The organism is Planktothrix prolifica NIVA-CYA 540, from assembly GCF_963864145.1.
Classification (GTDB): Bacteria; Cyanobacteriota; Cyanobacteriia; order Cyanobacteriales; family Microcoleaceae; genus Planktothrix; species Planktothrix agardhii.
Genome location: NZ_CAWLTW010000001.1, coordinates 517,559 through 575,229, shown reverse-complemented (window position 1 = coordinate 575,229; position 57,671 = coordinate 517,559). Strand labels below are relative to the sequence as shown.

Sequence of the window (57,671 nt, the reverse complement as noted above, 5' to 3'; positions counted from 1 at the left end):
ATTGGTTTGTTAAATGGGAGTCTGCTGGAACCCCTATTAAACGGCATTGAACAATGGGGAAGTAAACCCCTAACTTTAGGTAAATTTCCCTTTATTATTAAAGGCATTCATTCCTTACCTGGTACTCATCCTTGGGTGGGTTCGGGGGATTATCAAATGTTAGCAAAACTGCCAAAAAATTCCGATGATATTACCTTAGAGTTTCTTTCCCCCACCAGTTTTAAGCAACAAAAATATGTGCAACTTTTTCCCTCACCAGAATTAGTGTTTTCTAGTCTGATGAAAAGATGGAATGCTTTTGCACCGGAGGAACAAAAAATGGAGGCGATCGCTTGGCAAGGTTTTGTTTCTGCTTATAGTTTAGAAACCCATGCTTTAAAGATGGAAAATAACGTAGAAATTGGGGCAAAAGGATGGATTAAATATCGATTTCCCGACCCTCAAGAAGCAAAAATTGCGAATATCTTAGCCCATTTTGCCTTTTTCTCCGCCATCGGTCGTAAAACCGCCATGGGAATGGGACAAACAAGAATCACTTCGTAGAGACGTGCCATGGCGCGTCTTGGTTTATGTTGAGCGCGTCTTGGTTTATGTTGAGCGCGTCTTGGTTTATGTTGAGACTCCCTTAAAATTCTTTTTGCTATCCAAAAAAAACCAGAATTAGGAATAATGAATCAAGGAAAATTATCCCAGACAACCAATAACTGAGACGCGCCGTGGCACGTCTCTACACTGATGACTGATATGACCGATTCTTATTTGCCTTTAGCTTATCTCAACGCTTGGGAATATTGCCCCCGTCGATTTTATTTAGAGTATCAATTGGGGGAAATGAAGGATAACGAACATATTATTATGGGACGTTATCTCCATGAAAATATTAATGAAGAAGGAACTACTTTTGAAGGTGATACTATTATTCACCGTCAGCAGTGGGTCTGGAGTGAACAGTTGAAAGTAAGTGGAATTATTGATGCTGTGGAAGAACGGGACAATCAACTGATTCCTTTGGAATATAAAAAGGGGAAAATGGCGCAACATCTTAATGATCATTTTCAACTTTGTGCGGCGGCTTTATGTTTAGAAGAACGCACGGGGAAAGTAATTCCCTATGGTGAAATTTTTTATCATGGAAATCGTCGTCGCCAACGGGTTGAATTTACCCCAAAATTACGACAAATGACCCAAGAAGCGATCGCCTTAGCTCACAAAACCGCCATGGGCAAAATCCCTTTACCGATTAACAATTCTAAAAAATGTCAAGCCTGTAGTTTAACAGGAATTTGTCTACCTTTTGAAGTTAAAGAACTAATTCGTCAAGGAGTTTAACTTAAAATGTCTATTCTTTATATTACCCAACCTCAAGCAATTTTAGGTAAAAAATATGAAGCCTTTACCGTTGCAACTCAAGAAGAAAGTGGCAAATGGAATAAACAATCTGTTCCCGCCCAAACCGTCGAACAAGTGGTATTAATGGGCAATCCTCAAGTCACTGGAGATGCCCTCACCTATGCTTTAGAATTGGGAATGCCTGTTCACTATTTAACCAGTTTTGGTAAATATTTAGGTAGTGCTTTACCCGGATATTCTAGGAATGGAGCCCTACGGTTAGCCCAATTTCAATTATATCAGGATACGGAACGCCGCTTGGAATTAGTTAAAACCATTGTATCGGCTAAAATTCAAAATCAAGCTACGGTTTTATATCGTCAGAAAATTGCCGATAGTCCTTTGAAAAATCATAAGAAATTAGTCTTTAAAAAAGCCACTTTAGATGAAGTCCGAGGAGTGGAAGGAATTGCAGCAAAAGATTATTTTCGGGAATGGTCAGCGATCTTAAATGAACCTTGGTCTTTTCCAGGTCGCAACCGTCGTCCACCGACCGATCCGGTGAATGCTTTATTAAGTTTTGCCTATGGTTTATTGCGGGTACAAGTAACAGCATCGGTGCATTTAGTTGGACTTGATCCTTATATTGGGTATTTGCATGAAGTCAGTCGAGGTCAACCCGCAATGGTATTAGATTTAATGGAGGAATTTCGTCCTTTGGTGGCGGATAGTTTGGTATTTTCGGTATTAAATAACCGAGAAATTAAACCAGATGATTTTACCGAAAGTTTGGGTGCTTATCGACTCAAAGATGAGGGACGCAAACGGTTTTTACAAGCCTTTGAACGAAAAATGAATGATGAGTTTAAACATCCAGTTTTTGAGTATCGGTGCACCTATCGGCGGGCGATTGAATTACAAGCTCGATTATTAGGACGCTATTTACAAGAAGACCTGGTTTATAAACCCTTGGTGCTACGATGAAAAATACTTTATTTTATTTGGTGATTTACGATTTACCCGATAGCAAAGCAGCAAATAAACGGCGCACAAGGTTACATAAATTGTTGTCGGGTTATGGCAAATGGTGTCAGTATAGTGTGTTTGAATGCTTTTTAACCAGTATTCAGTTTGTGAACTTACAACACCAAATTGAAAAGTTAGTTAAACCTACGGAAGATTCGGTACGGATTTATGTTTTGGATGCGGGATCTCTGAAACGCACAATTACCTATGGGTCTGAACTCCCCCGTCAAGATCAGGCTATTGTCATCTAGTTGAATTGAATAGGATAACGTTGACCCTGTTTCCGTTGGATGCGGGGTTTTTTATTTGAGGTCATGGGTCTGGGGGCGATCGCAATATCATATAAGATTCCCCTTGACAAGAAAATTGTTTTGGTTTATGATTACTTTCGTGAACCTAAGCGGGGGCGAAAACCTGGGGGGGTTCACGAAAAACGCTAGAACCTTGACAAATCAATAGTTTATACTTTTGAGTCCGATTAGTTATTGATAATCTGTTGCAATAACGAGGGCTGAAATGAGGCAATTTTTGAGGTTCACGAAAATGGGCTCCAGAATCACCGCCCCATCAGGGTTTCAGACGGCAGACTTTCAATTAAAATAATCCTGCTTGCGGGACTGAAACTTTAGTTCAGCCAAGATTTGACATTGAATCCTGTCCGCTTTCAATTAAAATAATCCTGCTTGCGGGACTGAAACTGACATGATTGCATCCGGTGAGAAGAAAGAAGAGCTTTCAATTAAAATAATCCTGCTTGCGGGACTGAAACCTAAGGATTCCGTGTTGGAGTTTAGCGGGAAATATCTTTCAATTAACTTTCAATTAAAATAATCCTGCTTGCGGGACTGAAACAAGGATTCAAGGTTTATGATCACCACCGCCTACGAGCTTTCAATTAAAATAATCCTGCTTGCGGGACTGAAACATTGAAAAGCGAGAAGTTGAGACGGTCAAAACCAAACTTTCAATTAAAATAATCCTGCTTGCGGGACTGAAACTTTTAATTGTATTGGTTTTTGGTTTCCATCCTTTGCTTTCAATTAAAATAATCCTGCTTGCGGGACTGAAACTTAGTTATTGGGTTGTTTGTTGGTTGCACATCCCACAATCTTTCAATTAAAATAATCCTGCTTGCGGGACTGAAACTATTGTTGTTATTAGTTAAGCGTTTCATTTCGCTTAACTTTCAATTAAAATAATCCTGCTTGCGGGACTGAAACATGACTATTTTAGCATCTTAAAACTAGCGTGTCCTGAGTCTTTCAATTAAAATAATCCTGCTTGCGGGACTGAAACTTTAATCTAAGCCGGGTTAATTACCCGGTTTAAATGTCTTTCAATTAAAATAATCCTGCTTGCGGGACTGAAACTGAACAATCTCGCATTGATAAATAAATTGCTAAATCCTTTCAATTAAAATAATCCTGCTTGCGGGACTGAAACATGTCAAATCCGTTGAAGTCACCAGAGGATCGGACGGATCTTTCAATTAAAATAATCCTGCTTGCGGGACTGAAACGAACCGATGTTCTAACTGGTTTTTATAATCGTCACACTTTCAATTAAAATAATCCTGCTTGCGGGACTGAAACTATTTTTCCCTCGTTTCCAGGTCGGATATTCAGATTCCTTTCAATTAAAATAATCCTGCTTGCGGGACTGAAACTTAACCAAGTTTATCAAAATCGCCTAATTAATAGGGGGACCTTTCAATTAAAATAATCCTGCTTGCGGGACTGAAACGAGAAATGTATCCGTTTACAAAATTATAAATATGAATTGCTTTCAATTAAAATAATCCTGCTTGCGGGACTGAAACATAAAATTACAGTTGAATGGGCATGGGGTGGGAAGCGGAAACTTTCAATTAAAATAATCCTGCTTGCGGGACTGAAACAAAAAGCTTCGATGCCTCGTGGTGCTACTTATTAGGACCTTTCAATTAAAATAATCCTGCTTGCGGGACTGAAACCAGAACTATAAAGACCGTGCCGATGCGGGAGAGGTAGATCTTTCAATTAAAATAATCCTGCTTGCGGGACTGAAACTATAATAGGTTGTAACATTTTAATACTGACATGAAACAGTCAGAAATATTACCCCTGTTCCCTTTTACACAACTCAAATAGGATTGCTATAATTCTTAATCTTCTCATAATCAATGGCTATCATTCCCCGACAATAAATCAAAGAATGATAGCCGAAAATATCAACGATCTTTAGCTTGTTTGTACATAACTTTTGGCTAATGAAACAGCCCTGGCGTTCCCACTGGAGTTAGCTCAAACTATTAGTTAATAATTAAAAAAAGAAAAAGAAAAGAAGAAAGAATTAACCAATTATTTCAATTTTTGTCTAAATTAGATGATGAAACTGAACAAAAAGAAACCTTAAAAATTATTGAATCTCTTGAGGATATTATGAATGGATTGAAGTCGATTATTATGCGAGTTGGTCAAGATTAATTAAATATCTGAAAAAAGTGCTTGGCAATTTAGCTGTTTTTTCAACAAAACGTAGGTAACTATAAATAAATACCTACGTTTTGTTAAATTTCATCTAATTTTGATCTAACTTACAATTTGAGGAACTTTAAGTCGTTTTTTCTAGTTTTTTTCAATCTTCCTACGCATTTTAAGATTGAACTTGAAAATAATGATAAAGATTAGCAACGGTTAAATCGGGTACTTCTTCCCAATTTTTAGGGGCTAATCCATTTAAACCTGTGGCGATCGCTTTATTAAAAATATAAGATTCATGTTCACGGCGTAATTCAGGTTTAACGACAAATTTTAATTGATCTCGTAAAGCTGAATAGTGGGATTTTTGTTTTAATTCCTCATAGATTTGCATTTCTAAAGGTTTAACCGTTATGTCGTTTTTTGATAATTCAAAATTAACTGATTCTGAGGTTTCCGGTTCTAACATTGCTAACTGTTCCCGTTCATCATTAGATAAGGTTTTAAACCAATTAGTATGATCTTGCCAAGATTTTAACGCGGTACAATCATGTATTTTAATTCGGGCTATTTCAGGAAAGAGAAAATCAAGTTCTTCTTGGGAACTACATTGATCAATAATATTCAGTAACCCTTGATGAATTTTATTTTGCAGTTGTTCGAGGTGTTCATTCGATGCTGTTAATTGATTTTGGGCTTGATAGGCGGTAATAATTGCTTGTTCAATCGCCCAAGTGCATTCGAGTCTACGAAGTTGACCCGCAGCACAAACATTGTTTAATAGCTGGGGATTAGAGTAATTAGCTAAAGCATGGTATAGCATACTTAACACCCCGTTAATTTGATCGTTTCTGGCATTTGGTTCTTCAATAGTCATTGCCACTTTAAACCACTTTAAGGCTTCTGTAAATTTGCCATAAGCTGTAATTAAAATTAACCGATGTTGATTATATTTAATATCTTCTGCAACTTCATCAATCCGTCTAATAATACTATCACCTTGATTATTTAAGGCAGATTTTAGATCAATAAATCCTCCCGTTACCGTTAATTTAAGTTGTTTGATATCTTCTCTTAACTTTAAAGTCTGATATAAATTTACCGCCGCAAGAACACCTGTTACCGCAACACCGACACCAATAACCGCAGTAGTTGATTGTAGAACTCCCAGACTTGCTTGTAACTGGTTAATTCCTTGATAGGTTTTCTGAAATCCTTGATGAACCTGATACATTTGAACTAAACCCATACCCACTTCCACGGGTGCGGTAATCGGCGCAAGGGGACTATTGTGCATTATTGTACCCATAGCGTGACCTGCAAACTGGCCCGCATTTGCTGTTCCTTTCGCCCATCTGACCATGCTTAAAGGTACTCCTGAGTTGGAAGAAACTAACTCATAGACACCCTTGGCTAAACCTTCTTGAATTGCGGGGGAAAATACAAATTGCATACTAGGAGCGAAAACAGACATAATTTTTAACCTAACTCTTTAATTATTGTAAACTCAAAATCCTCTAAAAACAAACAGATATTGCTAAAATTTTGATCAATTAATTTTTTGTTTTACTGATTTAAGTATTTTTACGGAAAATAAATTTATTTTGATTTTAATTGATTTTATTAAACCGTATAAACACGGATAAATAATTTATAAATTGTTACTGACTTATTTATTGTTCCTCTAATGTTGTAAAGTAGAACTGTATGCTTAATTGAGGCTTGCTGCAATGAATGAATTTTTAAATATCTTCCAGTCTATTACTTATTCAACGGTTTCTGTACTGAACAATCAAAGTGAATCTTGCGAGTTGAAACAATCCGCTACGGAGTTAAATCAGTCGATTCAATCCTGTAATCAAGAGTTAAGACAGTCCGCAGCCCGATTAAAAGAGTTAATGGAAGTTAGTTATAAAGATTTAGATCATGCTGAAGATGTCTGGAATAGTAAAGCTAGAATTATGACTGTCCCCAAGTCTGAACTCTGGGAACAAATAGGAGAATTAACGGCTATTGATTTTAGAATTCGGGAGTTACAGAAAAAATGTCAAACAGAAGTGATCCAAGAAATTAAAAATTTATGGTTAAATCAATGTGAACAGCTTAAGGAAACGTGGTTTAAAGATAGTAAAACCGGAACATATAAGCAAGACTTGGGTTATTCAGATAAAGATGGTATGATTCAAGGGTTAGATAAGGCAATAAAAGTTATCAATAATGAGACGATCAGCCTAATCAATACTAATTTAGAGTTTTTAAGTCAAATCTTATCAGATTTAAACTTTGATTCTGTTCAGAATACAATGAATTCACTTGATTTCAAACAACGAGTTGATATTTTTGATAAACTCAGTTCATATTTTTACAAAAAAGATAATTTAATTAACATAGAGAATCAAAGTATTAATCTTATTCAAGAGTGGATAAAACCAACTTGGGACTCATTCTCAAACAACTTCAACAACATTTTTGCTTTAATCAAAAGAGAGCAATTTGATAATTTTGTTGATAATGTTAATAATCTTATCGTAGAAAATATGGCTGTAGGATTTACTAATTGGTTTAAGTCTACTTTATCAACTACAACAGAAATTATTATTTTTTACAATGATTTTTTAGAGAAACAAAACCGATATGAACAAGAAACCAACGAACAACAGGAAGCCGAAAAAGATTGGATTGATCAACAACGTCGAAAATTAGATCAAGTTCAGAAACAAATTAATATGATTTTAAGAGGTTATGTAGGGTGAGCAATGCCCACCCTAATCCTACATTAACCTAGGGATTAATGTCCAATCCCGACATATTGGAAACCAGCGGCTTCTAATTGTTTTCGGTCTAAGAAATTCCGGCCATCAATCATAAATGCCGAGTGCATTTTTTTCGCCATTTTTGCATAATCAAGAGTTTGGAATTGTGTCCAGTCCGTAATTAAAATTAACGCATCACAGCCATCAGCTAACAATTCAGGATCGGTTTCAACAATCACTCCCGTTAACCCATGACGCATTCCACTTTGGGAAATAATCGGATCATAAGCTTTGACTTTTGCCCCTAAACGGTTCAATTCTTGGATAATATCTAAAGCCGGAGCATCGCGTAAATCGTCCGTATCAGCTTTAAAAGTTAACCCCAATAATCCCACAGTTTTGCCTTTGAGAATTTTCAGAACTTGCTGTAATTTGTCAATGGCAATAGTGCGCTGACGGTTATTAACTTCCACCGCCGCTTTTAACAATTGGGCATCATAATTATAGTCATCGGCGGTATGAATTAAAGCCGAAACATCTTTCGGAAAACAGGAACCCCCCCAACCAATTCCGGCTTGCAAAAACTTACTGCCAATTCGAGAATCTAAGCCAATTCCTTGAGCTACTTGTGTCACATCCGCACCGACGCGATCGCAAATATTAGCAATTTCGTTAATAAAGCTAATTTTAGTTGCTAAGAACGAGTTAGCAGCATATTTAATCATTTCTGCTGAACTTAGATCAGTTAACACAATTGGAACTGGGGGTAAAGATGGATGATCAGAATGTTTTCTCGATACTAAAGGTGCATACAATTCCTGCATCACCTCCAGGGCTTTTTTGCTATTACTTCCTAACACAATTCGATCGGGATTAAAGGTGTCATAAACCGCCGAACCTTCGCGTAAAAATTCCGGGTTACTAACAACATCAAATTCAGCTTCAATCGGTGTTCCTGCTGACCCTTTTTCTTTTTGTCGCTCGGAAACACCATCTAAAACAATCATCCGCACCCAGTCCCCGGAACCAATGGGTACAGTGGATTTATTCACAATCACTTTATAACCTGTGGTCAGGTTCGCTCCAATCCCCCGCGCCACCGCTTCGACATAACGAGTATCACTTTCTCCACTTGGTAAAGGAGGAGTTCCTACGGCGATAAATAACACCTCACCATGTTCCACGCCCGCAGCTAAATCCGCAGAAAAATCCAGACGCCCAGATTCCATACAGGATTTCATTAATTCCGGCAGTCCGGGTTCATAAATCGGGGACTGTCCCGACTTCATTAATTTGACCTTTTCCTCATTATTATCAATACAAATAACATCATGTCCGATCTGTGCCAGACACACTCCGGTTACTAAACCCACATATCCCGTCCCAATCACACAAACACGCATAAATCTATCCTCAATTTTTTGACCGAAACATTAATAATCTTGTTAACGCTCAATGATTGATCGTTAACAAGGATTTGACTCTTTTCAACTGTTGTAGATGCGTTCCCGAAAATCTTTCACCGTCAATTCTAATCCTTGATCCAGTGGGATAGTCGGTTCCCAATTCAGATAGGTTTTAGCACGAGTAATATCGGGTTGTCGCTGTTTAGGATCATCCTCCGGTAGAGGTTTAAATTGAATTTCCACATCTGGGTTAACCAGATTCTGAATTTTTTGGGCTAATTCCAAAATGGTATATTCCCCTGGATTCCCGATATTAATAGGGCCAATCTGATCGCTATTCATCAAGCGGATAAATCCCTCTACCAAGTCTGACACATAACAGAAACTCCGGGTTTGGGAACCATCCCCATAAACTGTTAAAGGAATCCCTCGCAGGGCTTGGACAATAAAGTTACTGACCACACGCCCATCATTTTCTAACATTCGGGGGCCATAGGTATTAAAAATCCGTACCACCCGAATATCTACCCCATTTTGACGATGATAGTCAAAGGCTAAGGTTTCTGCAACCCGCTTTCCTTCGTCGTAACAGGATCGAATTCCAATACAGTTGACATTGCCTCGATAGTCTTCCGTTTGGGGGTGAACATCGGGATCTCCGTAGACTTCAGAGGTGGAGGCGAGGAAAAACCGGGCTTTGATCCGTTTGGCTAACCCCAACATATTCATAGTTCCCAATACATTGGTTTTGATGGTTTTGACCGGGTTGTATTGGTAGTGAACGGGAGAGGCGGGACAGGCTAAATGGTAGATTTGATCGGCTTCTAAGCGAATTGGTTCGGTAATATCATGACGGATCAGTTCAAAATAGGGATTACCAATCCATTTCAGGATATTTCGTTTTCTCCCTGTGAAAAAGTTATCTAAACAAATCACTTCATGGCTCTGTTCCATTAAGCGATCAATTAGGTGTGAACCCAAAAAACCCGCGCCACCTGTAACTAAAATTCTCATGCTTACACTCACTCAGAAATTGTAGAGAGTTAAACTTGGATGGACAACAATCAATCGCAGGTAAGCTGAATCCACTATCAGTTTAAAGTTAAGACTTGGCTTTGAATACACCCCAGCTATACCCAACAACATTGATATGTTGCTGTCCGTTCCACATCTATCCTACTCGATTTTAGATTTTTAGCGAATATTCAAGATTTATTGTACCGTTAAATTAATATCACTGGCAATTTTTCTTAACAGTCTTAGTCAAATATCACTACCTGGATTAACTCGAAATTTATCAGCTTAATACACGGCTTTTGTCTGACTCCAATAATGTCTCTAAATACAATTCAATTTCCTCCTGAATATTCACTTTAATCTCATCAAATGAATCACCCTGAGATTGACAACCTGGAAGTTCATGAGCATAGGCATAATAACCGTCATCGTCTTTTTCAATAATCACACTAACTTTATATGACATATAGCAATCCTATTTGAGTTGTGTTTAAAATTTAGGCTTAAAAGGGAACAGGGAACACCGGAACAGCCCCCCAAACCCCCCGTGCACGGGGGGCTAGGGGGGAGGGAACACCGGAACAGTTTTGTAGAGACGTTAAATTTAACGTCTCTACAACAATAAATTTAACGTCTCTACTACAATTTAGGATTCTTGATTTAACCGTAATACCGCCATAAATGCTTCTTGAGGAACATCCACAGAACCCAAGGATTTCATCCGTTTTTTACCTTTGGCTTGCTTCTGTAAGAGTTTTTTCTTCCGACTAATATCTCCCCCATAACATTTGGCTAACACATCTTTTCTTAACGCCGGAATACTTTCACTGGCAATAACTTTAGAGCCAATTGTGGCTTGAATAGGAACTTTAAATTGATGACGGGGAATCAATTCTTTAAGTTTTTCCACCATTGCCCGTCCAACATGATAGGCTTTATCTCGGTGAACAATCATCGCCAAAGAATCGATCGGATCTTTATTAATCATAATATCGAGTTTAACTAAGGCATTTTCTCGATATCCAATAATATGATATTCCATACTTGCATAACCACGAGAACGGGATTTCATCTGATCAAAAAAGTCCGTTACTACTTCCGCTAAAGGCACTTCATAAACTAAGGTTGTCCGTCCCTGGGCTAAATATCGCATATCCTTAAATTCACCCCGACGACCCTGGGCCAACTCCATTAAACTGCCCACATAAGCTTCAGGAGTAATCATTTCTACCCGCACATAGGGTTCTTCTATTTTTTCCCGATGGTTAGGTTCAGGTAAACGACTGGGGTTATCGATCATCATCACTTCTCCCTTTTGAGTTGTAACTTGATAAACCACCGAAGGAGAAGTCACAATTAAGTCTAAATCATATTCCCTTTCCAAACGTTCTTGCACAATTTCCATGTGCAGTAACCCTAAAAATCCACACCGGAAACCGAACCCCATGGCACTAGAAGTTTCTGGTTCATAAGATAACGCCGCGTCGTTTAATTTGAGTTTTTCTAAGGCTTCTTTTAGATTAGGATATTCATCAGAATCCGTGGGAAATAACCCACAAAACACCATCGGTTTTGCTTCGGTATAACCGGGCAAAGCTTGTTCGGCTTGACGATTGGCTAAAGTAATAGTATCCCCAACCCGGGCATCTTCAACGGCTTTAATCGCAGCAGAAAAATATCCTACTTCCCCCGCGTGGAGTTCATCAACGGGGATTTGAGTAGGAGATAATACGCCAATTTCATCAACTTCATATTCTTTTTCCGAAGCCATTAAGTGGACGCGATCGCCTTTTTTTAGCCTGCCATCCATCACCCGAAAATAAACAACTACCCCGCGATAACTGTCATAATAACTATCAAAAATTAACGCCCGTAATTTCTGATCAACCGTATCCTGGGGAGGTGGAACTAAACGGACAATAGACTCTAAAATTTCATGAATTCCCACCCCTTCTTTCGCTGAAGCTAACACCGCCCCGGAACAGTCTAACCCAATAATTTCTTCAATCTCACTTTTGATTTTCTCTGGTTCTGCTCCGGGTAAATCAATCTTATTTAAAACCGGAATAATTTCTAAGTTATTTTCTAAGGCGAGATAAACATTTGCTAAAGTTTGAGCTTCTACCCCTTGAGACGCATCCACAACTAATAACGCCCCTTCACAAGCCGCTAAAGACCTAGACACCTCATAAGAAAAGTCAACGTGACCCGGAGTGTCGATTAAATTTAATACATATTCCTCACCGTCATCGGCTTTGTAATTCATCCGGGCGGCTTGCAATTTAATCGTAATTCCCCGTTCTCGCTCTAAGTCCATGGAGTCAAGAAATTGTTCCTTCATTTCCCGTTTTTGAACCGCACCCGTCGCCTCCAAAAGTCGATCCGCCAGGGTAGATTTCCCATGATCAATATGAGCAATAATAGAAAAATTACGAATTCGAGAAACAGGAACGTTAGTCATAAAATGATATTCACAGGCATAATAGGGGAGACTCCCGTTAAACTAACGAGGGTCTAGTTAATGTATTTTAACAAAATAAACCCAAGGACACCGATTTTTTCAGGGAAATAGAGGGGATTAGGGCTGTTTTTCTAATTCTGACTTCATCCGTTCTAGGGTACGGTGCATCTGTTCAAACATTTGGTCGGGGGTAATCCCAAATTGACCGAGTTGGGTGCGTAACTGTTCAACGGTCATCTGGGCCATGAAATCCTCGGAAAGTTCAAACCGCTTCATGAAAATCCGGTAACGATCCATAACCGCTTCCATTTGCTCAATATAGAGTTTTTTTCCAGCCCGATCAAACTTGCCATAATCACTGCCCAGTTTGACCATAGATTGATAATCTTCAAATAGCTGTTTAGCTTCTTGTTGTACGATGTCTGAATCAAAGAATCCCATAGTTTCTCGATTTTTTTTGCTAGTAGGGGTTTGAGTTTCATAGATTGGAAAGATTCTCCCCCATTTTAACCTTTTGAGAGCGGGTTACTCACACTCCCACAGGTGGCAATTTCCGTACCGATAGCCAGGGTAGAGGATGACAACCCTATTTAGGTCGCTTTTTGAGGGAGTGAGTCAAGAAAGGTAATTGGTATTAGTGTCAAGAGTAGAATGTGATTATAGACTTTAATAATTCTTCTACACCGGGAGAATGGACTAAATTGAATTTTAACGGCTAGGAACAAAATCATGATCAAAATTATCAAACAACTCAGTATTATTTTTTGTGCCATTTTTCTGTTGAGTGGCTGTGTTAGGTATGATGTGGGAGTGGCATTTCAGGATCAAACCCATGGTCAAATTGTTCAAAAGATTCAATTAGGAGAACAATTAACTAAATTTAGTCATGATGTGGTAGATGAATGGATATCTAGTTTAGAAAAACGGGTTAAACAGTTAAAAGGAAAAACCAAACGACTGTCTCAACAGGAAATATTAGTTACTATTCCTTTTAATAATGGTCAGGATTTAGAGACAAAATTTAATCAATTTTTTAATCCTGCTGAATTCAACAATAAAAAATCCCAGAAAAAACCCGATATCGAAATTCCTCAATTTTCTGCAAATTTAAACCTTAAACAAAATAATTGGTTTTTTGCTTTACGCAATTATCTCAACTTAGAATTAGATTTGCGATCGCTTTCCCTACTCTCTACCTCGGAAAATGTATTAATTAGTTCGGGGAACCTATTAGAATTAGAATTTGTCTTAAACACTCCCTGGGGTGCGACTGTGATTAATCCCATCGGTATTCCTGAAGGCTCGGAAGCACCTCTATTATTAAATGTTGATCTGAATGGAAAACAGGTTATTTGGACACTTAAACCCGGAGAAATTAATCAATTAGAAGCGATTTTCTGGGTTCCCAGTCCGATTGGAATGGGGACAGTTATAATTATCCTGATCACGGCTTTAGGAATTTATCTCAAATATACTTTTATCCCCAAATTCAAAGCCGGACAGTCCCCAATTCCCACTCGTATTTAACCCCTGTCCCCTCCCCCCTAGCCCCCCGTTCACGGGAGGTTTGGTGGGCTGTTCCCCTAGCCCTGCCGTGCACGGGGGGTTTGGGGGGGCTGTTCCCTGTTCCCCGTGCACGTTAATTTAGGAGAATTCTCTCTTGACCATTCTTTTACTATTTTGCTTAAATCCTTCTCGTCTACTCCTCTCATCACCCTCCTTATTGTTGAATAAGATGGCATTCCTTGGCTATAGATATTGAATGTTCTTTTCAGGATAACTTCGTTGGCTTTGACAAAATATTCCATCTCTCGATATCCTTGATGCCCTGACATCACCCCTAAAACTACTACTAATAGCACTTCCCATAAACTATACCTTTTTCCCTGATTTTTTCGGAAATCCTTGACTTCTTTTAAATTTTCTATTAAACTTGTTAGCATCTTTATTTTAGAAAAAAATGGTGATCGCTCTCCATTTTATCAGGTGGCGATCGCTCTTTCTTTACTCTTTTTCACCTGACTTTGAAACAGCCCTGGTCTTATAAAGAAACGGTTTATTATATAAGTAGTATCTGGGAAAAGGCAGATTTTTTTTCCCAAAAGATTAAAGGGCATTGGGAGATTGAGAATCAAGTTCATTGGGTAAAAGATGTGTTATTTAAAGAGGATAGTATGAAAATTCATCAAGTACAAGCAGCGACTAATTGGGCACTGCTCAACACCCTAGGATTGAATATTTTCAGAGGTTTAGGATTTTGGTCAATAACAGAGGGAAGAAGGTGGTTAGGAAATCATTGGGATAAATTACTGGCTATCTCTTAATCCGAAAGTTAAAAATGAAAAAATAGAGCAATTAATTTAGGAAAAATAGATAAAAATCGGGAATGTAAGTCTTACTCCGTAGGGAATAAGAATATTTATGCTGCTTAGATAATACCTCCTATAATTAATATTAATATAGCAATTATATAAAATATTAATTATTCGGAAAATAGCTATCATGTTTGAGAATTATGACCCAAAAGTAGGCTATAATTTTCAAACATGAAACAGCCCTGGGGGATTTAGGGGGATCAGATCCCTGCTAAAATCAAAGTCTTTCAGGGTAAAGTTAGCGTCAAAAACCCTAACTCACCCTGAAACCAGATAAATAATCTAACGGGCTAGGAGGGATTCGAACCCCCGACACCGTGGTCCGTAGCCACGTGCTCTAGTCCACTGAGCTACAAGCCCCCGTCAGTTCAGCACAACAATCTCAAAAATTAGATTTTTTTGACTGCTTTATTAGCATAACACATTTTTCCAAAATGGCAAACATTTTTTCAGATCCCCCCGATCGCCTTTCCCACCTGGATGAAACCGGGGAAGCGAGGATGGTAGATGTGTCGGGGAAGGTAGCAACTCGTCGCGAGGCGATCGCCGGGGGACAAGTCCGAATGTTAAAGGCCACCTTTGCCGCTATCGAAGCCGGAAACGCACCGAAAGGGGATGTTTTAGGGACGGCGAAACTGGCCGGAATCATGGCTGCCAAACAAACAGCCCAGTTAATTCCCCTATGTCATCCCTTGCCCTTAAGCAAAATTGATGTCCAAATTCTGCCCGATCCCAAATTACCCGGGTATCAGATTCGGGCGGAAGTTTTGACCAAAGCGGAAACCGGGGTAGAAATGGAGGCATTAACGGCCGTTTCCGTGGCGGCTTTGACCCTCTATGACATGGCTAAAGCCTTGGAAAAATCCATTGTGATTGAGGAAATTCGTCTGGTGAGTAAAACCGGGGGAAAATCGGAGGACTACCAACAACAGATAGAAGTCAATCCCAGTTAAGCCTAAAATGGAATAGAAAAGCTTGGGAAATTATTGTCTATGCCTCCTCGTTGGCCCCGTCAACCTGATCGGAAAGATCCAGACTATCGCCGTTTGGATGATCGGATGAATTTTGCCATCCATGTTGCTATTTTTGCCCCGATTAATTCCGGTTTATGGTTTTTCCATAATCTACAATCAACCGATTGGTCTTGGTTAACCCCATTTACCCTGGTTTGGTTATCTGCGATCGCCCTTCATGGTCTTTATATTTTTGCGATCGCCGACTATTCTCCCGTCACGCCCAATCAATAAAATTTAGGTTAACGATTCATCGTTAACCCTCAATAATTTAGGAGTTTAATTATGTCTGTTTTAGATACAAGAAACCTGGAAAAATTAGCCTCTGAAATTGGAGAAAATATCTATATTGATATTGCCAAATGGCATCTGTATTTAGCCAATGCCCATTTGCATACACAATTAGCCGAACAACTTTGTCCCCTTTTAGATCAGGGAGATTTTAGTGAAAGTGATGTTCAACAGGTCTTACAAAAAATTTCTGTAACTTTAGGGGGAGGAAAACAGACGACATCCTTAGTAAATTTAATTCCCAATACAGGAATTCAAGACTTGGTAAAAATTTTAAAAGACTTCCAAGAAGACCTATAAATTTTGTAGTGAGGCGTTCACGCCTCCATCAAATTTCCATTATCTCCAACTATTATCAGTATGATTGAACTTTACTATTGGCCGACTCCCAACGGTCACAAAATCCCGATATTTTTGGAAGAAACTGGATTAGACTATCAAATTATTCCGATTAATATTGGCACGGGGGATCAGTTCAAACCGGAATTTCTCAAAATCGCGCCTAATAATCGAATGCCTGCCATTATTGACTTCGATCCGGTGGATGGCGGTGAACCTTTATCTATCTTTGAATCCGGGGCAATTTTAATTTATTTAGCCGAAAAAACCGGACAGTTTTTCCCTGAGAATTGGCGCGATCGCAAAACGGTTTTAGAATGGCTATTCTGGCAAGTCGGAGGATTAGGGCCGATGGCAGGACAAAACCATCATTTTGTTCAGTATGCACCGGAAAAAATTCCCTATGCGATTGAGCGTTATGTCAAAGAAACCAATCGTTTATATGGGGTTTTGAATCGTCAATTGGCCGGAAAAAACTATATTGCGGGAGAATACTCAATTGCAGATATAGCTTGTTATCCTTGGATTGTTCCCTTTGAACAACAACAGCAAAATTTAGAGGATTTTCCCCACTTAAAAGATTGGTTTAATCGGATTAAGTCCCGTCCAGCAGTAGTGCGGGCTTACGAAAAAGGAAAAGCCTATGCTTCCGGTACAAAAATGACTGATGAAGCTAAAAAAATCCTCTTTGGTCAAAGTACAAAAACCCTTGAAAATTAGGATTTAGTAAAGCAGAAATACCGGGTTCTGAAGTTTAAGATACCCGGTTTTTGAACGAGTGGAAAATGCCATTATTAACTAACGCAATAGGGTTTTAAACAGTTTAATTCCATCGGTATTTCCTAACATGGGATCGGAAGCACGTTCTGGGTGGGGCATCATTCCGAGAACGTTACCTTGAGGGTTACAAATTCCCGCAATATTATTCAAAGATCCGTTGGGATTTTCTTCGGGTTTCGGGGTTTTATCAGTTCCATAACGGAATAAAACTTGATGATTTGCTTCTAATTCTTCTAGGGTTTTTTCATCAGCATAATAACAGCCTTCCCCGTGGGCAATGGGTAAATTAATTACTTCCCCCACTTCATATTCAGAAGTCCAGGGAATATTACTATTAATTACCGTCAAAGGAATCGACTCACAAATAAAATGTAAATCCCGATTTCTAACTAATGCTCCGGGTAATAATCCGGCTTCAGTTAATACCTGAAATCCGTTACAAATTCCTAGAACAAATTTCCCTTGGTTGGCGTGTTCAATTGTTGACCGCATGATTGGAGAAAAACGGGCGATCGCCCCACAGCGCAAATAATCCCCGTAACTAAAACCCCCCGGAATTACCACTACATCAATATCCGATAAATCCGTATCTTCATGCCAAATCATCCGGGTCGGTTGTCCCAATAATCCTTGAGTCACCCAAGCCACATCTCGATCGCAATTAGAACCCGGAAACACAATAATCCCAAATTTCATAGTGTATTTATGTAGTAAATTAGTAATAGAAAGGAGTTGATCAAAAAATATATTTAACCTTATCTTTGATCAACTCAACTGTTCATCAAATTAACAAGTAACGGCCGCAACTTCCGTTAGATCAAATCTATAGGTTTCAATCACCGGATTTGCTAACACTTGATCGCAAATTCGGTCAAGTTGAGTTTTTGCTTCCGTTTCATCCGTTGCTGAAAGCGTCATTTCAATATATTTACCAATCCGCACCTGTTCAACATTGTCATATCCCAGATGTTGAATCCCAGATCTCACCGCCACGCCTTGAGGATCAAGAACAGAAGGACGGAGGGTAATATAAATTCTAGCTTGGTAGTGATGGGTCACAACAATCCCTACTCTAATGGCACAGTATTGATTATCCCTCAAAGATTGAAAAAACGAACCTGTAAGTCTAATTTTCCGTCTGTATGGTTTGAATGGAGTGCATTAACTGTAGGAGAAACTTAAAATGAAATTACGCCATTTAACCTTGATGGGATGGGTTTTCAGCCTGTTTTTAGCCTTTGCACCCAACGCTTGGGCCGACCGTCAACAAATCAGCCCAGGAGGTTCTCTTTCCCTCTCAGGAAGCTCTGGTGGGCCTGTGAATAGTCAGGACTGTGGGTTTATTGCTCAAACCCCAAACCACGTTATTCAGATTACCGAAGATTTACCCTATTGGCGAATTATGGCTACCACATCGGGTTCACCGACTTTATTAATTGATGGCCCCACCGGACGTTATTGTATGTTACCCGAAGGTTCTGCCAATAGCGGTGTTTTACAATATTCAGGTTACGGAACACCCGGTAATTACAACATCTATATTGGCGATCGTCAACAGGGTCAAAACCCTTATCGGATATCAATTTCCGATCAAAAATAAGAGTTTAGTTCCGAAAAAATTGCTCTGATTTAGATTAACAAAGCTGTTAAATATCCCCTGCGAAGTCACCAAACTCATACTATACAGCGCTTGTTAGTCCGAATAGTTTACTAATAAATATTAAACACCAAAAAACGCCCCCCTTTCGGAGAGCGTCTTTTGTATTATTTAGGTTAAAAATTAACCATTGATTTGAGGAGCAATCAAAGCCACAGGAGCAGATTCACCAGAAGCTAAGTCTAAGGGGAAGTTGTGAGCGTTGCGCTCGTGCATTACTTCCATACCCAGGTTAGCGCGGTTTAACACATCAGCCCAGGTATTGATCACGCGACCGGTAGAGTCGATGATTGACTGGTTGAAGTTGAAACCGTTCAGGTTGAATGCCATGGTGGACACACCTAAAGCGGTGAACCAAATTCCGATGACAGGCCATGCGCCTAACAGGAAGTGTAAGCTACGGCTGTTGTTGAAGCTGGCATATTGGAAGATTAAACGACCAAAGTAACCGTGGGCTGCAACGATGTTGTAGGTTTCTTCTTCTTGACCGAATTTGTAACCGTAGTTTTGTGACTCGGTTTCGGTGGTTTCACGAACTAAGGAAGAGGTAACTAAAGAACCGTGCATGGCGGAGAATAAACTACCACCAAAGACTCCAGCAACTCCTAACATATGGAAGGGGTGCATTAAGATGTTGTGTTCGGCTTGGAACACTAACATGAAGTTGAAGGTTCCAGAGATACCTAAAGGCATACCATCAGAGAATGAACCTTGACCGATGGGGTAGATCAGGAACACGGCGGCTGCTGCTGCAACTGGTGCAGAGTAGGCGACGCAGATCCAAGGACGCATACCTAAACGGTAGGAGAGTTCCCATTCCCGTCCCATGTAGCACAGAATCCCAATCAGGAAGTGGAAAATCACTAACTGGTAAGGGCCTCCGTTGTACAGCCACTCATCTAAGCTGGCTGCTTCCCAAATGGGGTAGAAGTGTAAACCGATGGCGTTAGAGGAAGGAACAACTGCACCGGAGATGATGTTGTTTCCGTATAACAGCGAACCAGCTACGGGTTCACGGATGCCATCGATGTCTACGGGGGGAGCCGCGACGAAGGCGACGATGTAGCAGATGGTGGCGGTTAATAAGGTGGGGATCATCAGGACTCCGAACCAACCGATATAAATCCGGTTGTTGGTGGATGTCACCCAGTTACAGAACCGTTCCCAGATGGAGGCGCTTTCGCGCTGCTGAATCGTGGTTGTCATGTTGGTTATGATTGCTATGTATTTGTCGAGGTACGTTTGGTATCTATGTCTACTACATTAACGGCTTTGTTACGGTTTGTAAAGTATTTTAACATCAGAGTTTTGCATATAAGCTATAAGTTTTATTAATGTTATCGCTTTTCTGTCACTCTCCGAAAATTTTTGCCGTTTCTGGATTATGGAGCTTTTGCATAGAAAGCGATTTTCAAATGAAGGAGAGTTATCTATATAAATGGGGACGTAAACTTAAAAACAAAGGTAATGCTATAATCACAGTCTAAATAAACAACAGCTTATCAGAGTTTTCATTGAATTTTCCTTGAACTTCTGTTCTGGCTTGTTCTGTTCTAATTTGATCTTCTAACTTTTGCTGTTTTATCCAGTAGTCTAAATGTTTCATAACTGGATTTATTTTTTATTTTGCTGTTTTAATTGAGTTAATGAATTTTGATAATCCTGCCGATTAGGATATAATTTCACCAACTTTTCTAAGGGTTCAATTGCTCCTTGAATATTATTTTGTTGTAGGCGAACATTCACTAAGCCTTCCAATGCTGTGGGGTTATTGGGTTCCCGTTTTAATACAATTTCGTAGCCTTTTTCTTGCTTTTGTAATAAAGCACTTGCAGATTGTTGTTCTGTGGTTTGAGTCGCTTCAGGTTTTTTTTCAAATCCACTTTTAAACACTTTTCCTAATCCAAATATACTCGTTCCAAAAAAAGACAGCATTGATAGGATCATAATCACTCTTTGTACCTGTTTAAAGCGTTCCATTTTACGGATACGCTCTGATCCATATTGTTTTTCTAATGATTGCTTCTCGGCGGGATTCATTGCTTATACCTTCCTCTTATTTTCAATTAGTTGGCTTTTTAATCGTACCTATTTTCAGAATACCCAATGTGATCTCAAAACTAATCAGAACTGAGTTCGGGTAATTCGCCAAACTGTTGACGGTAGCGGTTGAGTAAGGTTTCTAACTCCTGGGAACGTTGTTGAGCTTGTTCGGCTTGGCGTTGAGCTTGTTCGGCTTGAAGTTGGGCTTGTTCAGCTTGAAGTTGGGCTTGTTCAGCTTGAAGTTGGGCTTGTTCAGCTTTTTGTGCGGATAATTCATCGGGTGTCGGCAGAATTTCACCTTCTGAAGTTGCCCATCTTAACCATACCGTTTCAACGGTTTTATAAACCCCTGACCATCGGACTAATGATAAGCCTAATTGTTGACTGAATAACCGATTAAATTGATCGGGAAAAATTGGTTGATAACTGCCATTAATTAAGATAAATCCTGCCAAATCATCGGGCTTAAAGGGGTCAAACCAGAAATATTCAGGAACCCGAACTTGATTTTGATAGATGATTTTTTTGTTAGTTTTATCTTCTTGGGCGGTACTTTGTGATAATAGTTCAATGATCACATCGGGGGCTTTTCCTTCTTCCCAAACGACCCAACTTTTTCGCTCTTTTTTGGGAACTCCTAATACGGCAAAAAAATCAGGGCCTTTGAAGTCTTGATTCCGCACTTGGTCTAAACTAAAATAGAGGAACATATTGCCCCCAACATAACCATCTTCTCGCGTTTCTAACCAAGGAATTAACTGATCAATCAGTAAATCCATTTGCATTTTATGGCGTTGGGTTTCCATGGGGACTCCATCGTCGCAGGGTAGTTCGTCTTGGGTAGGAGGTAATATTAACCCAAAGGGGATTATTTCTTGTGATAGTGACATGGCTCTCAATTAATCAATAGATTAATGATTTTTAGGATATTATATCACAGTCAAATACCGATAGTGTGGGTAGTAACTATTAAATTTACAATCAAACAGTTTGTTGTTGCGCTTCAGCGCTCTTTTTAGGAGTGCTAAAGCCCAACATCTAGGTTGGTTTAGATTGTTTTTGACTTTTAATTAATACATTCGCAAACCAAGGACTAATTAATAATATCAATAACATTCGAGTCATTTGCATAGCTAATACAATTCCGGCATCTCCTCCGAGTTGAATTACCGTTGCGATCATTGCTGTAATTCCTCCGGGTGTGGAACCTAATATCGCCGTCATGGTATCAACTTGGGTAATTTGATGGAAAATATAACCTGCACCCAAACAGAATAAAATTAAGATCAGAACTAAAACAATTTCAATTAAAACAGCCTTCCAAAGTTTTTTGGCATTCTGCCAGTCAAACTTTAAACCAACAGAAAACCCGACAAATAATAGCCCAATAGTAAATAGCAAAGGAGGCATTTTAATTGAATATGGAACTGTCCAAAAAACAATTAAACTAACCAGAAACGGCCCCAAAAACAAGGCTGAAGGTAAACGCAACTTTTCCCCAAAAACGATTCCTAATGCCGCACAACCTCCCAGAATTGCTAGGTTGTAAAACATTGGTAAAGCAGGTGAAGTGTCAAGGGAAGTAGATACCACAGACCCAATAGCCACATCCCCCGCAAACCAGAACCCGACGAGGGCAGGAACAATTAATGCTACTAATAGAATCCGCAGATATTGTAACAGAGCAACGGCGATCGCATCGGCCCCCATTTCCTCACTCATGGCAATTAAACTGTAACTCGCCCCAGGAACACAACTGAGAAACCCTGTCGCCCGGTCAATTCCGCCCCAGCGCCCTAAAAAATAACCATTCAAAATACTCATCCCCCCGGTCACCAAAATACAGAGCATCAGGGGAAAGGCGTAAGTTCCCATTAAACCGATAGTATTAAGTGAAAAGCCCGTAGCTGTAGAAATCGCCACAATAGCTTGACCGACAATAAAAAAGATCGGGGGTAGGGGCTGAGGTTTCCCATGAAACACCGCATAAATAATCCCCGCCACCATTGGGCCAATCAGCCAAGCAACGGGAACCTGCAACCAATTGAATAGATAACCAACGCCCACAGCTAACATAAATAGAGGTAGAAGATGGGCAAGTTGGGGCAAAGTTTGAGATAACTCTTGCCTCCAGTGGGTGAGGGTATTTTGATAGTTTATATTCATTGAATAGAGGCGATTTTTGATTAAAATTCTATGGCTTTGGAATCGATTTAAGAGTCGTTAAAGCCTCATCAACGTGACGCCCAAAATCCAGCATAGAATCAAATAGATGTCGCACCACACCCTCCCTATCAATTACATAGGTAACGCGACCCGGGAGCACCCACATCGTTGCTGGAACACCATAGAGTTGACGAACTTTATTCCCGGTATCGCTCAACAAAATAAATGGAAGATTGTATTTTGTGGCAAACTGTTGATGAGATTGGGCCGTGTCTGAACTAATCCCAATTACTTCGGCCCCCGCATCTGTAAAGACTTGATAAGCATCTCGAAAAGCGCAGGCTTCGGCGGTACAGCCAGGAGTATCATCCTTGGGATAGAAGTAGAGGACAACGGATTTTTTTCCCTGAAAGTCTTCGATACTCACTAATTCGCCCGTTTGCGAAGTTAAGGTGAAATCAGGAGCCATATCTCCTACTTTAACGGCCATATTGGTAATAACCCTGTATGATTTGGTGAAATGTTAACATTTGTATCATAGCGCCAACAATGAGATCCAGAGATCCAGCGATTGAAATCGTGGCTACACAACCCAAACCCGCCTGCGCGGGTTGAAGATAAAATCAGAGAACATTATGTTAATCTGTTAATTAGTCCGCGCAGGCGGACTTAGTTTGTGTAGCCGCGATTTCAATCGCTGGGTGAAAAATTATGGGTGAAAAATTCATTTGTACTATTTAACGAATTCTCTAAAATAATATTAACCCCAAATTACCATTTTTCCCATGAAAACATTATTAATTTATCCTCAATTTCCGTCTACATTTTGGTCGTATGAAAAAATCCTAGAATTAGTTGATCGCAAAGTATTATTACCGCCCTTGGGATTAATTACGGTGGCTGCAATTTTGCCTCAAAACTGGCAATTCAAATTAGTTGATCGGAATATTACGGCTGTCACCGAAGCCGAATGGGAATGGGCAGAATTAGTCATCCTTTCGGGAATGATTGTGCAGAAATCCGATTTTATTGCTCAAATTCAAGAAGCCAAAAAACGCGGAAAATTAGTTGGAGTTGGTGGCCCCTATCCCACTTCTGTCCCCCATGAAATTGAAAGTTCCGGGGCAGATTTTCTGATTTTAGATGAAGGGGAAATTACCCTACCCATGTTTGTCGAAGCCCTGGAAAAAGGTGAAACTTCCGGGGTATTCCGCACAGAAGAAAAACCCAGTGTCACCTCAACTCCTATTCCCCGTTACGATTTATTAGAATTAGATGCTTATGATTCTATGTCGGTACAATTCTCCCGTGGATGTCCGTTTCAATGTGAATTTTGCGACATTATTGTGCTGTATGGTCGCAAACCCCGCACTAAAACTCCAGAACAATTATTAAAGGAATTAGACTATCTTTATGAATTGGGATGGCGACGATCAATATTCATGGTGGATGATAATTTTATCGGGAATAAACGGAATGTGAAATTACTGTTAAAAGCTCTAAAAATCTGGCAAGCGGAACATCAATATCCTTTCCGATTTAATACAGAAGCCTCCATAGATTTAGCCGATGATGGTGAATTAATGGAATCGATGGTGGAATGTAACTTTGATGCGGTTTTCTTGGGAATTGAAACCCCAGATACCAGTAGTTTAGAAATGACCAAAAAATATCAAAATAACCGCAGTCCGTTATTAGAAGCCGTTGATAAAATTATCCGCACTGGCTTACGTCCAATGGCGGGATTTATTCTAGGATTTGATGGGGAAAAACCCGGGGCGGGATATCGAATTATTGAATTTGTCGAAAAATCTGCGATTCCCACGGCTTTATTTAGTATGTTACAAGCCTTACCCAATACCGCTTTATGGCATCGTTTAGAGAAGGAAGGACGGTTAATTAATCCTAAAAAGTTTGATATTAACCAAACCACATTAATTAACTTTGTTCCTACCCGTCCCGTTGAAGAAATTGCCCAAGAATATATTGAAACCTTCTGGCAATTATATGATCCCGAACGTTATTTAGAACGCACCTATCGCTGTTTCTTGAAGTTGGGTGCGCCCAAATGTAATCCCCCAGGTAAATTCCCCAGTTGGATTGATTTAAAAGCCTTAACAACTGTAATTTGGCGACAGGGAATTAAACGCCAAACTCGCTGGAAATTCTGGGGATATTTGTTTAGTATTATCAAACATAATCCCGCCGTCTGCGGGCAGTATTTAACCCTATGCGCCCATAACGAACATTTCTTAGAATATCGCCAAATTGTTAAAACTGAAATTGAACAACAGTTGGCAGAATATCAAGCCCAAAAAGCCCAACTTCCCACCAAAATTCCCGCATAATTCAATCATTAACCCGTAGGGTGCGGCCATTAACGCCCTGTAGAGACGTTCCATGCAACATCTCTACAGGAGAGATTTCAGCTTAATTTCACACTAATGCTTACCCATCCCCTGGTTATTGATAAATTTATTTTAAAGACATGGAATAATAAATGATATTTATACAAAAATAATATTTTTTATAATTTCTTAATAATTTATTTAAGATTTTATTAATTTTTCTGAATTTGCTAGATATGACACCAAAATTGATCAATTTTATGGTAAGTTTCAACTGAAACTCATCAGGATTAAAACTGATAGTTAAATTCAAGTGCATTCTCAAGAGGTTTAATAATGCCATTGACTAAGAAGTGTCTTGCCGAGTTCATGGGAACATTTTGGCTAGTTTTTGGAGGGTGTGGATCTGCTGTTTTTGCCGCCGCATTTCCCGATGGAACTACTAACCCCCTTGGGATTGGATTTGCCGGGGTTGCATTAGCTTTTGGTTTAACCGTTTTAACCATGGCCTATGCCATAGGTCATATTTCCGGTTGCCATCTCAATCCGGCGGTTTCCTTTGGATTATGGGCGGGTAAACGCTTCTCTGGAGGTAAAGATTTAGCCCTTTATATTGGATCTCAAGTTGCCGGGGCAATTGTAGCATCCTTAGTGCTTTATTTAATTGTCAGTGGGAAAGCCGGATTTGATGCAGTGGCTTTTAAAGGTGGTTCTAACCCCTTTGCCACCAATGGATATGGCGAACATTCTCCCGGCGGTTACAATCTCGTTTCCGCTCTGCTGGGTGAATTTGTGTTGACATTTATGTTCTTGATGGTGATTATGGGATCAACCGATAGTCGCGCACCTCAAGGATTTGCCCCGATTGCTATTGGTTTGGGATTAACCTTAATTCACCTAATCGGAATTCCAGTCACCAATGTATCTGTAAATCCAGCCCGTAGCACTGGCCCAGCATTATTTGTTGGCGGTTGGGCAATTCAGCAATTATGGTTGTTTTGGTTCGCCCCTATTTTGGGAGGAATTGCCGCCGGGTTCACCTATAATTCCTTATTTGGTGAATCCCCATCTGATCCCAATTCTTAATCAATCAAAACTCTAAATTAATCCTCGTTTTGTGTTTAATACTTTCTTCTGTAAGTAGGTGGTCAAAAAGCCCGTTGTTGCGCTTAAGCGCAATTAAGTGGTGCGCAGCAAGCGCAACAACAAGTATGCGTTTATTTTTGACCACCTACTGACTCCAAACAGACGGAGAAAATTAATCAAGGATCAATATTTAGCCCTTATTCTTCCTCTCCCGATTCAAGCGGTTGAATTGAAACTACCGGAGCAATAGAAGTCAGTTTTAACTCAGGATGATCGGATTCAGCTTGACGACAATTCCATTCATTTTTAAATAGTAAAACCGGACGATCCCAACTATCTTTAACCACCGCAGCGTTAAAAATTCGTCCAACTTTATTTAAAACTTCCCAACCTCCTGTTACCCAACGAGCCACACTATAGGGTAGAGGTTCTAATAGAGTTTCGGCCCCATATTCATTTTGCAATCTAAACTGAACTACCTCAAATTGAAGTTGACCGACCGCCGCCAAAATCGGATCACGTTTAGCTTCATCAATGGAAAACATAATTTGTACCGCTCCTTCTTCTCGCAATTCCAAAACCCCTTTATGGAACTGTTTAAACTTAGAAGGATTAGGATTTTTTAAATAGGCAAATAACTCCGGGGTAAAACAGGGAATCCCTTCATATTCTAATTTTTTGCCCATATAAATTGTATCCCCAATGGCAAAAACCCCAGGATTATTTAATCCAATTACATCCCCAGGATAGGCAGTTTCAATTGATTGTCTTTCCTGAGCAAATAATTTTTGCGGACGGGAAAGACGGACAACTTTTCCCGTGCGGGCATGATTTACCGTCATATCTTTTTCAAATTTTCCTGTACAAACTCGCACAAAAGCCACCCGATCTCGGTGTTTGGCATCCATATTAGCTTGTAGTTTAAATACAAAGCCCGTAAACTCAGGATATTCGGGTTCCATATCCCCCAAGGTACTCAGATGGGAACCGGGTTTTAAAGCATAATCTAAGAAGGAATCTAAGAATAATTGAACCCCAAAATTAGTCATGGCACTGCCGAAGAAAACCGGGGTCATTTTTCCAGCATGAACTAAATCCAGATCAAATTCCGAACCCGCGTGTTCAAGTAGTTCTAATTCTTCTTTTAATTGATGATAAAGATCCGGATCTAATAATTCATTAATTCTAGGATCATCTAAATCAAAAACCCGATCTAAAGCTTCTCGACTGCCATGGGCGGTACGTTCAAATAAATGAATTTTTTGTTTGCGACGATCAAATACTCCTTGAAAGCGATCGCCCGTACCAATTGGCCAATTTATGGGATAGGTTTTTAACCCTAATTCTTTTTCAATTTCATCAAGTAATTCTAAGGGTTCTTGACCCGGACGATCCATTTTATTAATAAAAGTAAAAATAGGCAGACCTCGCAGTTTGCAGACTTCAAAAAGTTTGCGAGTTTGCGGCTCTAAACCCTTGGCGGCATCTTCTAACATCACCGCGTTATCGGCTGCGGCTAAAGTGCGGTAGGTATCTTCACTAAAATCTTGGTGTCCGGGTGTATCTAGCAGATTAATTTGACAGTTGTTATACTCGAACTGCAAAACCGTTGAGGTAATCGAAATTCCCCGTTGTTGTTCCATTGCCATCCAGTCTGAGGTAGCATGACGTTGAGCCTTCCGTACTTTAACAGCACCTGCTTCGTGAATGGCACCTCCGTAGAGGAGTAATTTTTCTGTCAGGGTGGTTTTTCCAGCATCAGGGTGAGAAATAATTGCAAAATTGCGACGTCGCTCAACCTCCGCTTGAATTTCGGTTTGAATTTCGGTTTGAATTTCTGTAGTCATGAGAGCCTAAATCTGGAATTTGTGATCAAACTTATAATTATAGAGGCTAAAGTAGATTTTTGCTCAATGCTATATAATCAACCTATACTTTTGGAGTGTTTATTAATCAATAATTGCGTTATTTTTGTAGTTTAATTCAATTTTTTATTGTGTTTTTTCTTTGATAAAAAAATTTATCAACGGTTATGACTTTCACCTGGATAATTTTACAACAAATGGTTGCAATGGCTTTATTGATGTCTCCTAATTCCTGGGATTTTTGGCAATCTCAATTAATCGCGCTTCATCTTGTCTCAGATTTGGTGATTGCACTGGTTTATTTTGCGATTCCTATTTCATTCATTTACTTTGTTCGTCAGCGTCAAAATTCATCCTACTCCAGTATTTTTATCCTGTTTAGTATATTTATTTTTGCCTTTGGAATCAATCATTTGATGGCGATTTTAACCCTTTGGTATCCTGTGTATTGGTTATCGGAAGGACTGAAGACTATCCCGGCTATCATTTCTGTTGTTACAGCCTGTACAATTATTCCTTTAGTCCCCAAACTTTTAAAACTTAGAAATCCCGATAAATTAGAAAAAGTTACGCGATATATTGGCATAATTATTGATATAAATGGTCAAGAAAAAACCGAGAAAGCTCTAAAAGAATCCCAACAAATGCTGCAATTAATTATGAATACGATCCCTCAGAGAGTTTTTTGGAAGAATCGAAATTCCGTTTTTCTAGGGTGTAATTTACAATTAGCTTTGGATGTGGGATTAAAGTCTCCTGAAGATATTATTGGTAAAACAGATTATGATTTCAGTTGGACTTTGGATCAAGCTGAATTTTATCGACAAGTTGATCAAGAGATTATGGAAACGAATACCCCTCGTTATCGGATTATCGAAACTCAATTACAAGCAAATGGCAAACAATGTTGGATAGAAACCAATAAAATTCCCTTTCATGATTCTGAGGGAAATGTGGTAGGAATATTAGGAACATACGAGGATATTACAGAGCGGAAATTAGCGGAAGAATTATTAGCAGAATCTGAAACTCGATTTCGACAATTAGCTCAACAGGAAAAACTAATGAATCATTTAGCTAATCAAATCCGCAATTCCTTAGATTTAAAGACAATTTTAGAAACAACAGTTTTACAGGTTTGGGAATTAATGAAGGTTGATCGATGCTATTTTTGTTGGTATCGACGGGAAGAAACTAAATTTAATTTAGATAGTAAAAATCCATCTCAACCTTATTCAAGTGGGGCCTATTGGGAAATTGCTATTGAAGCTAAAGATCCGGCTTTTCCAGATATTGTTGGTCAATATTATTTAGAAGAAGTAGGCATTTGGTCGGAGCAATATTTGAATTTAAACATAGGACGAATTGATTATGTTAGTAATCTTCCTGATTCTCAAGAAAAATCATGTTTACTCCAGTTTGGATTTGTTTCTGTGCTGTCTCTCCCCATCCAAACCCAAATGGGAGAAATCGGGGTTTTAGTTTGTGGAAATCATCAAGAAACCCGTTGCTGGAGTGATTCTGAAGTCGAATTATTACAGTCTGTGACGGCGCAAGTGGCGATCGCAATTAATCAAGCCCAACTCTATAACCAAACCAGGGAAGCGGCGACTTTAGCTAGAGCTCAAACCCTAGAATTAGAAGCGACTTTAAATAAATTACGACAAACTCAAGCCCATTTAATTCAAACGGAAAAGATGTCTTCTTTAGGTCAGTTAGTGGCAGGAGTTGCCCATGAAATCAATAATCCCATTAATTTTATTTATGGAAATGTTGATTATGCTGCCCAATATCTGGATGATTTATTAAATTTAGTAGCCCTATATCGGGAGCGTTATCCCGATCCCGTTTCTGATATTCAAGAAATGATTGAAACCGTAGATATAGATTTTTTGCAACAAGATTTTCCGAAATTATTAATTTCAATGAAAGTCGGGGCGAGTCGGATTCAACAAATTGTTTTATCCCTAAGAAATTTTTCGCGTTTAGATGAAGCAGATGTCAAACAAGTTAATTTACATGAGGGCTTGGAAAATACATTATTGATTTTACAAAATCGCTTATCAGAAACTGGAGAAAGACAAAAAATTCAGGTGATCAAAAACTATGGGGAATTGCCCTTAGTCCATTGTTATGCAGGTCAGATTAATCAAGTCTTTATGAATTTACTCACTAATGCTATTGATGCTATTCAGGAGCGAATTGTAGAACAAAATCAACAAATTATTTCTCATCTTAATTCTAATGATGTAGAGTTATATCCTGAAGATGATATCGGGTTTAATTCATTGAATTGTTGGAAACCTACCATTACGATTACTACAGAAGTCATTCAGAATAATCAGGTTTTAATCATTATTGCTGATAATGGAATGGGGATGACGGAAACCGTTAAAAATAAATTATTTGATCCGTTTTTTACCACAAAACCTGTAGGGAAAGGAACTGGCTTAGGATTAGCCATCAGCTATCAAATTGTAGTAGAAAGACATCTAGGTCAGTTAAAGTGTTCTTCTCAAGTTAAAAACGGATCGGAATTTACAATTGAGATTCCTATTCAACAACACAAAAATCTTACTCTTGATCAAAGCTAATTCCTTCATATAAAAGCTCAATCGGGCATTCAAATTCTATGCTTTGTAATGCGATCGCATCTCCATTTGTGTATTCATAATAACGCCACATTTTACCTTCCCCTCTCTGATAAACCTCAACAGACATGGATTCTGAATCAATTAACACATATTCTTGTAAACTGGGAATCTGACGATAATACTTAAATTTCTCAATGCGATCATAATTTGCTGTACTTGGAGAAAGAACTTCAACAATAACTTTAGGGTTTTGAATAAACTCACGAGATTTTAAATCTTCGGGGTCGCAAGTAACAACTAAATCAGGATAGAAATAACGACTATTTTTACTAGCTTGAACTTTCACATCGGATACATAAGATTCACAACCTCTATGACCTAGATGGGGGTACAAACTCCTGTATAAGTTGAGGTAAATCTTGGTGTGAGGAATACTACCCCCGGTCATCGCCACAATATCACCATCGACATATTCATGGCGCATTTCCTGTGTGGCTTCCCATTTTAGGTATTCTTCTGCTGTCATTTTTTGAGAATCTTGAAGATTGGCAATCATGATTTTTTCCTGTATTAATCTCGACTATTGAATAGCTACCTACTGACAATATTAACATTGATTATCTAAATTGTCATCTATCTTTAGCTATAATATTATAGTTGATTTATTTTTCCTCAGTCCAGTGCCAATATTTAAACTGATAATTTATTCCCTTAATTGCTAAGGTTGCTAGATAGTTTTCTGCGGTTTCAATAGTTTGCATTGTCCAATTTTTAGCTAATTCCGAATCCTGGGAAATTTTCAAAATTTTTAGGTTTGAATCCAGAGGAGTGAAAATTTCAATATCCTGTAAACCAACTAAACCTTCTCCCGTGGCTTTTAAGTAGGCTTCTTTGCACGTCCAGAGTTGAAAAAATGCAGTATATTGTGCTTCTGAATCAAGGGAATTTAACCACTGATATTCAGAGTTACAAAAAAACCGTTTTGCTAAAGATATAACTTCAATTTCCCGAATATATTCTATATCTATGCCGATATTTTCTTGAAGGGCGATCGCATAAATTGCTTTTCCATAGGCATGAGATAGATTAAAATTTAGGGGTAAGGGAGCTTGATCTAAACTCGGTTTTCCATTAGAGCTATACTTAAATTGAATCTGTTTTGGAGCCAGGTTTAAATAGTGGCTGAGAATCATTCTTAATGTTCCTCTGGCAATCATAAACGCCTGTTGATCCCGTTCAAACTTAAACCGTCTAGCCCGTTTTAGCTCGTCATCAGCCAGAATACTTTGATAAAATTCTAGGTGTTGGGGTGATCGTGTTAGATTAGTTTGCCAAATATGAACCGTATGGGAAGATAACTGAAAATCCGATAAAACCATTGTCCTGATTAATCTTATTAATGAAGTCAGCAATTTCACTTGTTTTGTTTAATTCTAGTGCGGATCACCTCAAAAATAAATAGTATGAGACTATTAAGGGTGAATAGATCAGATAATATTAGATAATCAAGGTAAACCGTCCAATCTAACCTGAGATGATCACTATGGAATCCTCAAAAAATCAGCGAAAAAAGCAAGTAAAGCGAAAACTTGAAAAAACACCCACTCCGCAATACGTTGATCACTATATTACCTTAGCTAACCTCAGCTATTACCTGCAATTCCAGCAACAGTATTAAGGAAATTTGATAGATGTCATGCTTCAACTACAGACCGATGTTGATCTCCGGTGATATCATACCGAATGGACAAATAAATTAATACTGAACATGGTTAGCTTAACACCGAATCCTAGTTATAGCGTTACAATTCGTCTGGAACTGCCTAACCGCGCCGGAATGTTGGCTAGTGTTTTTCAAGCGATCGCCACCGTCGGGGGAAATTTAGGCCAAATTGACTTAATGGAACAAACTCTGCACAAAACAATTCGAGAAATCAGTGTAGATGCCTCTAGTGAAGAGCACGCAGAACAAATTGTCCAAGCGGTAAAAGGTTTAACTGAGTTAAAAGTATTAGCGGTTTATGACCGAACATTTAATCTCCATCGCGCCGGAAAAATCAGTATTCAAAGTAAAATTCCCCTGAAATCTCAATCGGATTTAGCCATGGCTTATACTCCGGGTGTGGGTCGAATTTGTCAAGCGATCGCTGAAGATCCAGAGCAAATTTATAAGCTGACAATCAAACAAAATACCGTCGCTATTATTACTGATGGTAGTGCGGTTTTAGGCTTAGGAAATTTGGGGCCAGGTGCAGCTTTACCCGTGATGGAAGGGAAAGCCATGCTCTTTAAAGAATTTGGAGATATTGATGCGTTTCCGATTTGTTTGGATACCCAAGATACAGATAAAATCATCGAAACGGTTAAATATCTTGCCCCAGTTTTCGGAGGAATAAATTTAGAAGATATTGCCGCCCCTCGCTGTTTTGAAATTGAAGCCAAACTGCGGGAATGTTTAGATATTCCGATCTTCCATGATGATCAACATGGCACGGCAATTGTGAGTTTAGCCGCCTTAATTAATTCCTTAAAATTAGTCAAAAAATCACGGGAAGATGTCCACCTGGTTTTAAACGGGGCGGGTGCTGCGGGGGTAGCAATGGCGCGTTTATTCAAAAAAGCCGGAGTGCGTAATATTACCCTCTGTGATTCTAAGGGAATTATTAGCCATAATCGTACCGATATTAACGAACAAAAACGGGAATTTGCCGTTAACTTATCAGGAACTTTAGCGGATGCGATGAAAGATGCTGATGTGTTTATGGGAGTTAGTGCCCCTGGTGTGGTGACACCGGAAATGGTAAGATCTATGGCAAAAGATCCTATTGTTTTTGCCATGGCTAATCCGATTCCTGAAATTCAACCGGAATTAATTCTTAATGATGTCGCAGTCGTGGCAACAGGACGGAGTGATTATCCCAATCAAATTAATAATGTTTTAGCCTTCCCTGGTCTATTCCGAGGAGCCTTAGATTGTGGGGCTAAAAGTTTAACTATTTCTATGTATTTAGAAGCAGCAAATGCGATCGCTTCTTTAGTCTCTCCCACGGATTTAGATCGGGAATATGTTGTGCCTTCAGTGTTTGATAAACGGGTGGCTACGGCGGTTGCTAGTGCCGTTACCCATACCGCCCGTCAAGAAGGTTTAGCCCGCACTTAATCCATCCTTAATAATCGTAGTGAGTCCTTCAGGACTTTCTTAGAGGCGTGAACGCCTCACTACGATTATTTCTATAAAAAATTTATTTTAGAGAAACAACCATGGCTAAAATTCTTGTGATTGAGGATGAAGAATTAATTCGAGATAACATTGTAGAACTACTAGAAACAGAAAACTTTGAAGTTTTTACTGCTGAAAATGGCAAAATCGGTTTACAATTGGCAATTCAGCATCAACCAGATTTAATTTTGTGTGATGTGAGGATGCCGGAAATAGATGGTTATGGGGTGATCACTGCTTTACAAAACAATCCCATCACGGCAACTATTCCCTTCATCTTCTTAACAGCAAACGCCGATGTAGGTGACCTAAGAAAAGGAATGCAGCTTGGGGCTGATGATTATTTAACCAAACCTTGCACCCCCACAGAATTACTCAAAGCTATTGTAATTCGTTTGGAAAAACACGCCATTTTAAAAGCTAATTATAGTCAAAAATTAAAATTAGCTGAATCTAAATTTAATCAATTAATTTATCAAGATAGCACCACTAACTTACCCAACCGTTTATACCTGTTGGAATATTTTCAACAAATGCTAGATAAGTTGTCATTGCTATCTATTACCGATCAAAATTGGCAACAAAATGGGATGATCCCAATTATCTATTTACGGATAGATCGGTTTGGCAGAATTAACGATATTTTAGGATATGAAGGGGGAGATTCCCTTTTAAAAGCGGTAGCAGAGCGGTTAAGAAAAAATTTACCTTCCGAGTATATTATTACCCATATTAATGGCAATCAATTTGCAATTTTATCCCCACCAATTCTGGATCAACAAGAGATTAATACCGTAATTAAAAAGTTGCAACAGCAGATATCTGATCCCTTTATCTTAACAAATCGGGAAGTTTTGATTACCTTTAGTGCTGGAATTTCCCTTTATCCCCAAGATGGTCGGGATATTATTCAACACCTGCTGCGGGAAGCCAAACAAGCCATGAATCAAGTTAAACAACAAGGAGGAAATGATTATAGTTTTTATATTCCCGCCTCAGAACATCAACTTTCGGAAAGGATTGATTTAGAAGTTGCCTTGCGGTATGCTTTAGAAAGAGAAGAATTTGAACTTTACTATCAACCGCAAGTCAGTTTGAAAACGGGAAATATTATTGGTGCGGAGGCCTTACTTCGCTGGAAACACCCCCAAAAGGGCATGATTTCCCCAATAAAATTTATTCCTATTGCGGAAGAAATAGGTTTAATTGAACCCATTGGCGAATGGGTTTTATCTCAAGCCTGTCAACACAGTAAAGCCTGGCGATCTCAAGGTTTAGGAAATTTGCGCGTGGCGGTAAATTTATCCGGTCGGCAATTCCAAACACCTAATTTGTGCCAAAAGTTAATGGAGATTTTACTCAGTACGGACTGTGAACCGGATTATTTAGAATTAGAATTAACCGAAAGTTCATTAATTCGAGATCCTGAATTATCCATCCAACAGTTACAGGCCTTAAAAGCCTTGGGAGTAACCATAGCCATTGATGATTTTGGGACGGGATATTCTTCCCTCAACTATCTGCAAAAATTCCCCTTTGATGTGCTAAAAATAGATCAATCTTTTGTTCGCAATCTCCATACTAATAAAATCAATGTAGCCATTACAGAATCTTTAATTTACATGGCTCATCTTTTAAATTTAAAGGTGATTGCTGAAGGGATAGAAACTCAAGAAGAATTAAATATCTTGCAGGGCTTTCAATGTGATGAAATTCAGGGGTATCTATTTAGTCGTCCGCTCAATTTAGAGGATTTTCAAACCTTAGTTAAAAGTGGAAGTCAATTAAAGATTTATTAACCCGATCCATAAGAATCCTGAATTAACATTATTGAGGAAATCGAAATGACCAAAATTTTAGTAATTGAAAATGAAGAATTCATTCGAGAGAGCATTTTAGAACTGTTAGAAATCGAAGAATTTGAAACCATGTCCGCCGAAAATGGAAAAATCGGTTTACAAGTTGCTCCAGAATTTAATCCCGATTTAATTTTATGTGATGTGGTCATGCCCGAAATGAATGGTCATGGGGTATTAGAAGCATTACGAAAAGCACCAGAAACTAAGATGATTCCGTTTATTTTTCTAACGTCTAAAGCCGATAAATTAGACATAAGAAAGGGCATGGAATTGGGGGCGGATGATTATTTAATTAAACCCTTTACTCCCAAGGAATTGCTGAAAGCGATCGCCACTCAACTAGAAAAAAAAGCCTCAGTTCAACAATTTTCCCAGGAAAAATTAGATGAACTTCGCAACAATATTACCCATTCCCTGCCCCATGAATTAAGAACGCCTTTGAATGGAATTTTGGCATCAACGGAATTTTTACTGGATGAATTAGATTCTATGGAAACTAATGAAATCCGTGAAATTGTCGAGCAAATTTCCCTATCTGGTAAACGTTTATATCGGTTGACAATGAATTTTCTGCTCTATGCTGAATTAGAACTAATTGCCACCGATCCCAAAAAGATTGCCAGCTTAAGTAAGGATAAAACCCTATCCTCGCAAAGAGTAATTACGGCAAAAGTAATGGATCAAGTTCAAGAAGAAAAACGGGAGGCAGATTTATTTCTCAATCTACAAGATGTGGCGATCGCCATGGCAGAAATGAGACTAGAAAAACTGGTTGAAGAATTAGTTAATAATGCCATGAAATTTTCCGCCATCGGACAACCGATTGAAATTAACGGATTTGTTAAAAATCATCAATTTGTTTTATCAGTTAAAAACTTTGGACGAGGAATGACCCCTCAACAAATAGCTCAAATTGGGCCCCATGTTCAGTTTGAACGCAAATTGTATGAACAACAAGGTCCGGGGTTAGGATTAGCCATTGTCCAAAAAATGATCGAACTTTATCAAGGTCAACTGATCATAGAAAGTCCCAGCGATCAGCAAACTATTGTAACCGTTTATTTACCTTTGTTTGCTTGACGGTTGACTATGGCTTTTTTGTTGGAATAACAACTATAATATCCGGTGATTTATGACAAAAAATAATTGTAAAAAAGAGAAACAATACCTGCTTGACCAACAGGAACAAATAATTGAACAACGGGTACAACAACGCCTGCGGGAACTCCAAACTCCCCCCGCATCTAACCCGCAACCAAGTATAGAAGCCGAATTAGCACAAGCCCATCAACAGTTAACATTTCACGTCGAAAATTCGCCTTTAGCTGTGATTGAGTGGGATCAGCAGTTTCGGGTCAAACGGTGGTCGCCCCAAGCCGAAAAAATCTTTGGCTGGAAGGCAGAAGAACTGATGGCTCGCCATTGGAATCAGTGGGAATTTGTACATCCAGAGGATTTAGAACAGGTAAATGCGATCTCGTCGCGGTTGCTCAATGGTGAGGACAACCGGAATATCTGTTGCAATCGGAACTACACGAAACTGGGCAACTTAGTATATTGTGAGTGGTATAATTCTGTTTTAAAAGATGCAAGCGGACAAGTTATTTCTCTTTTGTCCTTGATTCAGGATGTTACTATCCGTGAAACAGCCCAACAGGAACTCAAGCGTCGCGCCCGACAACAACAGGTGATTGCCGAATTAGGTCAATATGCCCTCTCACAAACCAACTTAGAGCACCTGGCAAAAAAGGTTGTAACCTTGGTGGGACAAACATTAGGGATCAAATATGTTCAAATTTGGGAATTACTCCCCAACCAAGGCACATTTTTGTTAACGACGGGATTAGGTTTGCGTCCTCGTTCGGTGGGGCGAGTGACCCTGAGCAATACCCCCCAGTCCCAACCGGGCTATACATTATTAGTGAAACAACCCGTTATCGTTGAGAATTTGCAGGTCGAAACCCGCTTTAGCGGTTCGGAATTTTTTTCTAATCATCATATTGTTAGTGGGGTAACAGTTTTAATTTCTGGAAAAGAAAAGCCCGTTGGGGTGTTAGGAATTCATTCTCAGGAGCAACGAACCTTTAGCCCCGATGAAATTAATTTTTTACAAGCGGTTGCTAATATTATTGCCTCTGGTGTAGAGCGCCAACAAGCCGAAGTGGAGTTAAAAATCGTAAACCAAGATTTAGAAGTTCGAGTGGCTGACCGGACAACAGAACTAATTTTCATGAATGAAAAACTCCAGCGCCAAGTTGTCGAGTTAAAGAAAATAGAGTCTCAATTAGAAAATAAAGCTAATCAACAAGCGATTATCGCCGAATTAGGTCAAAAAGCCCTATCAGAAACCAATTTAGTTTCCCTCATTAATGAAGTTGTGATTCAGATTGCTAACAATTTAAACGTTGAATATTGCAAAGTTTTAGAATATAGTTTAGAGGACTGTTTTCTAACCTTAGCAATTTGGGATGAACCCCTTAATAATTATATTCTTCTGAGTCATGAACCCCTATTTTCACTATCCTTAAGCATAAATCAACTCCCCGGTAATCAAGATGATTTAATATCTAACTTATTCTCTTGTAGCTGCAAATATAGCCAGGATTTAGAGCCAAAAGAGCTTAATTATGGCAAGTTTAATTTTGTTAATCAAGGAATTTGTATTCCGATTCGGGGACAAAATTACCAGCAGTTAGGACAGATAGAAATTTATGGTAAAAAAAATCAACTGTTTCGCGAAGACGAGGTAAATTATTTGCAAAGTGTGGCAAATATTTTAGCAACGGCAATTGAAAGAAAACAAACGGAAGTAACCCTACGGTTTAGTGAAGAACGATTTAAAATTACGCTAAAAAATTCGCCTATTGTTGTGTTTAATCAAGATTTAGAGTTACGCTACACCTGGATTTATAATCCGACGGGAGCATATGAATCAGAAGCCGTTATTGGTCAATTGGATTTTGATATTTTTCCCCGGGAAAATGCGATTCAACTCACCGAACTGAAACAACAGGTTTTGAACACAAAAGCGGGTTTACGAAAAGAGGTGACTACTAATATAGGGGCGGATATTCAATGCTATGATTTAACCATTGATCCTTTGTGGGATTTAGAAGGAAATATTATCGGAATTACGGGCGCGGCATTAGATATTACCGATCGCAAAAAAGCGGAATTAGAGTTACAAGAAAGTCAACGGTTTATTCAACGAATTACTGACGCTATTCCTAATATTTTATATATTTATGATTTAATTGAAAGTCGCAATATTTATGTGAATCAAGAAATTATTAACATTTTAGGATACACGCCAGAACAAACTTTAGAAAAAGGTTCAAATTTTCTCTCTGAATTGATTCATCCAGACGATTATATCAGTTTAGGAAAACATTATCAGAAAATTACCAAAGCCAAGGACGATGAAATTTTAGAGTTTGAATACCGCATCAAAGATACTCAGGGAAATTGGCATTGGTTGGTCAGTCGAGATACAATTTTTGCTCGGAATTCTGAGGGTAAACCTAAACAAATTTTAGGAGCCGCAACGGATATTACAGAACGGAAAAAGGTAGAAGAACAATTGCGGCTGAGTGAACGAGCGATCGCCTATAGTAGTAATGGTATTGTGATTGCTGATGCTCGAAAACCGGATAACCCCATTGTTTTTGTCAACCCGGCTTTTGAAAAAGTCACTGGATATTCTGCCGCAGAAGCCCTGGGGAAAAATAGCCGTTTTCTTCAAGGTAAGGATCGTAATCAGCCCGAGTTAAAACAAATTAGAACAAGATTAAAACAGAAACAAAATTGCAATGTTGTATTAAGAAATTACCGGAAAGATGGATCTTTATTTTGGAATGAACTAAATATTTCTCCCATTTATGATCAGGAGGGAAATCTCACCCATTATGTAGGAATTCAGAATGATATTACTGAAAATAAATTAGCCCAGGAACGTTTAGGTCAACAAGTGATTCGAGAACGATTAATTGCCACCATTACCCAACGAATTCGAGAATCCTTGGATCTAAAATCTATTTTATCAACAATGGTAACGGAAGTTAAACAATTTTTGAAAGCCGATCGGGTATTAGTGTATCGGATTTACAATGATTATACAGGTTGTGTTATTTCTGAGGCCGTTAGTCCTCAGTGGTCTTCCCTTTTAGAAAAAACTTTTTCTGAAGAAATTTTTCCCTCCCAATGTCATAGCCATTATATTCAAGGCAAAATTGCCTCAATTGCTAATATTAACAAGGGTAATATTTTACCCTGTTTAGTTGAATTTTTAACTCAATTTAAAGTCCAAGCTAAACTAGCGGTTCCTATTATTGAAAATGAGACCTTATGGGGTTTATTAGTTGTCCATCAATGCAGTCAAACTCGACAATGGGAAGCCTGGGAAATTTCCCTACTAGAACAAATTACCAGTCAACTCGCCATTGCGATTCAACAATCTGAACTTTATGAACAATTACAAACAGAATTAAAAGAAAGATCTCTAGCTCAACAATCTTTATTAGTCAGTCAAGAACGATTAAAATATTTGCTATTTTCTAGCCCCGGAATTATTTATAGTGCGAAACCATGGGAAGACTATCAAACCACATTTATTAGTGATAATATCAAGACTCTTTTGGGATATGAGGTTTCCGACTTTACTCAACCTGGATTTTGGTTGAGTCATATTCATCCACAGGATATCGGGAAAATTACAAATCAATTATCTCCATTATCTCCGTTGTTTGAGCAAGGATATTCTAGTTATGAATATCGTTTTCAACACCAGGATGGTAGCTATCGTTGGATGTATGATCAAGCCAAATTAATCCTCGATGCCCAAGGAAATCCTTTAGAAATAGTTGGATATAGGATTGATATTAGCGAGCGCAAAAGAATTGAAGAACAATTATGGGCCACTACATCTCGATTAAGCACATTGATTGAGAATTTACAGTTAGGGGTTTTAGTTAAGGATGAATTTCAGAAAATTGTATTAATTAATCAAACTTTTTGCGATTTATTTAAGATCAAAGAATCCTCCGATAAACTGATCGGTATGGATGGCAAAACATTTTCCTTTGAATATCAAAATCTATTTAGCGATCCCGCACAATTTATTATTAGAAATAAAGAAGTCATGGGCAGAAAGCGAGTGATCACGAATGAAGAAATCTCTTTAGTTGATGGACGGACTTTTGAACGAGATTATGTTCCGATTATGATTCAAGGAGTCTCTCAAGGTCATTTATGGATGTATCGAGATATTACTGAACGCAAAAAAGCAGAAGATACCCTGGTGACATCCTTACGAGAAAAAGAAGTTTTACTCAAAGAAATTCACCACCGGGTCAAAAATAACTTGCTGGTGGTTTCTAATCTTTTAGAATTTCAATCGGATATGTTCACCGAACCTGAATTAATTAAGGTTTTGGACGATAGCCGAAATCGGATCTATTCCATGGCTTTAATCCATGAAAAACTCTATCGTTCAACTAATTTAGAAAAAATTAATTTTGCAGATTATTTAGAAGATTTAATTGATAATTTATTTGACTCTTATAATATCCAAGCTGGTCAAATTGAGTTTAAACTCGATATTGAACCCGTTGGTTTGAATATTGAAACCGCTCAACCCTGCGGTTTAATTGTGAATGAATTAGTATCTAATACCTTAAAACACGCCTTTCCCAATGGTCGCTCAGGAATTGTTTATCTGGGACTACACCAAAACCAGGAAGATAAAATTATTCTAACTGTTCGAGATAATGGCATCGGTTTTCCCGCCGGAGTAGACTTTAGAAATGTTGAATCCTTGGGAATGGAATTAGTTTGCACTCTCACCGAGCAAATTGAAGGAACTATTACCCTAAACCAAGAAAACGGAACTTTATTTACCCTTAGTTTTTCCGAACTTCAATATCGACATCGGCTTTAATCGGAAGTAATTTTCGGTAGCCTGTATAGCTTCTCCCACGCACTAACAGATTATCCGTATACAGCCAAACTGGATCAAATAAAAAAATGTTAATATAGTTAATAGGGAAAGGAGGGAAAAAAATGGCAGCCATTAAAATTTTAATCGTCGAAGATGAATTGATCATTGCCAAAGGATTGGCGAGGAAATTAGAAAAACTAGAATATGTGGTGGTGGGGATTGCGTCCTCTAGTGTATCGGCATTAGAAAAAGTGACAGAAACCCAACCGGATTTAATTTTGATGGATATTGTAATTAAGGGGGATTTAGATGGAATTGAAACGGCAAAAATTATTCAAGAAAAGTTTAATATTCCGGTTATTTATGTAACAGCTTATGCTGATGATGAAACCTTAGAACGGGCTGAAAAAACGGAATCCTATGGATATATTCTGAAACCGTTTAAGGATCGAGAAGTTCATGCGGCGATTAAAATTGCCTTGAAAAAGCATCAAGCCACCTTACAAATGCAGCAGTCTTTGGAAGAAGCCCAATCGATTAATGATGAAAAATCGCGGTTTTTATCTATTGCTTCCCATGATTTAAAAACCCCATTAACAGCGATTCAAATGTCCGCCGGAATGTTGAAAGATTATAGTGAAAAATGGCCGGAGGATAAAAAGCAAAAACATTTCAATAGAATTCAAACCTCGGTGGAGAATATGAACAATCTTTTAGAGGATTTGTTAATATTAAGTCAGGCTGAATCTGGAAAACTAATCTTTAATCCTGAACCCATAGAAATTGTTAAATTTTGTCAAGTCATCATCGAAGAAATTAAACCTATTGCTAATATTAAAAATCCCCTGGTATTGATAACTTCTCAAGAAGTTATTCCTGGCAATTTAGATAAACATTTATTACGTCATATTTTATTAAATTTGTTATCTAATGCGATCAAATATTCTCCTGATGGGGGTACAGTCAGCCTGACAATTCACCAAGAGGGTCAATTTGTCCGGTGTGAAGTTGCCGATCAAGGAATTGGTTTACCGATAGATTATCAAAATAAACTATTTCAACAATTTGAACGGGCTAGTAACGTAGGAAATATTAAAGGGACAGGGTTAGGATTATCAATTGTTAAACAAGCTGTTGATTTACATCAAGGTAAAATTACAGTTAAAAGTGAACCGGGAGAAGGAACAATATTTACGGTAATTTTGCCTTTGTAGACCCTAATTTTTTTATCGTAGTGAGTCCTTTAGGACTCTCTAAGAGCCTTGAAAGGCTCACTACGGTTAACGGCGGCGTAGGACTTCTAAAAGCGTTTTTAGAGTATCTGGAATCGGGGCGATCGCTTCAATTATTTCTCCTGAAATTGGATGATTTAAGGTTAATTTCCAAGCATGAAGCGCCTGTCCAGGTAAATTCACACCAATCGCTTTTCCTCGACTATATTCAGGATCACCCACAATCGGATTTCCCATAGAAGCAGTATGCACCCGAATTTGATGGGTGCGCCCGGTTTCTAAAGTAAATAACATTAACGTATAGTTGCCAATTCGTTCTTGCATTTGCCAATGGGTAATCGCTTCCCGTCCACTATTTTCTATGGGAACAATTGCCATTTTTTTGCGATCAATCGGATGACGACCAATAGGTTGATTAATAGTTCCTGAATTGGTTTTAGGAACCCCATAAACCACTCCCAAATATTGACGACGGGCAGTTTTAGACTTAATTTGAGCTTGTAAACTTTGCAGAGCAAAATCCGTTTTTGCCACCACGATCGCCCCAGTGGTATCCTTATCTAAACGATGCACAATTCCTGGTCTTTGTACCCCGCCAATTCCTGATAATTGATCACAATGGGCTAATAAACGATTAACTAGGGTATCATTCTGATGTCCTGGTGAGGGATGAACTACTAACCCCGCAGGTTTATTTAGAATTAAAAGACAATCATCTTCATATAAAATATCCAGGGGAATATCTACTGCTTCCAGGTCTAAAGGTTCGGGGGGTGGAAGAATAATTTCTAAGCGATCGCCACCTTGCACAGATACTTTTTTAGTCGTACAAACCTGTTGATTAATTTTTACCCATCCCTGGGTAATTAAAGTTTGAATCCGCGATCGAGACAGATCAGGAACCTGTTGAGATAACCACACATCTAACCGTCGATGCTGTTTATCCTGGGGTAAATTTTCCGGGTCTACGGTTAACTCAATCAGAGCGGAATCATTCATTATTTTGTTCAGGTTGTTGTTCCAGGGTAATTCCCAAGTTGTCTAAGGTTATACCCAGGCTTTTGTCTAAATTTGTTAAAGCATTCAGATACTCTATTTTAGCATTTAACTCGTCATTTTTTTTTCTATCTAAGTCAGATTGCAACCTGACAAGATCTAAAAGTGTCGCCCCTGGTAAACTCAACTTAATTTTCTCCACTTGGTTAGAAAGTTCCAGTTTAGCTAACGCCGTCGCCTGTCGAGATAATTCAACTTGCTTAAAGTTTAATTCAATATCTTGTAAATTTTTATTTACCTCAGTATTAACGTTTTGTATCGTCTCTCTTAAATCGTTTTCTGCTTTTAAAACATTAACTCTACTTTGTTGAAAATCACGCTCTATGCTGCGATCACCTAGAGTTTTACTAAAAGTCAATCCGGCACTTAATTCCGTTGTATTGTCGATAATATTGGGTGCAGGTTGATGTCTAACGGTGGTTTCAAAATCAATATTCCAACGGCGATTATTTTCAGCACTAATTAATTGTGTTTTTGCGTTTTCTAAATTCAATTTTGCTTTTAAATAAATCGGTTGATGCTCAAGAATAGATTTTCTGATCCGATCAATATCTAAGGTTAGGGGCTGAATTTCTAAATTTTCCGAGGCTATAATATTAACATCTTCATCAATATCTAATAAGTCTAACAAATCCAGTTGTTGTTTCTTTAAATTATTTCGAGAACTTAATAAAGCTATTTCTTGAGCAGCAACTTGGGATTGTACCGTAATTAAATCGGCTCTGGGTTTACGTCCAGCATCAATAAAAACTTGAGTACTTTCTACTTCTTTTTGAGCATTTATTAAAGATTGTGAAGTAATTTTAACTTGTTCTTGAGCTTGTAATACACTGCGATATGATATAATAATTTGAGTGATTTTATCAATTAAAATAGATTTCAAATCTAGTAAATTAATAGTTTCTGTAATTCGTGCAATTTCAATATCAGCACGATTAACCCTTTGGCCGGCTCCCCTTAATAAAGGTTGTTTAAAAGTTAATTCTAAATTTTGCCTTAAAACATCTCGATCCGAACCTCCTGAACCTTGATAATTTTGTTGTTGTCGCTGTCCAACCCAACCCATATTCAACTCTCCTCCCGTGGGAATTTTAATCACTACTCCTGCTGATAACACTAAACCATTAGTTATTGTTGTTAAATTTCCTTGAGTAATATCACTCCAATTAATTGATAAATTCGGGGTAAAATTAGGATTAAATTTATCTTCAGCAACGATTAAATCCTGACGTTGGACAATGCGTTCTAAATATTGATTTTTAATCGTCCGATTATTTTCTAAACCCAAAATAATCACATCATTTAAGGTTAATTCAACGCCATCGGTTTCAGCCATAACCGGAGCCGGGGGAGACGGTTGAACCTCTGGAGGTTGTTGAGTAATCCTCTGATATTGGGGACGATTAGCGGTTAAATTCAGAGAAGTCATACTATTTTCAATCATTTCCCTGGGATTTGGTTCCTCTGACTCAATTTTAAACGAATAATTACCTATATTAAAAGGTTCAGGATCGGGAGTTAAATATATATTTTTCTCCAAATTATTCAATTCAATAACAGAATTATTGTTGGGGTTGGTATTTTCTAAAATCCCAAAAATATCGTTAGATTTGATAGGATTTGGAGCGATTAAATTTCCCGTGATAAAATCAATCGGAGCTGGGGGAGGAACTGGATTAAAATTAGCTGGAGGTGGAACCGTAGGAATTAGAGGAGAGAATAATTGTAACTTTGTAGAGGATGGATTATTAATCGGTTGAGAAGGAAGGGCTATAAAAATTATCCCGCTTATACCGGAGATTAAAGTTAGAATGATTCCCAAAGGTAAAAAATTGAAAGATTCAGATTCAGTAGAATTTTCCGAATTAACTGATGATTCCAAATCTAAATTATGCTGTTCTTCCATAACCATTAATCCTTGATTTTGTGTTCAATTCTTTATTTTTCCCTATTCTCCTTTTAAGGCTTTTACTGGGTCAAGTTGACTGGCGCGTAAAGCCGGGAAAAATCCGGCTCCTACTCCTACTAATATAGCTGAACTTAGAGCTAGTATAGCCGTTCTATTTTCAAACTCGTATGGTAACTCAAATTGTTGCGCCACAACAACCGTTGCACCATGAACGGTGACAATGGCAATACTTCCCCCAACAAAACTTAAAATCGCTGCTTCTAAAATAAATTGCAACAGAATATCTAATTGGGTCGCACCCACCGCCCGCCTGAGTCCGATTTCTGGAGTTCTTTCTATGACCGAAGCAATAGTAATATTAGCAATCCCAACTCCGCCAACAATTAAAGCGATCGCACCTACAACTAATAACGCTTTAGACACAGAATCCAAGGTTTTTTGTTGTTCTAAAATGTCATCAATAGTATTCGCCACATAAAATTCATCCCCAGGAAATCGTTGTTCTAATATTTTTTTAGCTTGCTTACTTAAAGTCTCTAAATCTTCAATTTTATCGGGACGTAATTGTAAAAATCTAATGTTTTGGTCTCCTGTGATTGCACTATAAATCGCCATTGGAATATAAACATAACCTGTTGGTTTCTCTTCCTCACTATAATATCTACTAGCAACAATCCCAATCACAGTATAAGGTCTAAAGTTTACATAAATATTTTTTCCTAAAGGATTTATTTTTTCAAAGAGTTTATCGGCTAAAAATTGATCAATAATAATCACAGGTTTATAGTTTTTAAAATCATTGGCATCAAAAGGTCGTCCAGCAACTAATCTCTGTCCTGATGTGTTGAAAAAATTGATTGTTATCGCTCTTGCATAGGGATTAGCTGGCTGATCTTGAAAAATAACCTCTGGGCTTCCTATCCCATTCGTGCCACTAATTGATCGTAACCCTTTTAACTGTTTTTTTAAGATTTTTATATCTTCTAAACTCAGTTGTGGTGGAGTTTTTGTTATGGGGTTTCCCCATGACAAAATGCGGATTTGTGGTGCATCTCGTTCAGCTAATTGTTGCTCAATGATCGCCGTGCTAATATTACCCACTTGCAAGGTTGCACTCACCGCAGCCACCCCCATAAATACCCCAATTCCTGATAAAAAAGAACGGACTGGATTACCTAATAACGAACTACAACTTAATTTAATTAAACTTAGAATAGAAAGACTCATAATGCTGTATTTTTAATGTTTTCTAATCTCCTCTTAACGCTTTTACCGGGTCAAGTTGACTGGCGCGTAAAGCGGGGAAAAATCCGGCTCCCACCCCAACTAATATCGCTGAACTCAGAGCTAATGCAGCCGTTTTATTGTTAAATTGATAGGGTAACTTAAATTGTTTAGCTACCAAAATTGTCGCACCATGAACGGTAATAATCGCAATATTTCCCCCAATAAAACTTAAAATAGCTGCTTCTAAAATAAACTGTAACATAATATCTAATTGGGTCGCACCCACCGCCCTCCTCAGTCCGATTTCTGGGGTACGTTCTATGACTGAGGCGATGGTAATATTGGCAATCCCAACTCCGCCTACAATTAAAGAAATTGCACCGACTACTAATAAAGCTTTAGAAACAGAATCTAGGGTTTTTTGCCGTTCTAAAATGTCCTCAGATGTCTTCCAAGGCTCAATTTCATACCCAGGAAACCGTTTTTCTAATATTTTTTTAGCCTGTTCACTCATAGAATCTAAATTTTCAATTTTAGAGGGACGCAAGAGCAAACTGTTGATTTCTTTTTGTCCTGTAACTGCACTATGAATAGCCATCGGAACATAAACAAACCCTTTTGGTTCTTGCCCGCTCCATAGAGGTTTAGTTACAACAATCCCAACCACCACATAAGGTCTAAAATCAATATAAATAGTTTTTCCTAAAGGATTTGATTTTTCAAAGAGTTTATCTGCTAAAAATTGATCAATAATAACTACAGGTTGATAGTTTTCAAAATCACTGGGATTAAAAGCTCGTCCAGCCATTAATTTACGTCCTGATGTGTTTAAAAAATTGATTGTTGTGGCTATAGTCTCAGGATTAGCTTGCTGATTTTGAAAAATAACCTCTGTGGGATACATCGAACTTATTCCGCTAATAGATTGTAACCCTTTTAACTGTTTTTGTAGGATTATGATATCTTCTAAACTCAGTTCTGCCAACTGTTTTGTAATCGGGTTCCAGGGTGAATATATGCCAACTTGTGGCGCATCTTGTTCAGCCAATTGTTGTTTAATAACCGCCGTGCTAATATTTTTAACTTGCAAGGTTGCACTCACCGCCGCGACTCCCATAAATACCCCAATTCCTGATAGAAAAGAGCGAACGGGATTACCGACTAGGGAACTGCAACTTAACCGAATTAAACTTAGAATAGAAAGACCCATAATCTTGTTTATTAAACCTCATAATTTTGGTGATTATAAAGGATGTAAGAGAGTCCTGAAGGACTCACTACGATTGTGATTATAAAGGATGTAAGAAAGCCCTGAAGGGCTCACTACGATGGCAAGATTATTCATGCAATTTATTGTAAACTTCCTGAATATCTTGCCACATTAACCATTTCGGTGATCCCTGTTCCTTAGAGGGATTTCTTAATAAATAAGCTGGGTGAAAAATTGGCATACATAATCGCCCTTCCCACTCCATCCATTGCCCTCTAATTTTACTAATTCCCCGTTTATCTCCTAACAACGATTTAACCGCAGTTGCTCCGGTTAATAAAATAATTTTAGGATTAACTAAACGAATTTGTTCTAATAAATAGGGTTTACAGGCTTCGATTTCTTGCGGGGTAGGGGTGCGATTATTCGGCGGACGACAGCGAATGGCATTAGAAATATAAACCTCTTTTTCTGTACTTAAACCCACGGATTCTAAAATTTTTTCTAATAGTTGTCCCGACCGACCGACAAAGGGTAAACCCTGTTCATCTTCATTTTGCCCCGGTGCTTCTCCGATAATCATAATTGGCGCTTGAATATTGCCTCGACCGATGACCGCGTGGGTACGATTTTGCCCTAATTCACAACGATAACAATGATTACAATGGTTGGCAATTTCTTCTAATGTGTGATAGGTTCCTAAAGGAATCGCAATTTTAGCATCGGTCGGAATTAAATCCCGATTCAAATTTATTAACGGAGCAGCAGGTTCAGTATTTTTAAAATCAAATAAACTCAATTGTTCGTGATCAGACATAATCAAAGGGAGTAGGGTTTAGGGTATTGATGATTAACCGATACCCAATTTACAACTATTTTCCATCCAGTGGGAATTTATCAAGTTGCAACTCTCAACAGCAACAGTCATCATAGAGATGATGGGATGGCAGGGGCAAGCAAATCATGTTATTCACACCAATATTTAAAGATCGGACTCAAGCGGGTGAGCAACTAGCAAAAGAAATTTTGTTACAGATGAGTTTAGAACACCCAAATCGGGATACAAAAATAGTGGTTTATGCCTTACCCCGTGGAGGTGTACCCGTGGCTGTGCCTATTGCTCAAGGGTTGCAGGCTCCTTTGAGTGTAATTGTGGCCAAAAAAATCACCTTCCCCGATAACCCAGAATTGGCCTTGGGTGCAGTCACCTCCGATGGTCATGTATTATGGTCGAAACGCAAACCCCTCGATCTGGAGCTTCAACAAAGGATATTAGAACAGGCTCAGACCAAAGCCCAGCAGGGTTGGGAACGGCTTTCTCCGGCTTGTCCAGATGTTAACCCCCATGGAGCTTTAGCCCTGATTGTTGATGATGGTATTGCCACTGGAATGACGATGGCTGTGGCGGCAAAGGCATTGAAAGCTCATCACCCCATGGCAATTTGGATTTGTGTTCCCGTGGCCCCGCTAGAATTAATTCCCTCTATGCAGCAATGGGGCGATCGGGTTATTGTCTTAGAAACCCCCGATCCCTTTTTTAATGTTGGTCGGTTTTATCAACAATTTGAACAGGTAGATACAGAAACAGCTTTATCCGATTTACAACAACAAACCTGGCTACAATAAATCTACAATAAATAGTGATTCATAGTTGATAATTAATCATGATTAGACGTTGGAATTTTTGGTGGCAAACTTTAGTATTATCAACCCAATATAATCCTCCTCAATTTATTGAGTTACTGATGTTAATGTTAGGATTTTTTTTACTTTTAATTTGGATGGGGAATCAACAATGGCCCTATTTGGTACTGTCGATGAGTTATGTTGCGGGATCATCTACTTCGATATTAATTCGAGAGGCCATGATTCCTTCTCCGGGTCTACAACTCACCCAAAAACTGGCAATATTATTGTTAATTCTGAGCCTTTACACCCTCTTGGATTTAATTGGGTGAATAATTTACCTAAATTTGATATAAAATTAAACGGTTTCCCATCGGATCATAAGCATAAATTTCTCGACCATGGGCAGCCGTAATGATTTCTCCGGGGGGAGGATATCCTAGGGCTTGTAAATGGGCGATCGCTTGTTCTAAATTTGGGACTTCTAAACACAAACTCATGCCCGTTTTACCCGTCGGAGAAAATTCAGAAATATCGGTAGTTTGGGGTTTAAAAATTCCTAATTTCAAACTCGGTAACTGAAATTCTGCATAACGATGGGGAATATAATTTAACGGTTGTATTCCCAATAGTTGAGAATAAAACTCAACCAAAATCTCCATTTTTGGATCGGAGAGGGTGACAAATGCCTGATTACAGTGTAAAACCATAAAGGGAATTAAAATATTTAACCTTAATATTAAACTTAAAATTGAGAGCATAAACTAATGACAAGAATTTTTTTATCCGCAGGTCATGGAGGATTTGAAAATGGTGTAAGAGACCCAGGTACGGTTGCTGGAGGGACAACTGAAGCCCAAGAAATAATTCGGATTCGGGATTTAGTCGTTGGTGAATTGCGGTCTAGGGGTTTACAAGTGATTTCGGTTCCTGATGATTTGAGTCAAACTCAAACTATTGATTGGATTAATACCCATTCCCGCCCAGGAGATATCGCTTTAGAATTGCAAATGGGAGGCTCATCAAACCCTCTAATTCGAGGCGCTACAGCCTTTTATATTGCGGGTAATCAATCCCGAAAACAAGACGCGGAATCCCTATTATTATCCCTACTTCAACAAGTCCCTCAACTTCCCAATCGCGGGACAAAACCGGACACTGAAACTGGCTTAGGAAGTTTAATTTTTTGCCGTTGGATTAGTATTCCTTCTCTCTATCTGGAATTGGGATTTCTAACTAATCCCACCGATCGGGCTTTAATTCAAAACCGACGTGAAGATATTGCGATTGGAATTGCTAATGGACTCACCAATTGGTTAGGAAATGGTTCAACAAATCCTATTCCAAATGTTCCCCCAGGTACACCCGTTTATGGTTCAATTGGAATTAATATTAATGGCCGTCGTTATGGGGAAAATGGAATTTTAGTCAATGGAAATGCTTATATTCCCATTGATTTAGTCGATAAATTTGGCTTGAATTTATCACAAATTTCTTCTAGGATCAGAAGAATTAGATATAATAATATTGTTTATATTCGAGCCGTTGATTTCAAAAATTTTGGAATTTCTGTGGGCTGGGATAATCCCAATCGAAGTGTGGTTTTTCGTTCTAATATTCGTCCCTATAATAGTCAAATGGATCAGATTATGGGCAATGGCTTAACCACAGAAGTTCAACTAATTATGTTTATCAAAACTCAAGATTCTAATATGATTAATACTGTTCCTGAAATTGCTAAATTTTATCGAGAAGAATCGGCTATAGAAGGAGTGAATCACGATATTGCGTTCTCTCAAATGTGTTTGGAAACCAACTTTCTACAATTTGGCGGAACTCTCAAACCCGAACAAAACAATTTTGGAGGTTTAGGAAGTTTGGGAGGTGCTTCCGAAAGTGCTTCTTTCCCGACAATTCAAATAGGAGTTAGAGCCCATATTCAACATCTAAAAGCCTACGCGAGTTATGAACCTTTAGTCCAAGATATTGTTGATCCTCGCTTTGAATTTGTCACACGAGGAATTGCTCCTTTTGTCCAACAATTAAGCGGGAGATGGTCAGATGATTCCACCTACGGCGATCAAATTTTAGCTTTATTAAGAAGACTGTATGAAATTTAAGGATTATTAATTGGATAAGATAAAATAGGATTTTATGGACGTTAAAATGATGACAATGCTAAATATTTCTTTACCCGTGTTTCCCAATCTGGGATAATATATATTGATGATCAATTATTCCCATTTCGCTTGAACATAATTCGCCAAAATTATGTTGTCTTTTGTCAGTAAAATATTCCCATTTACCGCTGCATGAGCAACAATAAGACGATCAAAGGGGTCACGAGTCCAATCTAATCCCAGACTATAACCAATCACTTTATTAAAATCTTGATCACAAATCCTCAAACCAATTATATCGCCCAAATCAGCAATAATGGGATCTGGCTGTTCTGAAATTCGTCCAATTTCGTAGAGATATTTCAACTCCAAACGTACCATCGGTGAAATGTAGAGATCATGAGTATTAATCAAAGACTTCGCTAAATCACTCAATTTGTCCGTTAATCCTGCATACAGCCAAACTACAACATGAGTATCAAGGTAGATCAAGATTGACCTCCTGCTCCCAATTGAGATCGATCAGATCGTCCGGTTCTCCTAAAATAAAATGAGAACGATAGACCAAATTCTGTAACTTTTCTAACTTTTCTACTGGGACAATGCGGAGACGTTTCCCCCCCCGATCAATTTCCAGAGGTATCCCTGTTCTTAAAATCTCGTCGAGCAAATTCTCAAGATTACCTCGTAATTCCTTTGGTGTAACACTTTTCATTTTTTTCTCCTTAGCAATGTCTGCCCAATAAATGGAGATACTGAGGGTGCGTGTTTGTCCCCAGATATCCCATCCGAACTTAATATTTTTTTCACTTTCCAGCCAACAAGAATTTCCTTGAGTATAGCACTCAAAGATTATGTTATATTAGAACCTGGATTCCCCCATACTCCTGTACGGGACAGCCTATACATTGTCCTAACTACTAGGCGCGGTGCTATACTATCAACAGTTAACAGTCAACCAATTACGCCTCTTTTACAAATCTAATAATTTCTCTAACATGATTGAGGAATTGTCCATCGGTGGTTAATTGAGCGATCGCATTTTTTGCCTCTTTTTCTAAACGCTCATGTTCGGATAAATTAGTGGCTTTTAAGGTTTCTAAATCCGCCGTTAATCGGGTGAAATCTTGACGGGTTGCTTGCCATCTTTGTTCCTGTTGAGAAGCCCAAGAATCGGCATATTTAAGGTTTAATTGGCGTTGTAATTCTTTCAAGGTTAATTCTACCGTTTCAAAACGATTTCGCAATTCTACCACGTCCTCACGGGGGTAAGAAATCTGACGTCTAACCATTGATAATCGTGCCGATAAATATTGGTAAGCCCGCACCGATGGCCGTAAAATTGTTAATAATAAAGCCGCCCCCGCACCCAAATAACCGACTAAACTAATTCCCGACCAAGCTAACCCATAAAGTCCTAAAGTAGATATTAAGTGTAAACCCAAAGCTACCCCCAGGGAACGTCGGGCTAATTTGGTTACATATTCCACTTGTTTCGGTTCAACGGGAATCCCTTTTTTTTTCGATTCTTCGGCTTCGGCTAAAACTTCTTTAGCTTCAAAATGAATATTCCAAGGAACGGTTACAATTAATAATAACCACCAAAAAATTGCACAGGCAATTACCCAATCTAAAAAGGTTCCTGCCGAAATTTGTAACCATTGTAACACACTAAACAGAATTAACAAAATGATAGTTAATCCTAAACCAAAAAAACCATAATTAAACTGAACTCTCATGGTTATTAATCCTAATTAATGATAGATGAAATTTAGTAAGTGCTTTCTATTTAAAAGCCGGATTTCCCTGTTTCCTTTTAACCCCGATTATGGATAAAAATATTAAAATTGCGATCGCCCCTGTGACACTTCTTAAAGTTTCACACCCTGAAATTAGGATAAAATCAGATTTGAACCTTAATTTTTATGAAATTTATCAATGATCAACCCAACTGGAAAAGTTTATTTAATCGGGGCTGGGCTAGGGGAAATTGCCTATCTTACCCTACAAGCCCAACAGTTACTTTCCCAAGCAGAAGTAATTATTTATGATGCTTTAGTCGATGATTCTATTTTAACCTTAGTTCCGGCAAATTGTTTAAAATTAGAAGTCGGAAAACGAGGTGGAAAACCCAGCACTCTCCAGACGGAAATCAATCAATTATTGGTTAAATATTGTCAAGAAGGAAAACAAGTTATTCGTTTAAAAGGAGGCGATCCTTTTATTTTTGGACGGACAACATCGGAAATTCAAGCCTTAATTGAATCGGAATGCAAATTTCAAGTTATCCCCGGACTTTCTTCGGCTTTGGCGGCTCCAACCCTCGCCCATATTCCCCTAACAGATCCGGTAATGAGTCGTTGTTTTGCCGTCCTAACTGCCCATGATTTAGAAGCCCTAGATTGGCAAATTGTTTCCCAGATAGAAACCCTAGTTATTTTAATGGGAGGACGAAATTTAGCCGAAATTGTCCATCAACTTTTACGCCATGAACGACTTCCTCAAACCTCAATTGCTATTATTCAATCGGGCGGTTGTCCCCAACAAAAAGTTTGGGTTGGCAGATTAAATGATATTGTAGAAATAACAGCCAATCAATCCCTATCTCCCTGTGTGATTGTGGTGGGTGAAGTTGTTCGTTTACGCGATTTTATCAACCCTGATCAATACCCTTGGCAACAGAATCAACTACCAAAAAATACTATTTTAAATCAACATATTATGAACCAACTACTATTAGGTAAAACTATATTAGTTACTCGCTCCGTAGAACAATCAAGCATCCAAAGTGACTTATTAAAAGCTCAAGGAGCAATTGTTATTGAAATGCCCGCTTTAGTGATTACACCTCCATCTAGTTGGGAAAGTTTAGATCAGGCTATTGTACAATTAGGAAGTTCGTCAGAAAATCCCTTTGATTGGTTAATTTTGACTTCTTCTAATGCAGTTGAATACTTTTTTAATCGCTTAATTACCCTAGGAAAAGATACCCGCAGTTTAGGTCAAACTAAAATCGCCGTAGTCGGTAAAAAAACTGCCGCTAGTTTGCAAGAACGTTATTTAAAACCTGATTTTATTCCGCCGGATTTTATTGCGGATTCCCTGGTCGAACATTTTCCAGAATCCTTAGCAGGAAAAAGAATTTTATTTCCCAGAGTTGAAACCGGGGGACGGGAAATTTTAGTGCAGGAATTGACAGCAAAAGGAGCAATTGTTGTGGAAGTTGCAGCTTATGAATCCGGTTGTCCTGATAGTATTTCTCCTGAAGTTTTAGAGGCTTTACAGACCCAAAAAATTGATATAATTACTTTTGCTAGTTCTAAAACCGTCAAAAATTTCTGTCAACTGATTCAAACCCTACCGGAACAATCTTTACCCCCCAATTATTTAGACACAATTTGGATTGCTTCGATTGGCCCCCAAACTTCTAAAAGCTGTCAAAGTTTATTAGGACGGGTAGACATCGAAGCCCAAGAATATACCCTAGAAGGATTAACCCAAGCGATTATAGAAATATCCGGTAAGCGTAAAACTCAGTGTCTTTAGACCTGAGATATCAGCGAATCGTGCGGTTTTAACCGCATAAAGTTTCTTTATTTAAGAAATGACTCAACCTTTGGCTTTTTTGTACCTAATTTTTAGCGAATGAAACAGCCCTAATCTTAGTAAAAAAAGAGGGCTTATATGGATCTAAAGTAACCAAGTGCTACTCGAAAAATCCTCATTAGAAGCGGGTTGAGAGGTGGAAGAATAGGGACGACGGGATAATGGATAGGCCTTGGGTTTTTCGAGTGCTTTCGGGGGTAAAGGTTGAAGTTTTGGTTCCAAGGCTGTTTTCAAGGATTCATTTTCTTGTTTTAGGGTTTTCAATTCTGCAATTAATTTAGAATTTACCTCAGATAATTGTAAGGCTGTATCTTGAGCTTTTTGTAATTTCCCTTTTAAATCGGCTTCTTGAATTTCAGTTTTCATTCGATCAATAAATAGATTTTTGTCGTTTAATTCCGCTTGTAATTGTAAGACTTTTTCTTGAAGCGATCGCTCCTGATTTTCAGATGTTGTGGGTAAGGCGGTTGATTCAGTCATAACCACACTTTCATCAGGTACAATTTCCACTTCAGCCATTGAACTTTTTTCTGTTTCTTGGCGTACCATATCGGAAAGACGTTTCCTCACCATCATTCTTCCCCTTGAATGAGTATTGATTTCCCAATCATAACCCTAATCTGCCCTTGAGAGACAATAAAAAAAGGAATCAGGAGAGACTTTAACTTTCCTCGATTCCCCAAAATCTCAATAATATCTAAACTAGATTAAGGTTCCACAATCACCGGAGTTCCGACATCAACCTGTTCAAATAGGGCGACAACATCCTCATTACGCATCCTTACACAGCCATGGGAAGCCGCCTGTCCGATGGAGTTTACCGTTGGGGTGCCATGGAATCCAATCGCATCTTTTCCATCTGTCCAGAAGCCAATCCAACGCAATCCCAAGGCTGTATTTGGCCCCGGAGAACGGATTTCTCCCGTCCAGGGATCTTGCCAAACCGGGTTTTCAATCTTTTGCATGACTTTAAAACTCCCGGTTGGGGTTTCCCATCCCTCTTTCCCCACCGCCACTGGATAACTGGCAATTACCTGTTCTCCCTGATACAAATAAACCCGGCGTTGACCTAACCGTAAAATTACACGCTTAGGCTGTTCTAAGGAGGGCAAAAACAAGCCCGGGTTATCCAAGGGTGGAACTATGGGGTTGAGGGACTGACTGGGAATAATCGGGATAGGGGTAGAGGAAGCCGCACTGAGGTTTTCCGGGGCGGGGGCGGTTTCGGCGGTACCGGGTTGCTGTCCCCCTAAAAATAACGCGGCTATTGCGATACCAGCGCCGATTAAATATTGAGATAAACCTTGAGCGCTGACTTTGATGGTCATATTTGACTCCTCACTTAGAAATAATATTTAGTATTTACAAAATACGACTGGGCAAAAATCAAACTGTTCCTTAATTGCAAAGTATCATAGCAGGGCAGCAGCGATTTACTGCCCCGGTTTTCTATTTACTTTTTCTTTTGCAATTCCTTTAGGACAGCTTGGGATTTTTGCACTCCTTCAGTATTTCCTTGTTGTTGATAAAGTTCCAGAGCTTTTTGGAAAAATGTGATCGCCTGTGTCTCCCGACTCCCCCGACCTTTAAGGGCCATTCCCATACCAAAATGGGCGGAAGCATCATCGGGATTATTTTCAATCACCCGACGATAACTAATAAT

52 protein-coding genes, 1 tRNA gene, 2 pseudogenes and 1 CRISPR repeat array (1 of these 56 cut by a window edge) are annotated in these 57,671 nt (G+C 38.6%); of the genes and pseudogenes, 24 read left to right on the top strand and 31 right to left on the bottom strand.

Features of this window, described 5'->3' with window-relative positions:
- The 4 genes from cas6 to cas2 all read left to right on the top strand — a co-directional run.
- A protein-coding gene (cas6, locus tag AC559H_RS02570) for a CRISPR-associated endoribonuclease Cas6 (protein ID WP_036834491.1) crosses the window boundary here: on the top strand, positions 1–543 show its 3' portion. Its footprint begins 261 nt before the window's first position; the window shows 543 of its 804 coding nt (coding positions 262–804); its start codon lies beyond the left edge, outside the window; it ends in the stop codon at positions 541–543.
- Positions 544–744: 201 nt separating this feature from the next.
- The gene (cas4, locus tag AC559H_RS02565) at positions 745–1,329 is read left to right on the top strand and encodes a CRISPR-associated protein Cas4 (RefSeq protein ID WP_026787343.1); all 585 of its coding nucleotides are present in this window, start codon (positions 745–747) and stop codon (positions 1,327–1,329) included.
- A 6-nt stretch (positions 1,330–1,335) separates the two neighbouring features.
- The gene (cas1d, locus tag AC559H_RS02560; RefSeq protein WP_026793551.1) at positions 1,336–2,313 is read left to right on the top strand and encodes a type I-D CRISPR-associated endonuclease Cas1d; all 978 of its coding nucleotides are present in this window, start codon (positions 1,336–1,338) and stop codon (positions 2,311–2,313) included.
- The gene (gene cas2, locus AC559H_RS02555; protein ID WP_026793552.1) at positions 2,310–2,606 is read left to right on the top strand and encodes a CRISPR-associated endonuclease Cas2; all 297 of its coding nucleotides are present in this window, start codon (positions 2,310–2,312) and stop codon (positions 2,604–2,606) included. The genes cas1d and cas2 overlap by 4 nt, the downstream gene beginning before the upstream one ends.
- A 336-nt stretch (positions 2,607–2,942) precedes the next feature.
- Positions 2,943–4,403: a CRISPR direct-repeat array (repeat unit 37 nt; unit sequence CTTTCAATTAAAATAATCCTGCTTGCGGGACTGAAAC).
- A gap of 586 nt (positions 4,404–4,989) precedes the next feature.
- Here cas2 and AC559H_RS02550 read toward each other — a convergent pair.
- Positions 4,990–6,288, bottom strand: a complete 1,299-nt coding sequence (locus AC559H_RS02550) for a hypothetical protein (protein ID WP_237745649.1) — start codon at positions 6,286–6,288, stop codon at positions 4,990–4,992.
- A 256-nt stretch (positions 6,289–6,544) separates the two neighbouring features.
- Between AC559H_RS02550 and AC559H_RS02545 the strand changes: the two genes are divergently transcribed.
- Complete coding sequence (locus AC559H_RS02545; protein ID WP_026793554.1) at positions 6,545–7,567, top strand: hypothetical protein; 1,023 nt, start codon at positions 6,545–6,547, stop codon at positions 7,565–7,567.
- Between the two features lie 35 nt (positions 7,568–7,602).
- Here the strand turns inward: AC559H_RS02545 and AC559H_RS02540 are convergent, their stop codons facing one another.
- The 5 genes from AC559H_RS02540 to AC559H_RS02520 all read right to left on the bottom strand — a co-directional run bounded on the left by AC559H_RS02540 (position 7,603) and on the right by AC559H_RS02520 (position 12,892).
- Positions 7,603–8,970 (bottom strand): UDP-glucose dehydrogenase family protein, encoded by a 1,368-nt coding sequence (locus AC559H_RS02540; RefSeq protein WP_026793555.1) that lies wholly within the window; start codon positions 8,968–8,970, stop codon positions 7,603–7,605.
- An 84-nt stretch (positions 8,971–9,054) separates the two neighbouring features.
- On the bottom strand, positions 9,055–9,987 hold the full coding sequence (locus AC559H_RS02535) for a UDP-glucuronic acid decarboxylase family protein (protein ID WP_026787336.1): 933 nt from the start codon (positions 9,985–9,987) through the stop codon (positions 9,055–9,057).
- A 283-nt stretch (positions 9,988–10,270) separates the two neighbouring features.
- Positions 10,271–10,456, bottom strand: a complete 186-nt coding sequence (locus AC559H_RS02530; protein WP_026787333.1) for a type II toxin-antitoxin system HicB family antitoxin — start codon at positions 10,454–10,456, stop codon at positions 10,271–10,273.
- A 180-nt stretch (positions 10,457–10,636) separates the two neighbouring features.
- The gene (gene lepA / locus AC559H_RS02525; protein WP_026787332.1) at positions 10,637–12,451 is read right to left on the bottom strand and encodes a translation elongation factor 4; all 1,815 of its coding nucleotides are present in this window, start codon (positions 12,449–12,451) and stop codon (positions 10,637–10,639) included.
- A 117-nt stretch (positions 12,452–12,568) separates the two neighbouring features.
- Positions 12,569–12,892 carry a DUF1825 family protein gene (locus tag AC559H_RS02520; protein ID WP_026787331.1) on the bottom strand — a complete coding sequence of 108 codons (324 nt, stop codon included), beginning with the start codon at positions 12,890–12,892 and terminating at the stop codon, positions 12,569–12,571.
- Positions 12,893–13,180: 288 nt separating this feature from the next.
- Here AC559H_RS02520 and AC559H_RS02515 point away from each other — a divergent pair, with 288 nt between their 5' ends.
- The gene (locus AC559H_RS02515; protein ID WP_043937168.1) at positions 13,181–13,978 is read left to right on the top strand and encodes a DUF3153 domain-containing protein; all 798 of its coding nucleotides are present in this window, start codon (positions 13,181–13,183) and stop codon (positions 13,976–13,978) included.
- Between the two features lie 113 nt (positions 13,979–14,091).
- On the opposite strand, the pseudogene AC559H_RS02510 reads toward AC559H_RS02515, so the two are convergent.
- Positions 14,092–14,394, bottom strand: a pseudogene (locus AC559H_RS02510) (transposase family protein); the annotation flags it as partial.
- 33 nt (positions 14,395–14,427) lie between these two features.
- Between AC559H_RS02510 and AC559H_RS02505 the strand changes: the two are divergent.
- Positions 14,428–14,775, top strand: a complete 348-nt coding sequence (locus AC559H_RS02505; RefSeq protein WP_272944316.1) for an ISAs1 family transposase — start codon at positions 14,428–14,430, stop codon at positions 14,773–14,775.
- Between the two features lie 337 nt (positions 14,776–15,112).
- On the opposite strand, the gene AC559H_RS02500 is transcribed toward AC559H_RS02505, so the two are convergent.
- A tRNA-Arg gene (locus tag AC559H_RS02500) sits at positions 15,113–15,186 on the bottom strand.
- A gap of 74 nt (positions 15,187–15,260) precedes the next feature.
- Here AC559H_RS02500 and moaC point away from each other — a divergent pair.
- Genes moaC through AC559H_RS02480 form a run of 4 tightly spaced genes read left to right on the top strand, consistent with a single transcriptional unit; the run spans position 15,261 to position 17,189 of the window.
- Positions 15,261–15,779: a cyclic pyranopterin monophosphate synthase MoaC gene (gene moaC / locus AC559H_RS02495; RefSeq protein ID WP_026793557.1), complete on the top strand. Its 519-nt coding sequence runs from the start codon at positions 15,261–15,263 to the stop codon at positions 15,777–15,779.
- A gap of 39 nt (positions 15,780–15,818) precedes the next feature.
- Positions 15,819–16,073, top strand: coding sequence for a 2TM domain-containing protein (locus AC559H_RS02490; protein ID WP_026793558.1), 255 nt, complete (start codon positions 15,819–15,821; stop codon positions 16,071–16,073).
- A 51-nt stretch (positions 16,074–16,124) separates the two neighbouring features.
- Entirely contained in the window at positions 16,125–16,430 is a 306-nt protein-coding gene (locus AC559H_RS02485) for a DUF3181 family protein (RefSeq protein ID WP_071782520.1), read from the top strand.
- 60 nt (positions 16,431–16,490) lie between these two features.
- Complete coding sequence (locus AC559H_RS02480) at positions 16,491–17,189, top strand: glutathione binding-like protein (RefSeq protein ID WP_026793559.1); 699 nt, start codon at positions 16,491–16,493, stop codon at positions 17,187–17,189.
- Between the two features lie 78 nt (positions 17,190–17,267).
- Here the strand turns inward: AC559H_RS02480 and purQ are convergent, their stop codons facing one another.
- On the bottom strand, positions 17,268–17,945 hold the full coding sequence (gene purQ / locus AC559H_RS02475) for a phosphoribosylformylglycinamidine synthase subunit PurQ (protein WP_026793560.1): 678 nt from the start codon (positions 17,943–17,945) through the stop codon (positions 17,268–17,270).
- A gap of 90 nt (positions 17,946–18,035) precedes the next feature.
- The gene (purS, locus tag AC559H_RS02470; protein ID WP_026787325.1) at positions 18,036–18,308 is read right to left on the bottom strand and encodes a phosphoribosylformylglycinamidine synthase subunit PurS; all 273 of its coding nucleotides are present in this window, start codon (positions 18,306–18,308) and stop codon (positions 18,036–18,038) included.
- 124 nt (positions 18,309–18,432) lie between these two features.
- On the opposite strand from purS, the gene AC559H_RS02465 reads away from it, so the two are divergent.
- Positions 18,433–18,849: a hypothetical protein gene (locus tag AC559H_RS02465; protein WP_043937162.1), complete on the top strand. Its 417-nt coding sequence runs from the start codon at positions 18,433–18,435 to the stop codon at positions 18,847–18,849.
- Between the two features lie 180 nt (positions 18,850–19,029).
- Here the strand turns inward: AC559H_RS02465 and psbA are convergent, their stop codons facing one another.
- The 6 genes from psbA to AC559H_RS02435 form a co-directional block, all read right to left on the bottom strand.
- A complete protein-coding gene (psbA, locus tag AC559H_RS02460) occupies positions 19,030–20,112 on the bottom strand; it encodes a photosystem II q(b) protein (RefSeq protein ID WP_026787323.1) in 1,083 nt (360 codons plus the stop codon).
- A 277-nt stretch (positions 20,113–20,389) separates the two neighbouring features.
- On the bottom strand, positions 20,390–20,512 hold the full coding sequence (locus AC559H_RS02455; protein WP_267879835.1) for a hypothetical protein: 123 nt from the start codon (positions 20,510–20,512) through the stop codon (positions 20,390–20,392).
- Between the two features lie 8 nt (positions 20,513–20,520).
- A complete protein-coding gene (locus AC559H_RS02450; protein ID WP_026787322.1) occupies positions 20,521–20,946 on the bottom strand; it encodes a tetratricopeptide repeat protein in 426 nt (141 codons plus the stop codon).
- 80 nt (positions 20,947–21,026) lie between these two features.
- Positions 21,027–21,839, bottom strand: coding sequence for a Uma2 family endonuclease (locus AC559H_RS02445; protein WP_026793561.1), 813 nt, complete (start codon positions 21,837–21,839; stop codon positions 21,027–21,029).
- Between the two features lie 148 nt (positions 21,840–21,987).
- On the bottom strand, positions 21,988–23,115 hold the full coding sequence (locus AC559H_RS02440) for an AbrB family transcriptional regulator (protein ID WP_026798427.1): 1,128 nt from the start codon (positions 23,113–23,115) through the stop codon (positions 21,988–21,990).
- Between the two features lie 28 nt (positions 23,116–23,143).
- Positions 23,144–23,605 carry a peroxiredoxin gene (locus tag AC559H_RS02435; protein WP_026787319.1) on the bottom strand — a complete coding sequence of 154 codons (462 nt, stop codon included), beginning with the start codon at positions 23,603–23,605 and terminating at the stop codon, positions 23,144–23,146.
- A 295-nt stretch (positions 23,606–23,900) separates the two neighbouring features.
- On the opposite strand from AC559H_RS02435, the gene AC559H_RS02430 reads away from it, so the two are divergent.
- Both AC559H_RS02430 and aqpZ read left to right on the top strand, forming a co-directional pair.
- Positions 23,901–25,463, top strand: coding sequence for a B12-binding domain-containing radical SAM protein (locus AC559H_RS02430; protein WP_026793562.1), 1,563 nt, complete (start codon positions 23,901–23,903; stop codon positions 25,461–25,463).
- Between the two features lie 336 nt (positions 25,464–25,799).
- Positions 25,800–26,549, top strand: coding sequence for an aquaporin Z (aqpZ, locus tag AC559H_RS02425; protein WP_026793563.1), 750 nt, complete (start codon positions 25,800–25,802; stop codon positions 26,547–26,549).
- A 197-nt stretch (positions 26,550–26,746) separates the two neighbouring features.
- Here the strand turns inward: aqpZ and prfC are convergent, their stop codons facing one another.
- Positions 26,747–28,396, bottom strand: a complete 1,650-nt coding sequence (gene prfC / locus AC559H_RS02420) for a peptide chain release factor 3 (RefSeq protein ID WP_036832238.1) — start codon at positions 28,394–28,396, stop codon at positions 26,747–26,749.
- Between the two features lie 185 nt (positions 28,397–28,581).
- On the opposite strand from prfC, the gene AC559H_RS02415 reads away from it, so the two are divergent.
- Entirely contained in the window at positions 28,582–31,008 is a 2,427-nt protein-coding gene (locus AC559H_RS02415; protein WP_051319580.1) for an ATP-binding protein, read from the top strand.
- Here AC559H_RS02415 and AC559H_RS02410 read toward each other — a convergent pair.
- Together AC559H_RS02410 and AC559H_RS02405 are read right to left on the bottom strand one after the other, a co-directional pair.
- Positions 30,989–31,564, bottom strand: a complete 576-nt coding sequence (locus AC559H_RS02410) for a Uma2 family endonuclease (protein ID WP_026787315.1) — start codon at positions 31,562–31,564, stop codon at positions 30,989–30,991. The two genes, AC559H_RS02415 and AC559H_RS02410, sit on opposite strands and share 20 nt — an antisense overlap.
- Positions 31,565–31,670: 106 nt before the next feature.
- Positions 31,671–32,387 (bottom strand): 4'-phosphopantetheinyl transferase family protein, encoded by a 717-nt coding sequence (locus tag AC559H_RS02405; RefSeq protein WP_026793565.1) that lies wholly within the window; start codon positions 32,385–32,387, stop codon positions 31,671–31,673.
- A 389-nt stretch (positions 32,388–32,776) separates the two neighbouring features.
- Between AC559H_RS02405 and AC559H_RS02400 the strand changes: the two genes are divergently transcribed.
- From AC559H_RS02400 to AC559H_RS02380, 5 genes are all read left to right on the top strand, one after another.
- Positions 32,777–34,168: a malic enzyme-like NAD(P)-binding protein gene (locus AC559H_RS02400; protein ID WP_026793566.1), complete on the top strand. Its 1,392-nt coding sequence runs from the start codon at positions 32,777–32,779 to the stop codon at positions 34,166–34,168.
- Between the two features lie 101 nt (positions 34,169–34,269).
- Positions 34,270–36,027 carry an EAL domain-containing response regulator gene (locus tag AC559H_RS02395; protein WP_026793567.1) on the top strand — a complete coding sequence of 586 codons (1,758 nt, stop codon included), beginning with the start codon at positions 34,270–34,272 and terminating at the stop codon, positions 36,025–36,027.
- A 45-nt stretch (positions 36,028–36,072) separates the two neighbouring features.
- Entirely contained in the window at positions 36,073–37,167 is a 1,095-nt protein-coding gene (locus AC559H_RS02390) for a hybrid sensor histidine kinase/response regulator (RefSeq protein WP_026793568.1), read from the top strand.
- A 52-nt stretch (positions 37,168–37,219) separates the two neighbouring features.
- The gene (locus AC559H_RS02385) at positions 37,220–42,022 is read left to right on the top strand and encodes a PAS domain S-box protein (RefSeq protein WP_026793569.1); all 4,803 of its coding nucleotides are present in this window, start codon (positions 37,220–37,222) and stop codon (positions 42,020–42,022) included.
- A gap of 122 nt (positions 42,023–42,144) precedes the next feature.
- Positions 42,145–43,236, top strand: a complete 1,092-nt coding sequence (locus AC559H_RS02380) for a hybrid sensor histidine kinase/response regulator (protein WP_026793570.1) — start codon at positions 42,145–42,147, stop codon at positions 43,234–43,236.
- Positions 43,237–43,302: 66 nt separating this feature from the next.
- Here AC559H_RS02380 and AC559H_RS02375 read toward each other — a convergent pair whose 3' ends face one another.
- From AC559H_RS02375 to AC559H_RS02355, 5 genes are all read right to left on the bottom strand, one after another.
- Positions 43,303–44,253 (bottom strand): RluA family pseudouridine synthase, encoded by a 951-nt coding sequence (locus AC559H_RS02375; RefSeq protein ID WP_036832233.1) that lies wholly within the window; start codon positions 44,251–44,253, stop codon positions 43,303–43,305.
- Positions 44,246–46,216, bottom strand: a complete 1,971-nt coding sequence (locus AC559H_RS02370) for a TolC family protein (RefSeq protein ID WP_051319579.1) — start codon at positions 46,214–46,216, stop codon at positions 44,246–44,248. The genes AC559H_RS02375 and AC559H_RS02370 overlap by 8 nt, the downstream gene beginning before the upstream one ends.
- Positions 46,217–46,258: 42 nt before the next feature.
- Positions 46,259–47,446, bottom strand: coding sequence for an ABC transporter permease (locus tag AC559H_RS02365; protein WP_026793572.1), 1,188 nt, complete (start codon positions 47,444–47,446; stop codon positions 46,259–46,261).
- 22 nt (positions 47,447–47,468) lie between these two features.
- Positions 47,469–48,656: an ABC transporter permease gene (locus tag AC559H_RS02360; protein ID WP_026793573.1), complete on the bottom strand. Its 1,188-nt coding sequence runs from the start codon at positions 48,654–48,656 to the stop codon at positions 47,469–47,471.
- 127 nt (positions 48,657–48,783) lie between these two features.
- On the bottom strand, positions 48,784–49,473 hold the full coding sequence (locus AC559H_RS02355) for a uracil-DNA glycosylase (protein ID WP_026787305.1): 690 nt from the start codon (positions 49,471–49,473) through the stop codon (positions 48,784–48,786).
- 146 nt (positions 49,474–49,619) lie between these two features.
- On the opposite strand from AC559H_RS02355, the gene AC559H_RS02350 reads away from it, so the two are divergent.
- Positions 49,620–50,282 (top strand): phosphoribosyltransferase, encoded by a 663-nt coding sequence (locus tag AC559H_RS02350; RefSeq protein WP_026787304.1) that lies wholly within the window; start codon positions 49,620–49,622, stop codon positions 50,280–50,282.
- Positions 50,283–50,320: 38 nt separating this feature from the next.
- Positions 50,321–50,614, top strand: a complete 294-nt coding sequence (locus tag AC559H_RS02345) for a hypothetical protein (protein WP_414092988.1) — start codon at positions 50,321–50,323, stop codon at positions 50,612–50,614.
- A gap of 9 nt (positions 50,615–50,623) precedes the next feature.
- Here the strand turns inward: AC559H_RS02345 and AC559H_RS02340 are convergent, their stop codons facing one another.
- The gene (locus tag AC559H_RS02340; RefSeq protein ID WP_026793574.1) at positions 50,624–50,992 is read right to left on the bottom strand and encodes a VOC family protein; all 369 of its coding nucleotides are present in this window, start codon (positions 50,990–50,992) and stop codon (positions 50,624–50,626) included.
- Between the two features lie 57 nt (positions 50,993–51,049).
- On the opposite strand from AC559H_RS02340, the gene tftA reads away from it, so the two are divergent.
- Positions 51,050–52,402: a hormogonium tapered terminus morphoprotein TftA gene (gene tftA / locus AC559H_RS02335; RefSeq protein ID WP_026793575.1), complete on the top strand. Its 1,353-nt coding sequence runs from the start codon at positions 51,050–51,052 to the stop codon at positions 52,400–52,402.
- Between the two features lie 114 nt (positions 52,403–52,516).
- Here the strand turns inward: tftA and AC559H_RS02330 are convergent, their stop codons facing one another.
- The 3 genes from AC559H_RS02330 to AC559H_RS02320 form a co-directional block, all read right to left on the bottom strand.
- Positions 52,517–52,894 (bottom strand): type II toxin-antitoxin system VapC family toxin, encoded by a 378-nt coding sequence (locus tag AC559H_RS02330; RefSeq protein WP_026793576.1) that lies wholly within the window; start codon positions 52,892–52,894, stop codon positions 52,517–52,519.
- Positions 52,881–53,117 (bottom strand): type II toxin-antitoxin system Phd/YefM family antitoxin, encoded by a 237-nt coding sequence (locus AC559H_RS02325; RefSeq protein WP_026793577.1) that lies wholly within the window; start codon positions 53,115–53,117, stop codon positions 52,881–52,883. The genes AC559H_RS02330 and AC559H_RS02325 overlap by 14 nt, the downstream gene beginning before the upstream one ends.
- A gap of 247 nt (positions 53,118–53,364) precedes the next feature.
- Positions 53,365–54,141 carry a hypothetical protein gene (locus AC559H_RS02320; RefSeq protein WP_026793578.1) on the bottom strand — a complete coding sequence of 259 codons (777 nt, stop codon included), beginning with the start codon at positions 54,139–54,141 and terminating at the stop codon, positions 53,365–53,367.
- Between the two features lie 199 nt (positions 54,142–54,340).
- Between AC559H_RS02320 and cobA the strand changes: the two genes are divergently transcribed.
- Positions 54,341–55,948, top strand: coding sequence for a uroporphyrinogen-III C-methyltransferase (cobA, locus tag AC559H_RS02315; RefSeq protein ID WP_026793579.1), 1,608 nt, complete (start codon positions 54,341–54,343; stop codon positions 55,946–55,948).
- A 144-nt stretch (positions 55,949–56,092) separates the two neighbouring features.
- Here the strand turns inward: cobA and AC559H_RS02310 are convergent, their stop codons facing one another.
- The 3 genes and pseudogenes from AC559H_RS02310 to AC559H_RS02300 all read right to left on the bottom strand — a co-directional run.
- Positions 56,093–56,557, bottom strand: coding sequence for a hypothetical protein (locus AC559H_RS02310; RefSeq protein ID WP_026793580.1), 465 nt, complete (start codon positions 56,555–56,557; stop codon positions 56,093–56,095).
- A gap of 158 nt (positions 56,558–56,715) precedes the next feature.
- Positions 56,716–57,336 carry a L,D-transpeptidase gene (locus AC559H_RS02305; RefSeq protein WP_026793581.1) on the bottom strand — a complete coding sequence of 207 codons (621 nt, stop codon included), beginning with the start codon at positions 57,334–57,336 and terminating at the stop codon, positions 56,716–56,718.
- Between the two features lie 125 nt (positions 57,337–57,461).
- Positions 57,462–57,671: pseudogene (locus tag AC559H_RS02300) on the bottom strand (tetratricopeptide repeat protein); the annotation flags it as partial.

Excerpts from the sequence above, each read along its gene's own strand:
- AC559H_RS02385 (WP_026793569.1), top strand. The coding sequence starts at position 37,220 with ATGACAAAAAATAATTGTAAAAAAGAGAAACAATACCTGCTTGACCAA.
- AC559H_RS02380 (WP_026793570.1), top strand. The coding sequence starts at position 42,145 with ATGGCAGCCATTAAAATTTTAATCGTCGAAGATGAATTGATCATTGCC.
- AC559H_RS02355 (WP_026787305.1), bottom strand. The coding sequence starts at position 49,473 with ATGTCTGATCACGAACAATTGAGTTTATTTGATTTTAAAAATACTGAA.
- AC559H_RS02435 (WP_026787319.1), bottom strand. The coding sequence starts at position 23,605 with ATGGCCGTTAAAGTAGGAGATATGGCTCCTGATTTCACCTTAACTTCG.
- AC559H_RS02450 (WP_026787322.1), bottom strand. The coding sequence starts at position 20,946 with ATGAATCCCGCCGAGAAGCAATCATTAGAAAAACAATATGGATCAGAG.
- AC559H_RS02320 (WP_026793578.1), bottom strand. The coding sequence starts at position 54,141 with ATGAGAGTTCAGTTTAATTATGGTTTTTTTGGTTTAGGATTAACTATC.
- AC559H_RS02345 (WP_414092988.1), top strand. The coding sequence starts at position 50,321 with ATGATTAGACGTTGGAATTTTTGGTGGCAAACTTTAGTATTATCAACC.
- lepA (WP_026787332.1), bottom strand. The coding sequence starts at position 12,451 with ATGACTAACGTTCCTGTTTCTCGAATTCGTAATTTTTCTATTATTGCT.
- AC559H_RS02485 (WP_071782520.1), top strand. The coding sequence starts at position 16,125 with ATGTCTGTTTTAGATACAAGAAACCTGGAAAAATTAGCCTCTGAAATT.
- AC559H_RS02415 (WP_051319580.1), top strand. The coding sequence starts at position 28,582 with ATGACTTTCACCTGGATAATTTTACAACAAATGGTTGCAATGGCTTTA.
- AC559H_RS02540 (WP_026793555.1), bottom strand. The coding sequence starts at position 8,970 with ATGCGTGTTTGTGTGATTGGGACGGGATATGTGGGTTTAGTAACCGGA.
- AC559H_RS02400 (WP_026793566.1), top strand. The coding sequence starts at position 32,777 with ATGGTTAGCTTAACACCGAATCCTAGTTATAGCGTTACAATTCGTCTG.
- AC559H_RS02515 (WP_043937168.1), top strand. The coding sequence starts at position 13,181 with ATGATCAAAATTATCAAACAACTCAGTATTATTTTTTGTGCCATTTTT.
- cas4 (WP_026787343.1), top strand. The coding sequence starts at position 745 with ATGACCGATTCTTATTTGCCTTTAGCTTATCTCAACGCTTGGGAATAT.
- AC559H_RS02395 (WP_026793567.1), top strand. The coding sequence starts at position 34,270 with ATGGCTAAAATTCTTGTGATTGAGGATGAAGAATTAATTCGAGATAAC.
- moaC (WP_026793557.1), top strand. The coding sequence starts at position 15,261 with ATGGCAAACATTTTTTCAGATCCCCCCGATCGCCTTTCCCACCTGGAT.
- prfC (WP_036832238.1), bottom strand. The coding sequence starts at position 28,396 with ATGACTACAGAAATTCAAACCGAAATTCAAACCGAAATTCAAGCGGAG.
- AC559H_RS02480 (WP_026793559.1), top strand. The coding sequence starts at position 16,491 with ATGATTGAACTTTACTATTGGCCGACTCCCAACGGTCACAAAATCCCG.
- AC559H_RS02490 (WP_026793558.1), top strand. The coding sequence starts at position 15,819 with ATGCCTCCTCGTTGGCCCCGTCAACCTGATCGGAAAGATCCAGACTAT.
- AC559H_RS02455 (WP_267879835.1), bottom strand. The coding sequence starts at position 20,512 with ATGAAACATTTAGACTACTGGATAAAACAGCAAAAGTTAGAAGATCAA.
- AC559H_RS02440 (WP_026798427.1), bottom strand. The coding sequence starts at position 23,115 with ATGAATATAAACTATCAAAATACCCTCACCCACTGGAGGCAAGAGTTA.
- AC559H_RS02530 (WP_026787333.1), bottom strand. The coding sequence starts at position 10,456 with ATGTCATATAAAGTTAGTGTGATTATTGAAAAAGACGATGACGGTTAT.
- AC559H_RS02360 (WP_026793573.1), bottom strand. The coding sequence starts at position 48,656 with ATGGGTCTTTCTATTCTAAGTTTAATTCGGTTAAGTTGCAGTTCCCTA.
- AC559H_RS02390 (WP_026793568.1), top strand. The coding sequence starts at position 36,073 with ATGACCAAAATTTTAGTAATTGAAAATGAAGAATTCATTCGAGAGAGC.
- AC559H_RS02405 (WP_026793565.1), bottom strand. The coding sequence starts at position 32,387 with ATGGTTTTATCGGATTTTCAGTTATCTTCCCATACGGTTCATATTTGG.
- AC559H_RS02465 (WP_043937162.1), top strand. The coding sequence starts at position 18,433 with ATGAAATTACGCCATTTAACCTTGATGGGATGGGTTTTCAGCCTGTTT.
- AC559H_RS02520 (WP_026787331.1), bottom strand. The coding sequence starts at position 12,892 with ATGGGATTCTTTGATTCAGACATCGTACAACAAGAAGCTAAACAGCTA.
- AC559H_RS02350 (WP_026787304.1), top strand. The coding sequence starts at position 49,620 with ATGTTATTCACACCAATATTTAAAGATCGGACTCAAGCGGGTGAGCAA.
- aqpZ (WP_026793563.1), top strand. The coding sequence starts at position 25,800 with ATGCCATTGACTAAGAAGTGTCTTGCCGAGTTCATGGGAACATTTTGG.
- cobA (WP_026793579.1), top strand. The coding sequence starts at position 54,341 with ATGATCAACCCAACTGGAAAAGTTTATTTAATCGGGGCTGGGCTAGGG.
- AC559H_RS02310 (WP_026793580.1), bottom strand. The coding sequence starts at position 56,557 with ATGGTACGCCAAGAAACAGAAAAAAGTTCAATGGCTGAAGTGGAAATT.
- psbA (WP_026787323.1), bottom strand. The coding sequence starts at position 20,112 with ATGACAACCACGATTCAGCAGCGCGAAAGCGCCTCCATCTGGGAACGG.
- AC559H_RS02365 (WP_026793572.1), bottom strand. The coding sequence starts at position 47,446 with ATGAGTCTTTCTATTCTAAGTTTAATTAAATTAAGTTGTAGTTCGTTA.
- AC559H_RS02535 (WP_026787336.1), bottom strand. The coding sequence starts at position 9,987 with ATGAGAATTTTAGTTACAGGTGGCGCGGGTTTTTTGGGTTCACACCTA.
- AC559H_RS02430 (WP_026793562.1), top strand. The coding sequence starts at position 23,901 with ATGAAAACATTATTAATTTATCCTCAATTTCCGTCTACATTTTGGTCG.
- purQ (WP_026793560.1), bottom strand. The coding sequence starts at position 17,945 with ATGAAATTTGGGATTATTGTGTTTCCGGGTTCTAATTGCGATCGAGAT.
- AC559H_RS02550 (WP_237745649.1), bottom strand. The coding sequence starts at position 6,288 with ATGTCTGTTTTCGCTCCTAGTATGCAATTTGTATTTTCCCCCGCAATT.
- AC559H_RS02340 (WP_026793574.1), bottom strand. The coding sequence starts at position 50,992 with ATGGTTTTACACTGTAATCAGGCATTTGTCACCCTCTCCGATCCAAAA.
- tftA (WP_026793575.1), top strand. The coding sequence starts at position 51,050 with ATGACAAGAATTTTTTTATCCGCAGGTCATGGAGGATTTGAAAATGGT.
- AC559H_RS02410 (WP_026787315.1), bottom strand. The coding sequence starts at position 31,564 with ATGATTGCCAATCTTCAAGATTCTCAAAAAATGACAGCAGAAGAATAC.
- AC559H_RS02370 (WP_051319579.1), bottom strand. The coding sequence starts at position 46,216 with ATGGAAGAACAGCATAATTTAGATTTGGAATCATCAGTTAATTCGGAA.
- AC559H_RS02305 (WP_026793581.1), bottom strand. The coding sequence starts at position 57,336 with ATGACCATCAAAGTCAGCGCTCAAGGTTTATCTCAATATTTAATCGGC.
- AC559H_RS02325 (WP_026793577.1), bottom strand. The coding sequence starts at position 53,117 with ATGAAAAGTGTTACACCAAAGGAATTACGAGGTAATCTTGAGAATTTG.
- cas2 (WP_026793552.1), top strand. The coding sequence starts at position 2,310 with ATGAAAAATACTTTATTTTATTTGGTGATTTACGATTTACCCGATAGC.
- AC559H_RS02375 (WP_036832233.1), bottom strand. The coding sequence starts at position 44,253 with ATGAATGATTCCGCTCTGATTGAGTTAACCGTAGACCCGGAAAATTTA.
- AC559H_RS02445 (WP_026793561.1), bottom strand. The coding sequence starts at position 21,839 with ATGTCACTATCACAAGAAATAATCCCCTTTGGGTTAATATTACCTCCT.
- AC559H_RS02545 (WP_026793554.1), top strand. The coding sequence starts at position 6,545 with ATGAATGAATTTTTAAATATCTTCCAGTCTATTACTTATTCAACGGTT.
- cas1d (WP_026793551.1), top strand. The coding sequence starts at position 1,336 with ATGTCTATTCTTTATATTACCCAACCTCAAGCAATTTTAGGTAAAAAA.